The sequence below is a fragment of the Streptomyces sp. SID12488 genome, from assembly GCF_010548275.1.
Taxonomy (GTDB): Bacteria; Actinomycetota; Actinomycetes; order Streptomycetales; family Streptomycetaceae; genus Streptomyces.
On record NZ_JAAGLT010000003.1, the window covers coordinates 229325 to 285777 of the forward strand.

Annotated in this window: 52 protein-coding genes and 4 pseudogenes (2 of these 56 running past the window's edge); 30 read left to right on the plus strand and 26 right to left on the minus strand. The window is 68.9% G+C overall.

What is annotated here, in order from left to right:
• Positions 1 to 574: the 3' portion of a Uma2 family endonuclease gene (locus tag G3I56_RS07130; protein ID WP_343239885.1), read on the plus strand. It extends 65 nt beyond the left edge of the window; only the last 574 of its 639 coding nucleotides appear in the window; its start codon lies beyond the left edge, outside the window; the stop codon is at positions 572 to 574.
• A 26-nt stretch (positions 575 to 600) separates the two neighbouring features.
• On the opposite strand, the gene G3I56_RS07135 is transcribed toward G3I56_RS07130, so the two are convergent.
• Positions 601 to 1008, minus strand: a complete 408-nt coding sequence (locus G3I56_RS07135; RefSeq protein ID WP_164408015.1) for a VOC family protein — start codon at positions 1006 to 1008, stop codon at positions 601 to 603.
• A gap of 388 nt (positions 1009 to 1396) precedes the next feature.
• On the opposite strand from G3I56_RS07135, the gene G3I56_RS07140 reads away from it, so the two are divergent.
• Both G3I56_RS07140 and G3I56_RS07150 read left to right on the plus strand, forming a co-directional pair.
• Positions 1397 to 1897, plus strand: coding sequence for a polymorphic toxin-type HINT domain-containing protein (locus tag G3I56_RS07140; RefSeq protein ID WP_343239886.1), 501 nt, complete (start codon positions 1397 to 1399; stop codon positions 1895 to 1897).
• A gap of 272 nt (positions 1898 to 2169) precedes the next feature.
• Positions 2170 to 2811 (plus strand): hypothetical protein, encoded by a 642-nt coding sequence (locus tag G3I56_RS07150; protein ID WP_164408017.1) that lies wholly within the window; start codon positions 2170 to 2172, stop codon positions 2809 to 2811.
• A 333-nt stretch (positions 2812 to 3144) separates the two neighbouring features.
• On the opposite strand, the gene G3I56_RS07155 is transcribed toward G3I56_RS07150, so the two are convergent.
• The 9 genes and pseudogenes from G3I56_RS07155 to G3I56_RS07195 all read right to left on the minus strand — a co-directional run bounded on the left by G3I56_RS07155 (position 3145) and on the right by G3I56_RS07195 (position 10724).
• Complete coding sequence (locus tag G3I56_RS07155; protein WP_164408018.1) at positions 3145 to 4446, minus strand: M48 family metalloprotease; 1302 nt, start codon at positions 4444 to 4446, stop codon at positions 3145 to 3147.
• 132 nt (positions 4447 to 4578) lie between these two features.
• On the minus strand, positions 4579 to 4896 hold the full coding sequence (locus G3I56_RS07160; RefSeq protein ID WP_006381580.1) for a helix-turn-helix transcriptional regulator: 318 nt from the start codon (positions 4894 to 4896) through the stop codon (positions 4579 to 4581).
• Positions 4897 to 4898: 2 nt separating this feature from the next.
• A pseudogene (locus G3I56_RS07165) lies at positions 4899 to 5259 on the minus strand (type II toxin-antitoxin system RelE/ParE family toxin).
• A gap of 308 nt (positions 5260 to 5567) precedes the next feature.
• The gene (locus G3I56_RS07170; RefSeq protein WP_164408019.1) at positions 5568 to 6353 is read right to left on the minus strand and encodes a hypothetical protein; all 786 of its coding nucleotides are present in this window, start codon (positions 6351 to 6353) and stop codon (positions 5568 to 5570) included.
• Between the two features lie 182 nt (positions 6354 to 6535).
• Positions 6536 to 7315, minus strand: a complete 780-nt coding sequence (locus tag G3I56_RS07175) for a succinate dehydrogenase iron-sulfur subunit (protein ID WP_164408020.1) — start codon at positions 7313 to 7315, stop codon at positions 6536 to 6538.
• Positions 7315 to 9069 carry a succinate dehydrogenase flavoprotein subunit gene (sdhA, locus tag G3I56_RS07180; RefSeq protein ID WP_164408021.1) on the minus strand — a complete coding sequence of 585 codons (1755 nt, stop codon included), beginning with the start codon at positions 9067 to 9069 and terminating at the stop codon, positions 7315 to 7317. The genes G3I56_RS07175 and sdhA overlap by 1 nt, the downstream gene beginning before the upstream one ends.
• A gap of 33 nt (positions 9070 to 9102) precedes the next feature.
• On the minus strand, positions 9103 to 9594 hold the full coding sequence (locus G3I56_RS07185) for a succinate dehydrogenase hydrophobic membrane anchor subunit (protein ID WP_164322300.1): 492 nt from the start codon (positions 9592 to 9594) through the stop codon (positions 9103 to 9105).
• A gap of 5 nt (positions 9595 to 9599) precedes the next feature.
• Positions 9600 to 9980 (minus strand): succinate dehydrogenase, cytochrome b556 subunit, encoded by a 381-nt coding sequence (sdhC, locus tag G3I56_RS07190; RefSeq protein ID WP_164322298.1) that lies wholly within the window; start codon positions 9978 to 9980, stop codon positions 9600 to 9602.
• A 195-nt stretch (positions 9981 to 10175) separates the two neighbouring features.
• Entirely contained in the window at positions 10176 to 10724 is a 549-nt protein-coding gene (locus G3I56_RS07195) for a 2-oxo-4-hydroxy-4-carboxy-5-ureidoimidazoline decarboxylase (protein WP_164408022.1), read from the minus strand.
• A gap of 366 nt (positions 10725 to 11090) precedes the next feature.
• On the opposite strand from G3I56_RS07195, the gene G3I56_RS07200 reads away from it, so the two are divergent.
• The 6 genes from G3I56_RS07200 to G3I56_RS07225 all read left to right on the plus strand — a co-directional run bounded on the left by G3I56_RS07200 (position 11091) and on the right by G3I56_RS07225 (position 17293).
• Positions 11091 to 12746 carry a glycoside hydrolase family 20 protein gene (locus G3I56_RS07200; protein WP_164408023.1) on the plus strand — a complete coding sequence of 552 codons (1656 nt, stop codon included), beginning with the start codon at positions 11091 to 11093 and terminating at the stop codon, positions 12744 to 12746.
• Between the two features lie 120 nt (positions 12747 to 12866).
• Entirely contained in the window at positions 12867 to 13709 is an 843-nt protein-coding gene (locus tag G3I56_RS07205) for a DUF4328 domain-containing protein (RefSeq protein WP_164408024.1), read from the plus strand.
• 94 nt (positions 13710 to 13803) lie between these two features.
• Positions 13804 to 14346 carry a hypothetical protein gene (locus G3I56_RS07210; RefSeq protein WP_164408205.1) on the plus strand — a complete coding sequence of 181 codons (543 nt, stop codon included), beginning with the start codon at positions 13804 to 13806 and terminating at the stop codon, positions 14344 to 14346.
• 75 nt (positions 14347 to 14421) lie between these two features.
• Positions 14422 to 15039: a hypothetical protein gene (locus G3I56_RS07215; protein ID WP_164408025.1), complete on the plus strand. Its 618-nt coding sequence runs from the start codon at positions 14422 to 14424 to the stop codon at positions 15037 to 15039.
• Positions 15040 to 15455: 416 nt separating this feature from the next.
• Positions 15456 to 16118 carry an RNA polymerase sigma factor gene (locus G3I56_RS07220; RefSeq protein ID WP_164408026.1) on the plus strand — a complete coding sequence of 221 codons (663 nt, stop codon included), beginning with the start codon at positions 15456 to 15458 and terminating at the stop codon, positions 16116 to 16118.
• On the plus strand, positions 16118 to 17293 hold the full coding sequence (locus tag G3I56_RS07225; protein ID WP_164408027.1) for a hypothetical protein: 1176 nt from the start codon (positions 16118 to 16120) through the stop codon (positions 17291 to 17293). The genes G3I56_RS07220 and G3I56_RS07225 overlap by 1 nt, the downstream gene beginning before the upstream one ends.
• Before the next feature lie 266 nt (positions 17294 to 17559).
• Here the strand turns inward: G3I56_RS07225 and G3I56_RS07230 are convergent, their stop codons facing one another.
• Positions 17560 to 18396 carry a L,D-transpeptidase family protein gene (locus G3I56_RS07230; protein WP_164408028.1) on the minus strand — a complete coding sequence of 279 codons (837 nt, stop codon included), beginning with the start codon at positions 18394 to 18396 and terminating at the stop codon, positions 17560 to 17562.
• Between the two features lie 241 nt (positions 18397 to 18637).
• Here G3I56_RS07230 and G3I56_RS07235 point away from each other — a divergent pair, with 241 nt between their 5' ends.
• Together G3I56_RS07235 and leuE are read left to right on the plus strand one after the other, a co-directional pair.
• Positions 18638 to 19216, plus strand: coding sequence for a Uma2 family endonuclease (locus G3I56_RS07235; protein WP_164408029.1), 579 nt, complete (start codon positions 18638 to 18640; stop codon positions 19214 to 19216).
• A 47-nt stretch (positions 19217 to 19263) separates the two neighbouring features.
• Entirely contained in the window at positions 19264 to 19911 is a 648-nt protein-coding gene (gene leuE / locus G3I56_RS07240) for a leucine efflux protein LeuE (protein WP_164408030.1), read from the plus strand.
• On the opposite strand, the gene G3I56_RS07245 is transcribed toward leuE, so the two are convergent.
• Positions 19908 to 21338, minus strand: a complete 1431-nt coding sequence (locus G3I56_RS07245) for an FAD-dependent oxidoreductase (protein ID WP_164408031.1) — start codon at positions 21336 to 21338, stop codon at positions 19908 to 19910. The two genes, leuE and G3I56_RS07245, sit on opposite strands and share 4 nt — an antisense overlap.
• Positions 21339 to 21525: 187 nt before the next feature.
• On the opposite strand from G3I56_RS07245, the gene G3I56_RS07250 reads away from it, so the two are divergent.
• From G3I56_RS07250 to G3I56_RS43640, 3 genes and pseudogenes are all read left to right on the plus strand, one after another.
• Positions 21526 to 22137, plus strand: a complete 612-nt coding sequence (locus G3I56_RS07250; protein WP_343239887.1) for a TetR/AcrR family transcriptional regulator — start codon at positions 21526 to 21528, stop codon at positions 22135 to 22137.
• Positions 22138 to 22285: 148 nt separating this feature from the next.
• The gene (locus G3I56_RS07255) at positions 22286 to 22753 is read left to right on the plus strand and encodes a hypothetical protein (protein WP_164408033.1); all 468 of its coding nucleotides are present in this window, start codon (positions 22286 to 22288) and stop codon (positions 22751 to 22753) included.
• Positions 22750 to 24087 (plus strand): annotated as a pseudogene (locus tag G3I56_RS43640) (polysialyltransferase family glycosyltransferase); the annotation flags it as partial. The gene G3I56_RS07255 and the pseudogene G3I56_RS43640, both read left to right, overlap by 4 nt.
• A gap of 54 nt (positions 24088 to 24141) precedes the next feature.
• On the opposite strand, the gene G3I56_RS07265 reads toward G3I56_RS43640, so the two are convergent.
• From G3I56_RS07265 to G3I56_RS07275, 3 genes are all read right to left on the minus strand, one after another.
• On the minus strand, positions 24142 to 25323 hold the full coding sequence (locus G3I56_RS07265) for an acyltransferase (protein WP_203689359.1): 1182 nt from the start codon (positions 25321 to 25323) through the stop codon (positions 24142 to 24144).
• Positions 25324 to 25510: 187 nt separating this feature from the next.
• Complete coding sequence (locus tag G3I56_RS07270; RefSeq protein WP_164408035.1) at positions 25511 to 26884, minus strand: alpha-2,8-polysialyltransferase family protein; 1374 nt, start codon at positions 26882 to 26884, stop codon at positions 25511 to 25513.
• Positions 26884 to 27864 (minus strand): glycosyltransferase family 2 protein, encoded by a 981-nt coding sequence (locus G3I56_RS07275; protein ID WP_164408036.1) that lies wholly within the window; start codon positions 27862 to 27864, stop codon positions 26884 to 26886. Before G3I56_RS07275 ends, G3I56_RS07270 begins: the two co-directional genes overlap by 1 nt.
• Positions 27865 to 28061: 197 nt before the next feature.
• Here G3I56_RS07275 and G3I56_RS07280 point away from each other — a divergent pair, with 197 nt between their 5' ends.
• The 4 genes from G3I56_RS07280 to G3I56_RS07295 all read left to right on the plus strand — a co-directional run bounded on the left by G3I56_RS07280 (position 28062) and on the right by G3I56_RS07295 (position 33031).
• Entirely contained in the window at positions 28062 to 29378 is a 1317-nt protein-coding gene (locus G3I56_RS07280; RefSeq protein ID WP_164408037.1) for a DUF6716 putative glycosyltransferase, read from the plus strand.
• A gap of 50 nt (positions 29379 to 29428) precedes the next feature.
• The gene (locus tag G3I56_RS07285) at positions 29429 to 30748 is read left to right on the plus strand and encodes an N-acylneuraminate cytidylyltransferase (RefSeq protein WP_164408038.1); all 1320 of its coding nucleotides are present in this window, start codon (positions 29429 to 29431) and stop codon (positions 30746 to 30748) included.
• A gap of 13 nt (positions 30749 to 30761) precedes the next feature.
• Complete coding sequence (locus G3I56_RS07290) at positions 30762 to 31697, plus strand: N-acetylneuraminate synthase family protein (RefSeq protein ID WP_164408039.1); 936 nt, start codon at positions 30762 to 30764, stop codon at positions 31695 to 31697.
• A 98-nt stretch (positions 31698 to 31795) separates the two neighbouring features.
• On the plus strand, positions 31796 to 33031 hold the full coding sequence (locus tag G3I56_RS07295) for a hypothetical protein (protein WP_164408040.1): 1236 nt from the start codon (positions 31796 to 31798) through the stop codon (positions 33029 to 33031).
• A 23-nt stretch (positions 33032 to 33054) separates the two neighbouring features.
• Here G3I56_RS07295 and G3I56_RS07300 read toward each other — a convergent pair whose 3' ends face one another.
• Positions 33055 to 33441 carry a VOC family protein gene (locus G3I56_RS07300; RefSeq protein ID WP_164408041.1) on the minus strand — a complete coding sequence of 129 codons (387 nt, stop codon included), beginning with the start codon at positions 33439 to 33441 and terminating at the stop codon, positions 33055 to 33057.
• Between the two features lie 56 nt (positions 33442 to 33497).
• A complete protein-coding gene (locus G3I56_RS07305) occupies positions 33498 to 34205 on the minus strand; it encodes a class I SAM-dependent methyltransferase (protein ID WP_343239888.1) in 708 nt (235 codons plus the stop codon).
• Positions 34206 to 34520: 315 nt separating this feature from the next.
• On the opposite strand from G3I56_RS07305, the gene G3I56_RS07310 reads away from it, so the two are divergent.
• Positions 34521 to 35777 carry an amidohydrolase gene (locus G3I56_RS07310; RefSeq protein ID WP_164408208.1) on the plus strand — a complete coding sequence of 419 codons (1257 nt, stop codon included), beginning with the start codon at positions 34521 to 34523 and terminating at the stop codon, positions 35775 to 35777.
• A gap of 48 nt (positions 35778 to 35825) precedes the next feature.
• Here the strand turns inward: G3I56_RS07310 and G3I56_RS07315 are convergent, their stop codons facing one another.
• A complete protein-coding gene (locus G3I56_RS07315) occupies positions 35826 to 36527 on the minus strand; it encodes a DUF6445 family protein (RefSeq protein ID WP_164408042.1) in 702 nt (233 codons plus the stop codon).
• Positions 36528 to 36626: 99 nt separating this feature from the next.
• Positions 36627 to 37943 carry a transposase gene (locus tag G3I56_RS07320; protein WP_343239889.1) on the minus strand — a complete coding sequence of 439 codons (1317 nt, stop codon included), beginning with the start codon at positions 37941 to 37943 and terminating at the stop codon, positions 36627 to 36629.
• A 20-nt stretch (positions 37944 to 37963) separates the two neighbouring features.
• Between G3I56_RS07320 and G3I56_RS07325 the strand changes: the two genes are divergently transcribed.
• Positions 37964 to 38173 (plus strand): toxin-antitoxin system HicB family antitoxin, encoded by a 210-nt coding sequence (locus tag G3I56_RS07325; protein ID WP_164408043.1) that lies wholly within the window; start codon positions 37964 to 37966, stop codon positions 38171 to 38173.
• A 235-nt stretch (positions 38174 to 38408) separates the two neighbouring features.
• Positions 38409 to 38548 (plus strand): annotated as a pseudogene (locus G3I56_RS43645) (amidohydrolase); the annotation flags it as partial.
• A gap of 88 nt (positions 38549 to 38636) precedes the next feature.
• On the opposite strand, the gene G3I56_RS07330 reads toward G3I56_RS43645, so the two are convergent.
• The 3 genes from G3I56_RS07330 to G3I56_RS07340 all read right to left on the minus strand — a co-directional run bounded on the left by G3I56_RS07330 (position 38637) and on the right by G3I56_RS07340 (position 41528).
• Positions 38637 to 39092 carry a hypothetical protein gene (locus tag G3I56_RS07330; RefSeq protein ID WP_164408044.1) on the minus strand — a complete coding sequence of 152 codons (456 nt, stop codon included), beginning with the start codon at positions 39090 to 39092 and terminating at the stop codon, positions 38637 to 38639.
• 68 nt (positions 39093 to 39160) lie between these two features.
• Positions 39161 to 39799 carry a hypothetical protein gene (locus G3I56_RS07335; RefSeq protein WP_164408045.1) on the minus strand — a complete coding sequence of 213 codons (639 nt, stop codon included), beginning with the start codon at positions 39797 to 39799 and terminating at the stop codon, positions 39161 to 39163.
• Positions 39800 to 40151: 352 nt separating this feature from the next.
• Positions 40152 to 41528, minus strand: a complete 1377-nt coding sequence (locus G3I56_RS07340; RefSeq protein ID WP_164408046.1) for an IS1380 family transposase — start codon at positions 41526 to 41528, stop codon at positions 40152 to 40154.
• 656 nt (positions 41529 to 42184) lie between these two features.
• Between G3I56_RS07340 and G3I56_RS07345 the strand changes: the two genes are divergently transcribed.
• A complete protein-coding gene (locus G3I56_RS07345; RefSeq protein WP_343239890.1) occupies positions 42185 to 43213 on the plus strand; it encodes a BMP family ABC transporter substrate-binding protein in 1029 nt (342 codons plus the stop codon).
• 109 nt (positions 43214 to 43322) lie between these two features.
• Here G3I56_RS07345 and G3I56_RS07350 read toward each other — a convergent pair whose 3' ends face one another.
• Positions 43323 to 44042 carry a DUF6445 family protein gene (locus G3I56_RS07350; protein WP_203689362.1) on the minus strand — a complete coding sequence of 240 codons (720 nt, stop codon included), beginning with the start codon at positions 44040 to 44042 and terminating at the stop codon, positions 43323 to 43325.
• Between the two features lie 330 nt (positions 44043 to 44372).
• Between G3I56_RS07350 and G3I56_RS07355 the strand changes: the two genes are divergently transcribed.
• The 6 genes from G3I56_RS07355 to G3I56_RS07380 all read left to right on the plus strand — a co-directional run bounded on the left by G3I56_RS07355 (position 44373) and on the right by G3I56_RS07380 (position 51459).
• A complete protein-coding gene (locus G3I56_RS07355; RefSeq protein ID WP_164408047.1) occupies positions 44373 to 45425 on the plus strand; it encodes a BMP family ABC transporter substrate-binding protein in 1053 nt (350 codons plus the stop codon).
• Between the two features lie 228 nt (positions 45426 to 45653).
• The gene (locus G3I56_RS07360) at positions 45654 to 47285 is read left to right on the plus strand and encodes an ABC transporter ATP-binding protein (RefSeq protein ID WP_164408211.1); all 1632 of its coding nucleotides are present in this window, start codon (positions 45654 to 45656) and stop codon (positions 47283 to 47285) included.
• Entirely contained in the window at positions 47282 to 48412 is a 1131-nt protein-coding gene (locus G3I56_RS07365; protein WP_164408048.1) for an ABC transporter permease, read from the plus strand. Before G3I56_RS07360 ends, G3I56_RS07365 begins: the two co-directional genes overlap by 4 nt.
• Complete coding sequence (locus G3I56_RS07370) at positions 48409 to 49671, plus strand: ABC transporter permease (protein WP_164408049.1); 1263 nt, start codon at positions 48409 to 48411, stop codon at positions 49669 to 49671. Before G3I56_RS07365 ends, G3I56_RS07370 begins: the two co-directional genes overlap by 4 nt.
• Positions 49668 to 50066 carry a cytidine deaminase gene (locus G3I56_RS07375; RefSeq protein ID WP_164408050.1) on the plus strand — a complete coding sequence of 133 codons (399 nt, stop codon included), beginning with the start codon at positions 49668 to 49670 and terminating at the stop codon, positions 50064 to 50066. Before G3I56_RS07370 ends, G3I56_RS07375 begins: the two co-directional genes overlap by 4 nt.
• Before the next feature lie 109 nt (positions 50067 to 50175).
• Entirely contained in the window at positions 50176 to 51459 is a 1284-nt protein-coding gene (locus tag G3I56_RS07380) for a thymidine phosphorylase (RefSeq protein ID WP_164408051.1), read from the plus strand.
• 76 nt (positions 51460 to 51535) lie between these two features.
• Here G3I56_RS07380 and G3I56_RS07385 read toward each other — a convergent pair whose 3' ends face one another.
• A complete protein-coding gene (locus G3I56_RS07385; RefSeq protein ID WP_164408052.1) occupies positions 51536 to 52456 on the minus strand; it encodes an AEC family transporter in 921 nt (306 codons plus the stop codon).
• Between the two features lie 199 nt (positions 52457 to 52655).
• On the opposite strand from G3I56_RS07385, the pseudogene G3I56_RS43650 reads away from it, so the two are divergent.
• A pseudogene (locus G3I56_RS43650) lies at positions 52656 to 52874 on the plus strand (hypothetical protein); the annotation flags it as partial.
• 30 nt (positions 52875 to 52904) lie between these two features.
• Here G3I56_RS43650 and G3I56_RS07395 read toward each other — a convergent pair.
• Positions 52905 to 53945, minus strand: coding sequence for a sigma-70 family RNA polymerase sigma factor (locus tag G3I56_RS07395; RefSeq protein WP_164408054.1), 1041 nt, complete (start codon positions 53943 to 53945; stop codon positions 52905 to 52907).
• Between the two features lie 301 nt (positions 53946 to 54246).
• On the minus strand, positions 54247 to 55527 hold the full coding sequence (locus tag G3I56_RS07400) for an MFS transporter (RefSeq protein WP_164408055.1): 1281 nt from the start codon (positions 55525 to 55527) through the stop codon (positions 54247 to 54249).
• A gap of 63 nt (positions 55528 to 55590) precedes the next feature.
• Here G3I56_RS07400 and G3I56_RS07405 point away from each other — a divergent pair, with 63 nt between their 5' ends.
• Positions 55591 to 56453, plus strand: partial view of a LysR family transcriptional regulator gene (locus tag G3I56_RS07405; RefSeq protein WP_203689363.1) — the 5' portion only. The gene runs 91 nt beyond the window's last position; only the first 863 of its 954 coding nucleotides appear in the window; the start codon lies at positions 55591 to 55593; its stop codon lies off the right edge, out of view.

The window sequence follows — 56453 nt, forward strand, 5'->3', positions numbered from 1 at the left end:
GATCCCGCCCCCGGAGGGCTGGACCGCCGACGACCTCGACCGCATCCCCGGTCTCCCAAGCCACACGGAACTGCTCGACGGAAGCCTCGTCTTCGTCAGCCCGCAGACACGCTTCCACTCCCGCACGCTGCGCCTGCTGGAGCACGCCCTGCTGGAACAGGCCCCGGGTCACCTGGATGTCCTGTCACGGATGACCGTCAAACTGGACACCAGGAACCGCCCCGAACCGGACGTCATCGTCTTCCCGGAGACAGCGAACACCGGCCCGGACCAGACCTGGTACGAGCCGGAGGACATCCTCTTGGCGGTGGAGGTGGCCGCCGCGGACACCCAGGACCGAGACCGCGAGGTCAAGCCCCGCAAGTACGCGGGGGCAGGGGTGCCGCACTTCTGGAGGGTCGAGCGGGACGAGCGGGACGGCGGCAAGGGGATCCCCGTCGTCTACGTCTACGAACTCGACCCCGCCACCAAGGCCTACGCCCTCACCAGCATCTTCCACGACCGCTTGAAACTGACCGTGCCCTTTGACATCGACATCGACCTGACGGCGATCAATCGCCGCCCGGGTTCATGACCACCTGGCTTCATGACCACCCGGGTTCACGACCGCGCGAGTTCCGGCCGCTTCGTGTAGTCCGTGAAGCCGATGACGTTGCCCCAGGGGTCGGCGATCTCGACGGTCCAACCCGTGGCCACGGACATCGGGGCGTCGAGCGGGGTGATGCCGGCCGTGGCCAGGGCGCGGGCCGCAGCCTTGGCGTCCGGCACCTCCAGCCAGATCCGGGGGGAGGCCCACGGCGGCGCCCGGTGGCCGAGAGCCTCCTCGACCCGCAGCAACAGCCCCGGGGTCTCGGCACCGACCCTCAGCACGGCGATCCCGGCCTCGTCGACACGAGCGGTGACGCCGAACCCGGCACGCTCGTAGAAGGCGACCGCCTCGGCGAGTTCACCGACGGGCAGCAGCACGTTGTCGAAACCGAGCAGTTCGTACGACTCGTCATCTGACATGGCGTCAGGGTAAGGGGATGGTCGGCGGAATCCTGGGAGGCTGGAGCAGGCAGACGGGCGCTGTGACGTACGTGATCAGGGAGTCCGGTTCGACTGCCCGGCGTCAAGGACATCGACGATGTCGAGGCTGACCTTGGCACCCATCGGTTCGCGTCACTCGACTGGGTGCCCGGCACGCTCGAGGGCCCCGTTTCCTGCGGAAACGGGGCCCTCGACAACGTACATACGCCCGCTCAGCCCACAGCGATCCGGGTCTTCCAGTAGCTCTTCGCGCGGGTGCGGGGATGGCCGGCGGATTTGCGGTCACTGCATACGGTGCAGAAGAGCTGGCGGGGGGTTTCGGCTTCAGTGGGGACCGCTCTTCTCGGAAAACTTCCGATTGCACCAAGTGTTTCTGGCCGGAACCGACGTCCTTCTTGCGGACAAGTCCTCGAAAGATATCGAGGACATGAAGGTCGGCGATGAGGTGTTGGCCACGGACCCCAAGACGGGGGAGACTGGCCCGCGCAAGGTGACCCGCCTGATCATCACTGAGGGCGACAAACACTTCAACGAGCTGTCCATTGCCACGGATGACGGAATCGTGAAGCTCACAGCCACCCATGAGCACCCCTTCTGGGTGCCCGAACTCGGGCAGTGGGTGGCTGCACGCGACCTCGAAGTAGGCATGCACCTGCGCAAGCCGGACGGCTCGACCCTGACAGTCGCTGCTAACCGCCCCTTCTCGAAGCGGGCCCGCACGTACAACCTGACGGTCGATGACCTGCACGCGTACTATGTGCTGGCGAGCGAGACGCCGGTGCTGGTGCATAATGCTAGTTCGTGTACGAGTGGAATAACTCCGCTGCCGCTTTGGGGCGGAAGGCGCATGCTGAATTCAGTGACGTGATGGACGGTCGCTCCCACCTCGGCTATGAGGGCGAGTTCACACTGCCCAGCGGTCGGCGCCCGGATGGTGGGTTTACGGACCCCGCTACTGGAACCCGAGTGCCCATTGAGCTCAATCCAGATACCCGTGCGCAAATCAGGCGCGGCCGAAAAGAGCTTGGCGCATATGAGCAGGAGATGGGCGTGCCGTCCGGGTCTGGGCAGCTATGGGTGTACAGGATCGGGAAGAATGGGACGACGTCGTACCAGAGGATTCAGTAAGGTGGTCGATCGATGAGCAGTGAGCTGAAGCCATTGATTGCGCAAGCTGGCGATTTTTTGAAGCGGGAATACGGTTTTCGCGTCAAAGGTCGAATCGCCATCCGTGAGGATCAACTTCTGCGTTCAGTGGTGTTCCACCCTGAGAAGACTGCGACCAAGGGAGCTTGTAGATTCGACGTAACACTGAACCTTGGCCTGCCAGGCCTAAGCTCAATGTCGCCGACTCGCAGGATCTATGTAGTTTCTGCCTCGCTCGGGAAAATTAGCCGCCTAAGGGATCCAGCAAGAGGACGATTTGAGCTGACCGGTGAAAATTCGGACACCGAAGTAATCTCCAACGTTCTTTCGCTTCTCTCGGACCTATGCTCTGATTTCTTTATTTCATTGCCGGGGCCGAGTGACCTTCTGGACCTTCTTGACAACCCAGAAGAGTTCAAGCGGCTCGATCTGTGGCCATGGAATGAGCTCCCGAGGCTGGAATTGGCCAGCGTATATTGCGCCTTCTTGGGGAAAGGAGAGTTGGCGAGTCAATGGGAAGGTCCAGCAATTCAATGCGCACTGGATGGCGGCATGGAATACGCTGTCGAGCGGGTGCGTGCCAATGTGGCAGAGGCGCTAGAAGCCAGACGGCGAGCTTCTGGCCTCACCGAGTAGATCTTTCCTTTTGCGCATATTTGGGTACTGTCGTCAAGGGTCCCGTTTGGGACACCTGACGGCAGTAGCTGACGGCAACGGCGGCGGACAGGGTCGCACGCGCGGTACATGCCGTGCGTCAACGGCATTCAGGAGTACCTGAGTCGATCGCGCTGCCAAGGAACTGCGGCATCGCCGGAACGGAGAGCGCAGATAAGACCTGCGAGGTGCTCCGCGGGTTGTACGCCGTGGGGCGGCATTTGCAACCGGTGGGCTCGGCAGCCCTGATCACAGCAGTGCCTCCGGCAGCGGCAGCGCGCCACCCCGCCCTCAGCCTCCGTCCCCAACCCCCGGTTACACCCCGTCCACCCCGTCCCGCACAACCTCCCGCGCCACAGTCCCCCGCGCCCCCGCCAACTCGGCCGCGACACGAGCGGACCGCTCCTCACCCGCAGCGACCACCCCCGCCACCGGCCCCGCGTCCAGAAGCCGACGCCGTCGCAAGTGGGTAGGCGGGTGGGTCGCGTCGACGCTGTGGCCGCGCAACGCGCCCACGCGGCGCTGACGTTCGTACTCGGACTCCGGGATGGAGCCCATGTGCGCCGCCAACTCCTCCCACAGGCCGTCCCCTTCGGTGCCCCGAAGCTGCCCGCTGCGGCGCAGCCGTCGGCTGTTCACCTCGCGGCGCAGGGTGATGTCGATGGAGTCGCTGACGAGGAGACGGTCCATCAGACCGACCGCCGCGTCCGTCGAACCGGCGCGCGCTGCAGCCGAGTCGGCGAGGTACTCGCTGCGCTGACTGGAGCGCAGGGTGAGGGTGTCGAGCAGCATCAGTACGCCCTGGACGAGCAGGCGCGGCGGGACGCACACCAGGTTGGTGACCACCTGGACCGGCGTCGGGTTCGGGATGGGGGAGAGGTAGTAGAGCCAGAGGCCCAATGAGCGAAACGCCGTCCCCAGCACCAGACCTCGCCGCGTGTCCCCGTTGCTGTAGTGGCCCAACTCGTGGCCCAGCAGGGCGATTCGGTGCTCGGGGGTGAGGGACTCCCACAGTGGGAGGCCCAGCGTGAGGAGGCGGCCACGGAGGCCGTACGCCTGCACACTCGCGTTCGTCTCGGCGTTGACCGCGACGACGTCCACACCCCTGGTCCCCGACGCCTCGGCGATCTCGTCGATCAGCGCGAACAGTTCGGGCGCGTCCGGGCGGCGCAGGACGACGCCGGCGTCCTCGTCCTTGGGGAGCCGGTTCAGCCGGGGGCGCAGCGCCCAGCCCAGCAGCAACAGGAACCCCCCGGGCAGCATGCGGAATTCGCCCCAGCCGCTCACCACCCACCAGATCCCGGTCACGGCGAGAACGGCCGTCAACGCGTGGATCAGCAGCGCGATCACGTACGCCAGTACACCGGACACGTCACGACGGGCCCGCTGCGCGTCGGCCGCGTCCGTGCTCATCGTCGCCAGCAGATTCTCGCCGTGTCGCTGCGCCAGCCTGCGGCGCAGGGTCTCCAGCCTGCCCTTCTTCTCCTCCGGACCACCCGGATCCACGTTCCAGTCGCAGGCCGGACACCATTTGGTGAACCGCCTGTCCGCCTGGATCTCCGTACCGCACTCAGGGCACCGGCTCGATTCCAGCACGCCTTCAGTGATGGTGCGCATCGCTGCGGACCTCCCCCTCGACCTCACCCCAGAGGTCGCTCTGCTCATGACATTTTGGGGTCGATCATGCCAGTGCCTTTGAAGTTGGGGCGGTGAGGGGTCTGAAGACTTCCCTGTGCGCCGACCCCCGCCTCACGCCACAACCACCCGTGTCCCGTTGAAGTTGGCGACGACCTCCAACTCTCCGCCCAAGGCCGCGACGTAGGCAGCCACCGTTCCCACCTCTGCGGACGATGTCCTGCCGCGCTCGATGGCGGACACCCGTTCCTGCCGTACGTGCATGCGGTCGGCTACTTCGCGCTGGGTGAGGCCGAGCTGGCGGCGCATCTCGGCGAGCCGGTGCGCGCGGGCTTCGGCCACCATGCGTCGGGCCCCTGCTGAGATCTCGTCCAGGTCCTCCGCGTCGAAGACCTCCGCCTTGACCTCGTCCCAGGAGTGGAAACTGGTCATGTTTATGCCTCCTTCTGCTGCCGCTGCTTCAGGTGAACGAGCCACTCCGCATGCCGGGCTTCGGCCATGGGGATGGCGCGGCGGTACCACTCGGTCCACTGGCCTGCCTGTCACCGGCCACGAGAAGGACGGCGTTGCGTTCCGGATCGAAGACGAACAGGATGCGGATCTCACTGCTTCCGGTCGAGCCGGGGCGCAGCTCCTTGAGGTGGTGCAGAGTCGAACCCTTGATCCGGTCCACCAGGGGACGCCCGAGATCAGGCCTTCGTCGACGAGGGCCTGAATCGCCTGGCCCACGAGCTGTGCCGTGGCCCGGTCGTCCTTGCGGAGTTCGTGCAGCCAGTCGCGGCCCTCCCCGGCCATTTCAAGACGCCAGGCCATCGAACCTCATTGAGTAGTACGCTTTCATACTAGTACCCTTGCGTACTGTCGACCACTTGGGAGGGGCGGCGAACCGCGTTCACCCGATCGTGGTCGACTTCACGACGAGCACGCGCTGCTGACCGGCACCGGACGGCGTACGCCGATGGATGTGGAGACAGGCGCGCTCGTTGACGTCGACTTCAGGCTCGCGCTCATCCTCGGCTGACAGGCCCGCCGCCGGTGAGGGGTGAGGCAGCCCCACCCCTCACCGGATCAGAGGATCAAAAGGTCAGAGGGTCATCGGGTCCTCAACACCCGCCCACGCGCCGCGAACCCACCACCACATCGTCCATCCGCACGTCGTACGACGACGGTGTCGGGTCGGCCTGGTACAGCTGCCAGCCCAGCTTCAGCTTGTCGAACGCCGGGAAGGCGAAGTCGGAGTCCTGGGCGCCGCCGTGGTGGGTGGCGTCGACCGTCAGATCCGACTGCTCGGCCCCGTCGAAGTACACCGTGACCCGGCTGTCCGCAGCGTCCAGATGGAACTCCACGCAACTCCAACTCCCCGCCACCGCCGGTGCCGACGTCTTCCACGACGTCCAGTCGCCCGTCGGGCCCAGGTCTGAGCCGACGCCCCAGAAGTTGCCCTTGTCCGTGGGGGCGTACTGGCCGCCCAACGGACGTACGAGGGTGGGGGAGTCGGCGCCCGAGGCCTCCGCGATCGTCCAGTGGGCCCAGTCGGGGGCCGTGGGGAAGGCATCCACGCGCAGGCGCAGGCGGGCCCAGTAACTGTTGCCGGGCGTCGAGAGGTTGGGGAAGACGACGAACGCTCGGCCGTTGCCCTGCGTACGGATGCGGAGTTCGCGGCCCTTGCCGGTCGCGCTCCGGGCGACGGTCAGGGTGCCGTTGGAGGTGTCCGTCGTCCAGCCGCGGCCGGCGGTCACCGGGCCGAGGGGAAGGTGGTCGAAGTTCTCCCGCGCAAACGTCGCGTGCGGGAGGGGAGTTGCCGAGGCGGTGGGGGGTATCGCGAGCAGCGTGGCCGCCGTGGCTGCGGCGGCCGACAGTGCTGCGATCGATTTCCTCAGGATGGTCATGTGCCCAGTCTGTAACGGGAGTTGACCAAGTTCCTAGTGGTACTGGTGGGTATCGAGGGGTGTGTGGCCGCGATCACCGCAAGGCCGAGACGCCCGGCGGACAAACGCCTGGTGGCCGTGCTTCTGTCGAGACAGAAGCACGGCCACCGGAGAGCAATGCGAGACCGGACGGATCACCAGGATCAGAACCGCCGAGTGATCAGCGCCCTCTTCACTTCCTGGATCGCCTTCGTGACCTCGATGCCACGCGGGCATGCGTCCGTGCAGTTGAACGTGGTCCGGCAGCGCCAGACGCCGTCCCGGTCGTTCAGGATCTCCAGGCGCTGCTCGCCCGCCTCGTCACGCGAGTCGAAGATGAAACGGTGGGCGTTGACGATCGCCGCCGGGCCGAAGTACTGGCCGTCGTTCCAGAACACCGGGCACGACGACGTGCACGCCGCGCACAGGATGCACTTCGTCGTGTCGTCGAACCGCTCCCGGTCCTCCGCCGTCTGGAGGCGCTCGCGCGTCGGCTCGTTGGTGTCCTTCGTGATGAGGAAGGGCATCACGTCGCGGTACGCCTGGAAGAACGGGTCCATGTCGACGATCAGGTCCTTCAGGACCGTCAGGCCCTTGATGGCCTCGACCGTGATCGGCTTGGCGGGGTTGATGTCCTTGATCAGGGTCTTGCAGGCAAGGCGGTTCTTGCCGTTGATCCGCATGGCGTCCGAGCCGCAGATGCCGTGCGCGCAGGAGCGACGGAACGTCAGTGAACCGTCCTGCTCCCACTTGATCTTGTGGAGGGCGTCGAGGACGCGCTCCTTCGGGTCGATCTCCAGCTTGAAGTCTTCCCAGACCGCCTCGGCCGCCAGCTCCGGGTTGAAGCGGCGGATGCGGAAGGTGACCGTGATGTACGGGGAGTCGGCGAAGCCGGGCTCGGGCTCGCCGGCCGCGTCCGCCTTGTCCAGAACAGGGGTTGCCATCAGTACTTACGCTCCATCGGCTGGTAGCGGGTCTGGACGACCGGCTTGTAGTCGAGACGGATGGACTCGGTGCCGTCGTCGCCCACCTCGCGGTACGCCATGGTGTGGCGCATGAAGTTGACGTCGTCGCGGGTCGGGTAGTCCTCGCGGTAGTGACCGCCGCGCGACTCCTTGCGGGCCAGGGCCGACACCGCCATGACCTCGGCGAGGTCCAGGAGGTTGCCGAGCTCGATGGCCTCCAGCAGGTCGGTGTTGAACCGCTTGCCCTTGTCCTGGATCGAGACGTTCCGGTAGCGCTCGCGGAGTTCCGCGATCTTCTCCACCGCCGTCTTGATGGTCTGCTCCGTACGGAACACCATGACGTTCGCGTCCATGGTCTCCTGGAGCTCCAGGCGCAGCGCGGCGACCCGCTCCGTGCCCGTGGACTCGCGCAGGTGCTCCACCTGGGAGATCACCAACTCCGCCGGGTTCTCGGGGAGTTCGACGAAGTCGGCCTTCTGGCTGTACTCCGCCGCCGCGATACCGGCCCGCTTCCCGAACACGTTGATGTCCAGGAGGCTGTTCGTGCCGAGGCGGTTGGCGCCGTGCACCGACACACACGCGACCTCGCCGGCCGCGTACAGGCCGGGCACCACCGTCGTGTTGTCGCGGAGCACCTCGCCCTCGACGTTCGTCGGGATGCCGCCCATCGCGTAGTGCGCGGTGGGCTGGATCGGGATCGGGTCCGTGTACGGCTCGATGCCCAGGTAGGTGCGCGCGAACTCGGTGATGTCGGGCAGCTTGGCGTCCAGCTGCTCCGGCGGGAGGTGGGTGAGGTCGAGGTAGACGTGGTCGCCCTCGGGACCGCAGCCCCGCCCCTCGCGGATCTCCGTGTAGATGGACCGCGACACGACGTCACGCGACGCCAGGTCCTTCATCACCGGCGCGTACTTCTCCATGAAGCGCTCGCCGTCCTTGTTGCGGAGGATGCCGCCCTCACCGCGGGCGCCCTCCGTCAGCAGGATGCCCATGCGCCAGATGCCGGTCGGGTGGAACTGGAAGAACTCCATGTCCTCCAGCGGCAGCCCGCGACGGTAGACCGCCGCCTGGCCGTCACCCGTCAGCGTGTGCGCGTTCGACGTCACCTTGAAGAACTTGCCGCAGCCGCCGGACGCGTAGATCACGGCCTTCGCCTGGAAGACGTGGATCTCACCGGTGGCGAGTTCGTACGCGATGACGCCGGCCGACCGCTTCACACCGTCGATCTCGACGATCAGCTGGTCGAGGACGTAGAACTCGTTGAAGAACTCCACGCCCTCCTTCACGCAGTTCTGGTACAGCGTCTGGAGGATCATGTGACCGGTGCGGTCGGCCGCGTAGCAGGACCGGCGGACCGGCGCCTCACCGTGGTTGCGCGAGTGGCCGCCGAAGCGGCGCTGGTCGATCGTGCCGTCGGGCGTGCGGTTGAACGGCAGGCCCATCTTCTCCAGGTCGAGGACCGAGTCGATGGCCTCCTTCGCCAGGATCTCGGCGGCGTCCTGGTCGACCAGGTAGTCACCGCCCTTGATCGTGTCGAAGGTGTGCCACTCCCAGTTGTCCTCCTCCACGTTGGCGAGCGCGGCGGCCATACCGCCCTGCGCGGCGCCCGTGTGGGACCTGGTCGGGTAGAGCTTCGTCAGTACGGCGGTACGGCTGCGCTTCGTCGACTCGATCGCGGCGCGCATGCCGGCGCCGCCCGCGCCGACGATGACGGTGTCGTACTTGTGGATCTTCATCAGAATTACCTCAGCCCCTTGTGACCCGGTGGCCTAGCGGATGTTCGGGTCGAAGGTGAAGATCACCAGCGTGCCCAGCAGGATCGTGAACACCGTGGCGGTGTAGAGCAGGCCCTTGAGCCACAGTCGGGTGTTCGCGCGCTCCGCGTAGTCATTGATGACGGTGCGCAGGCCGTTGGCACCGTGCAGCATCGCCAGCCACAGCATCAGCAGGTCCCAGACCTGCCAGAACGGCGAGGCCCAGCGGCCGGCCACGAAGGCGAAACCGATCTTGGAGACACCGCCGTCCAGCACCAGCTGGATGAGGAGGTGACCCAGGACCAGCACGACCAGGACGATGCCGGACAGCCGCATGAACAGCCAGCCGTACATCTCGAAGTTGCCCCGGGTGGACTTGGGGGTCTTCTTGGTGCGCTTGCGCGGGGCCTCGATCAGGGGAGCCGGGTTGTCGGCGTCGTACCCCGCGAACGTGCCCGCGCCCTCGACGGGGCCGATGCCCGAGGCGGTGGATTCAGTCGTCGCCATGTGCGTCAGCTCCCGAACAGTTCACGAGCGGCGTGGCCGAGGACGGGGTAGACCGCCCCGATCATCAGCACGACCCACAGGCCGACGACGGTCCACAGCATCTGCTTCTGGTAGCGCGGGCCCTTCGACCAGAAGTCGACGGCGATGACGCGCAGGCCGTTCAGCGCGTGGAAGAGGATGGCGGCGACGAGGCCGTACTCCAGCACGGCGACGATCGGCGTCTTGTACGTGGCCACAACCTTGTCGTAGGCCTCGGGAGAGACACGGACGAGAGCGGTGTCCAGGACGTGTACGAACAGGAAGAAGAAGATGAGGACGCCGGTGACTCGATGAGCCACCCAGGACCACATTCCTTCCCGGCCGCGGTACAGCGTTCCAGCCGGCACGGAAAACCCTCCGGGAGCGGGGATTGGGGCCGCGCCGGCTTCGGTGTCGGACGGGCCCGGCCGGGTACGGTCCACCGGCCCTCGCCATCGTAGCGACGTGTTGTCGGAACGCTTACAGCGGGCCTACCGATGTGATCAAACAGGCTCGTACGGGCTACTGGGGGAGTCGCTTGCGGTTGTTTCGCCGGGTGCGGGTCAGATGTGGCTGGTCGCGCCCCGCGGCGGAGCCGCAATATGTTGCAGCCCCGCGCCCCTTACGTGCCTCGCCAGCCGTTGCCTTGCCAGGCGCCGCAGTTCCTCCGCCGCGACAACCCGCTCCTCCTCCGGATCGTTCGTCAACCGGGACCGGATGCCTGTCAGGACCTGATCGAGGGCTTCCTCCGGGGAGGTGTGGTCGACGCAGATGACGAACACATGGCCGAAGCGACTCTCGTACGCCGCATGCGCGGCCCCCAGGGCCGTGTGCGCCGCCGCGTACACCCCGTCCGGCAGTGCGGGCAGCGCCTCGGCGGCCAGGGCCTCGGCGAGGTCGCCCGGGGTCAGGTCGTACGCCGCCTCGTCCGCTGCCGCGAGCAGGGAGTCCAGGTCGGGGTAGGGCCGGTGGTCGGCGAGACGGCGGGCCCAGCGGAGGCTGCGCAGGCAGGTGAGGAGCGCGCGCTCGATGTCCTCGGCGGGCTCGGTGTTGAACCGTGCCAGGCTCCGCGGCGTAGGAGAGGGGGACTCGGTGCGCGTCTGTGCCGGCATGGCGAGCGGGCCGGAGAGCTGGGGAAGACGGTGCGCGGACAGCGTGAGTCCTCGGAGGTCTGGGTCGGAATGTGAGATGCGCCTGGAGAATGGAGAGGCGCCGCTCACATTATCGAGAGTGGTCAGGAGCTGTCCGACGGAGGTCTGAATTTCACCCGAACGGGAGAGTTTCGGAACGTACGGTGGACGCTTCCGGTGGGGTGGCGTCGTAGGTTCGGAGGTGGAGGCGATCCAGGAGGTGCGTGGCATGCGGGCGATACGTGAGGCTCTGGCAGGTGGGACCCGGTGACCGGGCGGAGGCGACGGGCTCCTGAGCGGAAACGGAAACGGGGTCTGAGCGGGAAGACGTACGGACAGGGGTCCGGGTTGCTTCTCGGGGCCGGTGTTCTCGTCGCGGCCGGTGCGGTGGGGGTGACCGTCGCCTTCTGGCCGGTCGGCAGCACGGGCACCGATACCGGTGACGACACCGGCAGGGACATCGCGTCGACCGGCGCGGCGCGCTCCTCGGACGTGGACGCGGATGGAGGGGACAACTCCGCTTCCACCGCCTCCCGCGCTCCTTCCCCCGCCCCCTCTCCCGCCCGCGTCTACCCCCTCTCCAAGACCCCCCGCACCATCCCCGCCGTACGCGAGCACGTACCCGCCCGGGGTCCGGGCTGGCGCCCCGTCTCGACGTCCCGGGTGGTGGTCACCGCCGGCGGCCTCGCCGACGAGGGGAAGCTGCTCGCCGGTGAGCTGCGGATGACGTACGGCGGTACCGTCGCCCCCCGTGCCGGGGACGTCCAGCTCAAGCTGGACCCGGGACAGGCGGCGAAGGGCCCCGAGTCCTACACCCTCACCGTCAAAAGCGGCCGTGTCACCGTGGCCGCCCCCGCCGAAGCCGGCGTCTTCTACGGCACCCGCACCCTCAAGCAGGAGGTGGCCGGCGGGAGCACCGCCTCCGAGGGCGTCGTGCGCGACCGGCCGGCCAAGGCGCAGCGCGGGCTGATGCTGGACATCGCCCGCAAGCACTTCACGGCGGCCTGGATCGAGGACCGCGTCCGTGAGCTGGGCGACCTCAAGTTCAACGAGCTGGGCCTGCACTTCTCCGACGACCAGGGCTTCCGGATCGCCTCCGACACCCACCCGGAGGTCGTCTCCGGGGACCACCTCACCAAGGCCGAGGTCCGCCGCATCCTCGCCCTCGCCGCGAGCCGTCACATCACCGTCGTGCCCGAGATCGACTCCCCGGGCCACCTGGGCGCGGTCCTCGCCGCCCACCCGGACCTCCAGCTGAAGAACGCGCAGGGCACGGCGGCACGCGGGGCGATCGACATCTCCGAACCCGGGGCCGCGAAGATCGTCGACGACCTGCTGGGCGAGTACGCCGACCTCTTCCCGGGCGCGTCCTGGCACCTGGGCGGCGACGAGTACCGGGCCCTGGCCGTGTCCAACCCGGCTGCCTCCTACCCGCAGCTCGCCGCCGCTGCCACCGCGAAGTACGGATCCGGCGCCGACGTCTCCGACCTCGCGACGGGCTGGCTCAACGACCGCGCCGCGACCGTCCGCGCCCACAACCGGACGAACCTGCGCGCCTGGAACGACGGCTTCTACAAGTCGAGCTCGGTCCAGCCGGGCAAGGACATCCAGGTCGCCTACTGGACCGGCAAGGAGATCGGCGCCCGCCAGCCGACCGCCTATCTGAGCGCGGGCCGCAAGGTCGTCAACTACAACGACGAGTACCTGTACTACGTGCTCGGGCAGCCGAACACCTTCGTCTATCCCACCGGCGAGCGGATCTACAAGCAGTGGACCCCCCGGGTGCTGCGCGGCAGTACGGCAGTCTCCGCGTCGTACGACGGGCAGATCCTCGGCGGGGTCTTCGCCGTCTGGTGCGACCTCGCCGGGTCACAGACCCAGAACCAGGTGGCCGCCGGGATACGGATGCCACTGCGGGCGACCGTGCAGAAGCTGTGGGATCCCCGGGCCCAACCGCCCCTGTCCTGGACCGATTTCAAGAAGCTGGCGACCCGGTTGGGCTGAAAGCGGCTGGACGGACGGGCCGGGCGAACCATAGGTTCCGCACGAGTAGCACACGTATTCGTGTGTTCGGCGTGGCCCTGGGGAGGGGCGGCGCCCGGCTTCTTGTCCCGGGGGATCCGCATGATCTGCAAGCACTGCAAGCTGTCCACGGCCGCGACCCCCGAGGGTCTGTGCTGGGACTGTGCCGACGCCACCGACGAGCCCAGGTCCGGGCGCACGTTCGCGTCCCAGCCCGTGCCCTCGGCACCGCCCGTACCCACTGGTCCCTCCGGTCCCGTCGTCCAGCCGCACGGACCGGCCTCGCTGCGCTCGCCGGTCGGACTCGGCAAGGCCGTCGCCGTACTGCTCGGAGTGGTCCTCGCCAGTGACCTCTTCGCCGTCTACGCCGGCATCAACATGTACGACACGATGGGCTCCCTCGCGGACGACGGCCTCGGCTACGGCGGCTACAACGCCCTCATGCGCCGCGCCGACCACGCGGACACGCTCTACGCCGCCGCCGGAGTCGCGCAGACGGTGACCTTCGTCGCGACGGTCGTCTTCTACCTGGTCTGGTTCCTGCGCGTGCGGGTCAACGCCGAGGTGTTCAACCCGTTCGGGCACAGCATGAAGCGCGCCTGGGCGGGCTGGGGCTGGTTCGTGCCGGTCGTGAGCCTGTGGTTCCCGCGCCGGATCATGCTGGACATCTGGGACGCGAGCACTCCTGCCGACGCCCGTGCCTCGCACGCGCTCGTCAACGCCTGGTGGACGCTGTGGCTCGTCGCGCTCCTCACCAACAGGCTCGGGTCCAGCGGGTACGACCGCGCTGACACGGCGGAGGAGATCCAGTACGCCACCGGCCAGGTGCTCTTCTCCGACGCCGTCGACATCGTGGCAGCCGTCCTCGCGATCCTCGTGGTGCTCCGGCTGACCCGCATGCAGCACGAGAGGGCCCTGCACGGCCCCGTGCCCCCGGCCATCTGACGTCCGATTGTCGGAGCTATGGCCAACTCGCTCGTGTCTGTGGTGTATTCGGCGCGGGCAGAGCGAGCAGAACCGAAACGCCAGGGGGATGGCATTGGGTTACTGGGGCTACTTGATCGTGGGCAGGAGCGAGCGTCCGCTCGCGGAGACCGACGCCCTGCGCGCGGTGCGCGGTGCGCTGACCTCGCGCGAACGGCGGGACGACGGCTGGCAGGTGTGGGAGTACCCGAGCGGCGACGGTGACGTCGGCAGCATGAACACGCTCGCCATGGAGACCGGCGCGCCCGCGCTCTTCGGGTACGTCATGGACAGCCACTGTGTGGTGCTGGAGGCGGCGGCGCCCGCGAGCGGGGCGTGGACCACCTGTCTGGCGCGCGAGGCCATGGCCGGGTACCTGGGCGCCGGGCAGGGCGAGGGGGAGGGAGAGGCCGAGGGCGAGGAAGGCGCCGGGCTCACGCTCGACGACTACTTCCTGGAACCCGGCGACGCCGCCGAACGCGCGGTCGGCTGGGCCGCCGAGGCGGGTCACACGGTGAACGCCGCGCCGCTCCTCGACGTACTGACTTCGGAACCCGACCCGTTGGCCGAAAATCTGTTCTTCCGGTTCCTCGACCGACTTGGTGTTCTGCCCCTGTGACACTCCGGGTACTTTGCACGCAGCTAGGGAAAGTACGGGCTCCGTAAGGGATGGCGCCCTCGGAGGGAGGCGTGCATGAGCCTGGTGGAACTGATTGCCGACGCCGACGAGCGTGGCCTGACGGTCAGCGGACTGGCTTGTTTGGACCGGTGTGTGTCTCTCCTGGGCGGTGACGACGAGAGCCTGCGCCCCCTGTGGACCAGCCTCGCCGACGGCAGCGACGCGGAGGAGTGGGCGACCCGCCTGGAACAGACCCGGGTCAAGCTCGGCCGCGAGGAGGTCGCCGACGCCGACGACCCGGCCGCCCTTCGTGCCGCGCCTCCGGCCGTCCCCGTGGCCTCCGCCGAGGGTGAGGCCACCCTCCTCGCCCGGCGGATGCTCGCCACCGCCCCCGCCAACCGGTCCGCCGCCGAGGTGCGTGCATGGGCCGACGACTGCTCCGTCGCCGCTCTCCGTATCCACCGGCTCCTGGACGCCTCCGCCTCCGGCCCGTCCTCGATCGACTCCCACCGTGAAGGCCGTACGGAGGGCATCCCGCCCCTCGTGGCGGCCGAACTGCGGCGTCAGATCACCGTCCTGGAACTGCTCGCCGGACACGGTTCCGGCGGACTGCGGCAGGCGCTGGCGGTGTCGACGGAGGGGCGGCGCGTCCTGCGCGCGGTGGTGTCGAGACGGGCACGCGGACGGGCCTGAGCGCCAGGGACGACCACCCGGCGCTGTCCATGAGCGCGCCGACCACGTCAGCCGCGCCGGTCCCCGCACTGGAGGTGCCGACTGGAAAGGCACGGGGTTGGCGTGGGCGTCGCGACTGGGGCAACGGCGCGAACGACACGAGCGGCGACGGAGGGTCCCGCAGTCCGCCGATGGCAACGACCGGGGCCGCCACCCCCCACAGGAGAGGCCCCGGCCGTCGCGCGGCACGGGCCGCGCGGCGGCCCGTATCTCCTACAGCGTCGCGGGTGCGTTTTCTGTCACACCGTCACCGGATCACGAGTTAGTTGCACGTTGTACGGACATGGACGAGGAACGCTTTCACGCCGTAACGTGCTTTTCGCTACAGGCTGCGGACGACAGGCAACTGCATCCACTGACGTCTTGAGGTGTGCGCGGTGCAGGGGGACGACGCGGAGCTGACCACCGCGGTGCTTGCGGCACAGACCGGGGACGAGACCGCGTTCCGGACTGTGTACCGCTCGGTGCACCCACGGCTGCTCGGGTATGTGCGGACACTGGTCGGCGACCCGGACGCCGAGGACGTGACGTCCGAGGCCTGGCTCCAGATCGCCCGTGACCTGGACCGGTTCAGCGGAGACGCGGACCGGTTCCGGGGCTGGGCCGCCCGGATCGCCCGCAACCGTGCCCTCGATCACATACGGATGCGTGGGCGCCGCCCCGCCATAGGCGGTGACGAGACCGAGCTGTCCGGTCGGCCCGCCGACTCCGACACGGCGGGCGAGGCCATGGAGTTGCTGGCCACCGACAGTACCCTCTCCCTCATCGCCCAGCTTCCGCAGGACCAGGCCGAGGCCGTCGTCCTGCGGGTGGTCGTCGGTCTCGACGCCAAGACCGCCGCCGAGACCCTCGGCAAACGCCCCGGAGCCGTCCGCACGGCGGCGCACCGAGGGCTGAGACGGCTCGCGGAGCTGCTCGGCGAGGACCCGGACGCGACCGACGCGCTCGACGCGCTGCCGCCCCCACGGGAACCGCACGGACGTGCGGTTTCGTCGGCCGGTGTGACGCATACGCGTTCGCGGACGCAGAAGGACATGTGATGGCCGACGACGACCCGTACAGGTGGCTGGACCGCGCTGCGGCGGAGCGTTTGCTGAGCGGGGAACCGCTGGAGCCTTCACTGGAGTCCGCCGGTCCCGAAGCCCGTGACCAGGCCGAGCTGATCGCCAAGACCCTGGGCGCGCTCTCCGTGGACACTCCGCCGGGCAGCGCCGAACTCCCGGGCGAGGCCGCCGCGTTGGCCGCTTTCCGCAAGGCCCGCCCGGCCCCGGACCTCACCACCGTTGCCCCCGCGACCGCCAGGCCGTCCGCGTCGGACCCGGGCTCGGACCTGGGCCTCGTACGGGTGGGCGCGTTCGGGCGTTCCGGTGCCTCCCCCCGGAGTGGCGCCCGTGCGGCCCGCTGGGGCCGTCCCCTGAGGCTGGGGCTCGGTGCCGCGCTGGCCGTCGGCATGGTCGGCTCGGTCGCGATGGCCGCCGGCGTCGGGGTCCTGCCGAACCCGTTCGGCGGCGACGAGCCGGGCCGCCCCGACGCCACAGTGTCGGCCGGCGCGTCACGCGACCCCGTGCAGGCCTCGCCGTCGCCGGACGTGACCCGGGGCAAGGGCGTCCCGTCCGACAGGCCCGACAGCACGGCCGGGAGCTCCTCCGGCAAGGGCACCGCGGGGGGCGACGAGCCCCAGGACAGCGAGGCCGGCGAGGGACAGGGGTCCCACTCCGACCCGGGCCGGCCCGGAGACTGGCGCAGCGCACTCGCCCTGTCCTGCCGCGACATGCGCAGCGGCAAGAAACTGGAGGCGGAGCGCAGACGGGCGCTGGAGAAGGCGGCCAAGGGTTCCGGGAAGGTGCCGCAGTACTGCGAGGACACCCTGAAGGACGAACCGTCCGTCCGCTCGAACGCCGACCCGGGCACCGGCAGCGGGGTGGGCAGGGGAGACACCGGTGCCGAGGACGGCCAGAACGGCGCCGGTGACACCGGAGGCACGGGCAACGGCTTGAGCGGCGGCGACGGCAATGGCGGTGGCGGTGGCAATGGCCACGGAAACGGCCACGGGAGCGGCAACGGCAACGGCGGGGGCCACGGCAGCCGGGCCGTGGCGAAGCCGACACCCACCCCGACGACCTTCACCGCGCTCAGGGCGGACGAGCCCCGGTACCAACCGGCGCCGAACCCCGCCCCGTCGTACGGAGTCCTGCCGCTGCCGACGGCCACCTGAGCCCGTACGCCCGGCAGCGAACCTCTCCGCACCGCAGTGCGCCGCTCCGACCTGTGCGGACGCGCGCCAGTGAAGTTCTCAGGTGCCGGGTGTGACACTTTCGGCGGCGCCGACGCAGTAGACAGTGAGCCGACTGGTCATCGGTTCCTCGCACAGAGCCGGGGGTTCCCCCCGTACCTTCGGCTCGTGCACCTGGCGCGGGCGGGACACGTTCCCCCGGTCCCGTCCGCGCCCCAGATCATCCTCACCGCCGCAGGCTCACGGGCTCACCAGTAGATGACGACCTTGTCGCCGGTGCTCACCTCGGCGAAGATCGCGGCGATCGCCGTCTCGTCCCGGATGTTCACACAGCCGTGCGAGGCGCCGCCGTAGCCGCGGGCCGCGAAGTCGGCGGAGTAGTGGACCGCCTGGCCGCCGCTGAAGAACATCGCGTAGGGCATGGGGGAGTCGTAGAGCGTCGACACGTGGTGCCGTGACTTCCAGTAGACGCTGAAGACGCCCTCCCGGGTCGGCGTGTACTGGCTGCCGAACCGCACGGCCACCGTCGAGACGGTCCGGCCGTCGATCATCCAGCGCAGCGTCCGGCTCGTCTTGCTGATGCACAGCACCCGGCCCCTGAGACAGCGCGGATCGGCGTAGGCGGCCGGCTGGCCGCCCATCAGATACAGCTCCCACTGTCCGGGCTCGTGCGTCATCCGCAGCAGCCGCTGCCAGGTGACCGTGTCGGTCCGCCCGGTGCGCGGCAGCCCGCGCTTGCCCTGGAAGCCCTTGACGGCGTTCTCCGTCAGATCGTCGTACGACCCGGTCGGCCCGTCGTAGAGCCAGGCGACCTGACGCAGCCGCGCCTGGAGTTCCCGCACGTCCCGCCCGCTGTCACCACGCGACCAGAGAACGGTGGCGGGCGGGGAGGGAGCGGGGTCCGCCTTCTTGGGTGTGGGTGTGGGTGTGGGCGCCGGTGTGGCCGTGGCGCCGGGTTTGTCGTCGGGCGGGTGTGAGACCTGGATGTGCACAGGCGACCGCGGGTCACCGTCCGGGTCGGTGGTCTGCAGAGTGCAGCCGCCCACGGCGAGAGCCGTGAGAACGGCGAACATCACCTTTCGCATGCCCGTAGTACGCAAGCCGGACCCCCCGAAGCTCATCACCTGACCCCCGTGCAAGTTACGCCGAGGAACCCACCATGACGCGTGTGTCGGCATCAGGACTACCCGTCGAACCGGTGTACAGGCCCGCCGCGCCTTCCGATGTCCTCTGAGCTGGGCAATTCTTCCGAATGGGTGATCGGAAGGGGAAAGCGCACGCCCCCGGTTACTCTCGTGAAGTGTGAGCCCTGCCAAGGAGGATGCCGTGGCCGTACTGCAACACGAGCTGACGTTGGGCGAAGCCGCCGACCAGCTCTCCCGTGCACTGCCTGGGCACCGCGTGGAGATTCTCCAGGGGAGGCTCACTGTGACACCGCCGCCGGACGGCTCGCACGCGCTGTCGTTGACTTGGCTTGTCGAAGCATTCGGAGGGGCTGGAGCCCGGAAGGCCGGGCTCAGGTATGTCCAGGGCATCGGCCTGTGGCTTCCTACTGCGGCCGATGACTACTCGATCCCCGACTTCTCCGTCGTCGACGAGGACTTCCGGGACGCCCTCGTCCAGAAGAACTGCTACGCCCCGAATGTCTTCCGCCTGATGGTGGAAGTGACGTCCTCGAACTGGTCCGACGACCTCGGCCCCAAGGTCGAGTGCTACGCCGAAGCCGGCATTCCCGTCTACATCGTGGTCGACCGCAAACACGACGAGGTGCTGCTCTACCAGGACCCGGTGAACGGGAAGTACGACGTGCCCCAACGCTTCAAGCGTGGCCAGGACTTCCCCGTCCCCGAATCTGTCGGTGTCACCCTCGGCCTTTGCGTGGACACGCTCCTCGACGGCGACTGACCGAAATCCCAACCCGGATTGTCGTACCCCCGTGCGACACTCCCCCCATGTTCGGCGTAACCGACCTCCCCACGTATCTCACCGGCCTGGTCCTGATCGTCCTGCTGCCCGGCCCCAACTCCCTCTACGTCCTGTCCGTCGCCGCCCGCCGTGGCGTCCGCGTCGGATACACGGCCGCGGCGGGCGTCTGGTGCGGGGACATCGTGCTGATGACCCTCTCGGCGGCCGGGGTGGCCTCGCTGCTCCAGACGAACGCCCTGCTGTTCGGGATCGTGAAATTCGCGGGCGCCGGTTATCTGACGTGGCTCGCGATCGGCATGCTGCGCGCCGCCTGGGGCATGTGGCGCACGCGGCGGGCAGAGGCCGAGGTCCAGGAAGCGCTCGTCGGCGCCGACGAGCGGCCCTATCGCCGTGCCCTCGTCATCAGCCTCTTCAACCCGAAGGCGATTCTCTTCTTTGTCGCCTTCTTCGTGCAGTTCGTCGACCCCGGATACGCCTACCCGGCCGTCTCCTTCGTGGTCCTCGGCGCCTTCGCCCAGCTCGCCAGCTTCCTCTATCTCACCGCGCTGATATTCGGCGGGACCAGGCTGGCTGCCGCCTTCCGGCGCCGTCGGAGACTGTCGGCGGGGGCGACCTCGGCGGCGGGCGCGCTGTTCATCGGCTTCGCCGTGAAGCTGTCGCTGGCCGGTTCCTAGCCGAGGCTGCTGCCCATGGTTGCCGCGTACTCCCGAAGCCCCTCCGCAGAGGCCCCCGCCCAGCCGACATAGCCGTCCGGGCGGACGAGGAAGACGCCGGTGCCGTACGCCTCGTACGAGCTGAGGCGGACCGTGGGGACGGAGAGCGGCGGCAGTGCCGTGGCCGTGCCCACCGTCAGCAGGGTCCAGTGCGGGCCGCGGAACGTGTCGAAGAGGCGTACGCCGTCCACCGTGCCGTCCGGGGCGCGGTCGCCCGCGTGGACCGGGCCCGGCGCCGGGCGGGTCTCCGCCGCCAGTGACGAGTCGCGGTAGCCCAGTGCGAGCTGCCGGGTCGCCTCACCGCGCCTGATCTCGCCCCGGTGGACACCCGTCGAGATGCCCAGCATCTGCCCGGCGATCGGCCGGCGCTCCTCCTCGTACGTGGCCAGCAGAGACTCGGCCACCCCGCCCCGCAGCACCGCGCCCAGCTTCCAGCCCAGGTTGTACGCGTCCTGGACGCTCGTGTTCAGGCCCTGGCCCCCGGCGGGGGAGTGGACGTGCGCCGCGTCCCCCGCGAGGAACACCCGGCCGGAGCGGAAGCTGTCCGCCAGTGCCGCGCGCGGGCGGAAGTCGGAGGCCCAGCGGACCTCGGTCAGGTCCTCGGGGGCAAGGTGCGAGCGGGCTGCGGCGACCTTGCGGATGCCTTCCAGGGACAGGTCCGGGTGGTCCCCATCCGGGAACTGGGCCACCAGCTGGAAGTCCTCCGTCCCGGCCAGCGGGCAGATCGCGAGGAAGCCCGTGCCGTCCGCCTGCGGCGGGAAGACATGCCAGTTGTCGCGGTCCAGGCCGGTGATCCGCACGTCCGCCACGAGGATCGGGTTCGGGTCGACCGTCTCGCCCGTCATTCCGATGCCCAGCGCCCGGCGGATCGTCGAGCGGCCACCGTCGGCCGCGACGACATACCGCGCACGGACGGGCTCACCGGCGGTGAAGGCGACGGTCACGCCGTCCTCGTCCTGCTCCAGCCCCACCACCTCGCGCTCGAACTCCACCCGCCCGCCCAGCTCCGTCAGCCGCGCGAACAGGATCTCCTGCGTCCTCCACTGCGGCACCATCCACGGCTCGGCGCCGTACGGCGAAGCCCCGGCCCTCTCCGACTCCTCCGCCGGGTCGAACATCCGGTGCTCGCCCACCCGCCTGCCGTCCTGCCAGATCATCCCGACCGGATACGGGCCGCCGGCCGCCCGGATCGCGTCCACCACCCCGAGGTCGTCGAAGACCTCCATCGTGCGCGGCTGGATGCCCTTGCCCCGCGACCCGGGGAACAGCCCCTCGGCCCGCTCCACGACCACCGCGTCCACCCCGCGCCGCGCGAGGTCCACGGCGAGCGCCAGCCCGGTGGGACCCGCGCCCACCACCAGTACGTCAGCCACCAGTACGTCGGTCATCACGACCATCTCCTTAACGTTGTTAAGTTGCCTTGCCTTCGAGAGTGGACTTAACAGTGTTAAGTTGTCAAGCGTGAGCACGGAACCAGCAGAATCAGCAGAATCGGCGGGACCAGCAGAGCCGGCGCGACGACCCGAACGGCCCGAACGGCCCGGCCGACGAGCCCCCCTCGACCGCGAACGTGTCGTGGACACCGCCCTGAGCCTCCTGAACGAGGTCGGCCTCGACGGGCTCACCCTGCGTGCCATCGCCAAGGAGCTGGACGTCAAGGCACCCGCCCTGTACTGGCACTTCAAGGACAAGCAGGCCCTGCTCGACGAGATGGCGACCGAGATGTACCGGCGGATGGTCCGGGACACCTCCCTCGACCCCGGCCTCGACTGGCGGGAGCGGATCCTGGTGGCCAACCGGGGACTGCGTGCCGCGCTGCTCGGCTACCGCGACGGCGCGAAGGTCTTCAGCGGCTCGCGCTTCACCGGTACCGAGCACGCCGTCCAGATCGAGGAGAACCTCCGCTGTTTCGTCGACGCCGGCTTCACCCTCGCTCAGGCGATCCGCGCCACCATGACGGCGTACGTGTACACCATGGGCTTCGTCACGGAGGAACAGGGCGTCCACCCCGTTCCGGGCGAGCGTCGCGACGGGTACGACGTCGAGGAACGGGCCCGGCGGCTGGCCGACTTCCCGCTGGCCGCCGCGACGGGCGGCGAGATTTTCGCGGGGTACGACCACCAGTTCGAGGAAGGACTGGCACTGCTGCTCGCGGGCATCGAGCTGAGGTACCGGGTCGTGCCGTGACTCCGCGCCTGACATCGTGGTTTCACAGGTCCCTGCGGGTCCGAGCACAGGTCCACGGCAGTAGGACCGGAAGTGAAGAGCCGGCGTCCGGCGCCCGCGCATCGCCTCATGTCAGTCGGTCTGCCGTTGAGAGAGCCCAGGTGCACCCGTGACCGTACGCCCCCCGACACTTTCCGTGATCGTCCCCTGTCACCACGTCGAGTCCTGCGTCCCGGCGACGGTGACGAGCCTCGTCAACAACGACCACGTCCAGGTCACGGACATCGAACGCGCCGTCCACCGAGCCCCCGAGGGCCGTCGGCACATCGCCCTCGACCCGCGCGACTCGATCCTCCCCGTCGACGAGCCGACCATGGTCGGCTACCCGTACGCCTGGGCGGACGACCCCGAGGCCCGGCGACTGCGAAAGAAGGCGCTGCGCGCCTACTGCGTCGCCATCGCGCACCGACTGCTCGAACGAGACCGGTTCGAGCGGAGCGTGGCCGCGAGGCCGCGCCGGCTGAGCGCCGGGGCGCTGAACCGGATGACGGAGGACGAGCTCCGTGAGGCTCTCGTCGGCATGGGCGAGACCCGTGTGCGCATGCTGCGGGGCGGCATGAAGGTGATCGCGGCATGATCCAGATCTTCCTCGCGGCGACGCAGTACGCCGCGGCGACCGTCACCGCAGCGATCCGCGCCGGACTGTTCGGCCCGCGCGTGGACCACAGACGCGTCCTCGTGGTCAGCAACGCCGCCGCGAACCCCGAGGTCGGCACCCCACTGGACCGGATGGCGGGCTTCGAGACGCTGCGCCCCGAGTTCGACGAGGTGCGCTCCTGGAACGAGTTCGTCTACCCGCACCACCCCGCCGCCTGGTCCCCGACCGCCAGGGACACTCCGATGTGGGAGAGTGCCGTACGCCTCGCCTGGAACCTCGGCGACGAGCCCGTCGAGATCGCCTGCGAGTCGATCCAGGCCAACCCCTCCCGAGCGGTCGCCGAGATCTTCGCGGACAGCCCGATCCACGTCTATGCGGACGGACTGATGAGCTACGGCCCCACCCGCAACCGCATCCCGCACGGCATGAGCACCCGCATCGCCCGCGTCCTGCACCTCGACCTCATACCGGGCCTGCGCCCCATGCTGCTCGCCGAGTACGGCGTGGAGCCGGTGGCGATCCCGAACGAGCCGATCGTCGCCGTACTGAACGAGATCGGTGAGCAGGGCGCGGACCTCGTCGCCGAGCGCGTACCGGCCGAAAACCGGCCCACCGCCGTGCTGCTCGGGCAGTACCTCTCCGCCATCGACCTCATCTCGCAGGAGGAAGAGGAGCAGCTGCACGTACGGATGCTGTGCGCGGCGGCGAAGGCCGGCCACACCGGCATCCTGTTCAAGCCCCACCCCAGCGCCCCGGCCGCGTACTCCAGCTCCCTGGAGACCGCCGCGAGGGAGCTGGCCGTGCACCTGACCGTGCTGCGCGAGCCGGTGCTGGCCGAGACGGTCTTCGCGTACCTGAAGCCGTCGCTCGTCATCGGCTGCTTCTCCACCGCCCTGATGACCGCCGTGACCTTCTACGGCATTCCAGCCGCCCGCGTCGGTACGGAGGCGCTCCTCGACCGGATCACACCGTACGAGAACAGCAACCGTGTCCCGCTCACCATCATCGACGCGGCGCTCCCCGACGCCGAGCGAGGGCCGGCGGACTTCATGGGCACGCCGGTCGACGCCGGTGCGGCCGAGCGGCTGGCGCCGCTGGTGCGCGCGGTGGGGTACTGCATGCAGTCCCGCAAACACCCCGGCCTGCGCGACGAGGTCGCCGCCTGGCTGACCACCCAACTGGCGGCGAACACCCATTACTTCAAGCGCCGCCGCCTGACCAGTCTTCAGCTCCCCGGCGGCAGCCCGGTCCGCGCTCGGAGGCTGCGCCGCAACCCGACGGTACGGAAGGTCGTACGGCGTATCCGTGCCGTACAGGCGCGGCGCCGCCCCCGTGGGGCAGCGCCGCGCCTGTACGGTGGGGCCGGTTCAGGCCTTCCGGAAACGGGCCGCCTGGACCGTCATCGTCCGCTTCAGCCGGGGCCCGAACGGCTTCTCGACCGTGCGGTGGATCACCCAGGCCAGGACCAGCATGCTCGTGATGGTGGCGGCGAGCGTCAGATACGGGTCCAGGCCGAGTCCCCGGTGCAGCACGCGGATGAAGAACCAGCCCAGGTGCTCGTGGATCAGGTAGAAGGGGTACGTCAGCGCCCCCGCGACCGTCAGCCAGCGCCAGTTCATCCAGCTCAGCCAGCCCAGCGCCACCACCGCGACGGCCACGAAGGCGAGCAGGACGATGAGCTGGATGACCTGCGGGTTGCGGTGGAAGTCGCCGGTCGCGCCGGGGTGCCACAGGGACGTCGTCGCGTAGCGCTGCCCCATCAGGAACGAGACGGCGACTATGCCCCAGGTCAGCAGGTCGCTGCCGAACTTGTGGATCAGGAAGAGCGCCAGGCCGCCGATGAAGTAGTGCGCGTACTCCGGCATCACGATCGCGTTCACCAGCGGGTCCTTGGTGACCCCGGCGAGCCCGCTGGCGAGCGTCCACAGGAGGCAGAAGATCACCACGCTCCGGTAGTTGACGCCCTTCCAGACCACGAGCAGCGCGAACAGCGCGTAGAAGCGCAGCTCGGCCCAGAGCGTCCAGCACACGCCGAGCACCCGCTTCACGCCCATGGGCTGCTGCAGCATCGTGAAGTTGACCATGATCTCGTCGGTCCGCAGCGGGTGGACGACCACGGGCAGCAGGAACGCGGCGACGGTGATGATGACGATCGCGGCCCAGTACGCCGGATAGAGGCGGGCTATACGTGAGCGGAAGAAGTCGCCGACCGTCTTGCCCCAGCTGCTCATGCAGATCACGAAGCCGCTGATGACGAAGAAGAACTGCACACCGAGGCAGCCGTAGGTCGCGGCCTGGGACAGGGTCGGGAACATCAGGCCGGGCGACTGGGTCCAGGATTCGGAGACCGTGCCGCCTCTGCCGGCGTAGTGATAGAGGCAGACCATGAGGGCGGCCAGGAGCCGCAGGCCGTCCAGTGCGCGCAGACGGCTTGCGCTCCGTCGCGGAGCGGGCACGGCCGGGGCGGAAGCAGGTTCGGCTTCCCCTGCCCGCGCACCCTGTGGCGATGCCGGATGCGGGGGTGCCATGGTCTGGTCGGCCGCGGTCATCGTGAAGCCTTTCGGGACAAGGGCTGTGGGCCGCAGGGACCGAAGGGGTCAGGGGCAGCGCACGGCATCCACACAGGAGTTGTACGGGTGAAGGATAGGACAGTGTATTGACAGCCGAGGGCGTACATGGGTTGCCCCCCGTTTCGCAACGAAACGGGGGGCGGCTGTCGTACGGTCGAGGCCGCTTCTACTTCTTCACCGTCTTGCCCAGCGCACGCGCCCGGCGAGCGATGCGGCGCACGGTCGCGTTGCGCGGGATGAACGCCAGCTGCACGGGTACGGAGCCGGGCAGGGCGAGCGCGGTCAGACGGCGGCGCTTGAAGTAGCGCCAGGTGTGCGCGTTGAGCCGCGTGGAGAGGTAGGCCTCGGCCGCCGGCCGCAGCTGCGGATAGATCTTCGGCTGCATGGCGAACCCGATGGCCTTGACCAGTCCGGTCAGGTCCTCGTCCACCTGCTTGCGTGTGGGCATCGCCCACTTGGCCACCGCGGGACCGTCCTCCAGATCGGGCAGCACCGCGTCGACGATGGCCAGCGGCACCCGGTTGCTGTTCTGGTAGGGCGCGAGCCGCGCCAGCAGGGTGTCCGTGCCGACCCGGGCGACCGGGATCCCGTACAGCCCGGCCGCTGTGAGCAGTCCGGTGGAGAAGCAGCCGACCACGAGCGAGGGCCGGGCGTGCTGGAAGATCACCTCGGCGAGCACGGGCCGGTCCAGCACGGTGAGTTCGGCGCCGAGCTTCTTCGCCTCGTCCTCCAGTGTGCGCGACCAGTGCGAGGGCGCGACCGGGTGCGGCTTGAAGACGATCCGGCGGTGTCCTCGTGCCACGGCACCGCGCATCATGCGAAGGTGCAGCTCCTCCTCCTCCTCGGGAGTGAGGATGCCGAGCGCCGAAAGGTACTGGCCGAGCAGCAGGGCCGGCCCGTCGGTCGAGCCGGCCGCGGCGACCGTCTCGCCGTCGCTCTCACGCGCGGCCTCCCCGAGTTCACCGAGAACCTTGAGGAACGCCTCGGACGGCACCAGTTCCGGCTCCACCCCGAACTCGGTGAGCAGCAGCGGCTTGAGCCCCGGTACGAGATCGAGGTGCAGCAGCCGTCTGATGTTGGTGCCGACCAGCGGGTCGATCTTGTCGCGAGTGGGCCCGTAGCTCATGAGGCCGTCCGCGTAGACGTCGACGGGTGAGCCGGTGAACAACCGGCACAGCGCCAGTGCGGGATTGACCTGGACGGACTCGACGGCCAGGCGGACGTCGTCGTCACCGAGATTCCACAGCAGCCGCAGGTGCCGCTCCCATATGGGGATGTCGTCGGCGCGCGGGCTCCAGCCGCTGGGGTGGAACGGGGCGATCGTCTCGTTCCACGAGAGCACCTCGTCGAAACGCTCACGGATCCGCTCGAACCCGGACATCTCATCCAGGCCTGGTGTGATCTCGGGAGCGGCGGCGTTGTTGGTGATCAGCAGCAGCCGCCGGTCGGCCGGTTCGAACAGCCCGGCGTCGAGCGCGGCGGCCACCGTGGCGGCGCCGTACAGCGTGGACGCGCAGAAGATCTGAGTGCTGCGAGCCATCAGCCGGCCACCGTCCCGGCGGAAACGGGCCTGCGCCGTACCCGGCGCAGCCGGCCGGCGCGCTGGGCGTCCATGGAGTTGATCGCCTCCGTGAGGACGTCCTGCGGCATCCGCTTCAGGGCGGCGGAGCTCAGTGTGCGCAATTCTCGAGCCACGGCGGGTTCGAACCTCTCGATCGATCCGAGATGATGGGCGATGATCGCGCAGTAGGTGCGCACTGCCTTGGGCAGCAGCTTATCGGCGTCCACATCCCGGGCGGTCTCCTCGATCACCTGGTCGAAGGCCCGGATGAAGTCCAGTTGCCGTACGTCACCGATCTGGGTGAGGGACGACATGACCCCGCGCCGGTAGAAGACACCGAGCAGTCCCACCGCGGCGAACGACTCCGCCTCCCGGTGCAGTTTCCAGATCCACGGCCGGTCCTCCGCCGTGCGCAGCCCGTCGGTGAAGTGCAGGATTCCGCGGTCGACGAGCCGGCGGTGGTAGATGCCCGCCCAGGCGTAGGCGTAGTCGACGGACGTGGAGCGGTCGGTCGGCAGGATCGCGTCCCGGGGTGACATCACCACCTTGCGCCGACCATGAGGGACCCGGTGGATCGTGCGTGCCCTTCCGGTGCACTGCACATGATCCGTACGGACGAAATCGCAGCCCAACTCCTCAATTGCGGCGAGGAGTTGGGGGAAATATCCGGGCGCGAGCCAGTCGTCGCCGTCGAGGAACGTGAGGTATTCGCCACGCGCTTTGTCGATACCGGTGTTGCGGGCGGTGGCCAGGCCTCCGTTCTTCTCGTGGCTGACCAGCACGGCGCCCGGAAGCTCGCGCTCTGCGCGCGCGAGGATGTCCGGAGTGTCGTCGCGAGAACAGTCGTCGACGAGAATGAACTCGAAGTCCTCTCGCGCGTTGGCGCGGAGGCTCTTCAGAGTGTCGGGCGCGTATTGCTGCACGTTGTAGAACGGCACGATGACGGAGAGCTTGACCACGGGTCCAGGTTAGAGCCTCTTCGGACCTCCTACTTTACCCAGGGTTTGATGCGGGGCGAACTGCGTGTGTCGGCCTGGTGAATCAAGGGGGTTTCTGTATGTATGACGCTTCGAATCAAGCTGCGGCGACCCCTTGTTAACTCTTTGTTGCCTTGGGATTGGGTGGAAGCACCCCATGTCGGCTTAAGGTCTTGGGCGTGCCAGCCAGTACCACGAGCCCCATGAGGGTTGCCGTCCTCGCCGATTCCGACACTCGGTGGAAATGGGGTGCGCTCACAGCAAGCCGTATTTCTCCTGATAATTCCGACATTCATCTTGACGGCTACCTCCTCAGAGGTAGAGCCACCCCCACCGCCCGCCAGCTCCAGGAGGTCGGTGTCAGGGCGGACTCGCTCCGCGAGGTGACCGCCCTGGAGTTCCTGCGGGCCATGGACCAGGAGGAGCCGTACGACATCCTCGTGCTCGCTCTGGTCGGCGGTGGCGTCCAGGCGATGCTGCACGGTCTGGCGCAGGTGTGGGACGACACGGCTCTGCGCCCCGTCGTCGTCACCGGCTATGTCGGGGTCGTCTACGAAAAGCTCACTGACGGTCTTCTGCTGCGGCACGGCGCCGACCTGGTCCTCGCGAACTCCCGCCAGGACGCCGACCGTTTCAAGGCCGTTTACGACGGAGTCGGCGCCGATTCGTCATCTGTGACCGAAGTCGCACTTCCGTTCCTGGGTGGCGCGACTTACACAGGTGAGCATGGTCACCCGTACACCGTGGTGTTCGCCGCTCAGCCCTCCGTCCCGGAGAGCCGCAAGGACCGCACGTATCTCCTCGACCGGCTCGTGCAGCACGCCAAGCTGCACCCCGAGCGCGAGGTGCTGCTCAAGCTGCGCTCCAAGCCGGGCGAGCACACCACGCACATCGAGGAACTGCCCTACCAGAAACTGGCCCAGCGCGCCGACCTTCCGCCGAACTTCAAGCTCGTATACGGGCACATGGGCGAGGTCCTGGACCGCACGGACCTGCTGGTCACCATCAGCTCCACGGCCGCCCTGGAGTCCCTGCACCGCAGCATCCCGACCGTCGTGCTGAGCGACCTCGGGGTGCGCGAGGCGCTCGGCAACCACCACTTCGTGGGCTCCGGCTGCCTCGCCTCCTGGGAGCAGCTCGACGCCGGTCACCAGCCCGTTCCCGATGCCGGGTGGGTGGCCCGGCAAGGGGTCGCCGCAGATGGCTCGTACGAGACGGCCTTCGACGCCGCACGCGACAGGATCGACCGTCTTCTGGGATCCTCGAAGCTTCCGCCCCTGGCCCCGTACTACACACCGATGACGGCTCCCGGATATTTGCCGGGTATTCTCGCTCGGCACCACCTCGGCCCCGACGGCGTTCCGCTGCCCGGAGCGCCGGCCGCCGACAAGGAGCCGGGAGCGGTGCGGCAGATCGTGCGTCGCGCGGCCCGCGGCGCCTACCGGCACGGCGTGCAGCGCGTCGCGCCCGTGATCCGGCGGATGGGGGAACTGTGACCCACCGGATCCCCCGTCGAACACGCGAAGAGCGTCAAGGAGTACAGGCAATGTCCAACCCGGAGTCCAACCCGGAAGCGGGCCGAGCGACCGCGCGGCCCCGCGTGCTCGCAGTGATCCCCGCGAGAGGGGGCTCCAAGGGCGTGCCCGCGAAGAACCTGCTGCCCGTCGGAGGGGTCCCGCTGGTCGCCCGCGCGGTGCGCGAGTGCCTCGCGGCCAAGCTGGTCACGGACGTCGTCGTCTCCACCGACGACCAGGCGATCGCCGCCGCCGCCCGCCAGGCCGGCGCCGAGGTCGTGCTGCGCCCCGCCGCCATCGCCGGTGACACCGCGACCTCCGAGGCCGCTGTCCTGCACGCCATGGACGCCCACGAGACGCTGCACGACGCCAAGGTCGACGTGGTCCTGCTCGTCCAGTGCACCAGCCCGTTCATCATCCGCGAGGACGTCGACGGCGTGGTGAACGCGGTCGTGCACAACGGCGCGGACAGCGCGCTGACCGTCGCGCCCTTCCACGGCTTCATCTGGCGCGACGCCGCCGACGACCCGCAGCCGGCGCCCGGCGAGCTCACGGCCGTCGAGGGCGGCACCGGCTCCGTGGCCACCGAGACGGTGACCGTCGGCGGCGGTGGCTATGGTGTAAATCACGACAAGTCCTTCCGGCCGCGCCGCCAGGACCGCCCCCAGGACCTCCTGGAGACCGGCGCCGTCTACGCCATGGACGCGACGGGCTTCCGCAAGTCGAAGCACCGTTTCTTCGGTCACACCGAACCCGTGCGCACCGACCCGGCCCGCGTGCTGGAGATCGACGACCCGCACGACCTCGCCCGCGCCCGGGCCCTCGCGACGCTCTTCGACGCGAACCGCCCCGGCGCCCTCCCGACCGCCGACGACATCGACGCGGTCGTACTCGACTTCGACGGCACCCAGACAGACGACAGGGTGCTGATCGACTCCGAAGGACGGGAAATCGTCTCCGTGCATCGCGGTGACGGACTCGGCATCGCCGCTCTGCGCAAGAGCGGCCTCAATATGCTGATCCTGTCCTCGGAGAAGAACCCGGTCGTCGCCGCCCGCGCACGGAAGCTACAGCTGCCCGTGCTGCACGGCATCGACCGGAAAGACCTCGCACTGAAGCAGTGGTGCGAGGAGCAGGGCATCGCGCCGGAGCGCGTGCTCTACGTCGGAAACGACGTCAACGACCTCCCGTGCTTCGCCCTCGTGGGCTGGCCCGTGGCGGTCGCAAGCGCCCACGACGTTGTGCGCGGCGCCGCACGCGCGGTCACCACCGTTCCCGGCGGCGACGGCGCGATCCGAGAGATCGCCAGCTGGATCCTCGGCCCCTCTCTCGACCCCCTCAACAAGAAGTAAGGAACCAAAAGTCATGACCTCCACCCGCTTGCGCTCGTTCGGCTCGAAGACCGCCGGCCCCGGCCAGCCCGTGTACATCTGCGGCGAGATCGGCATCAACCACAACGGTGACCTTGAGAACGCCTTCAAGCTGATCGACGTGGCCGCCGAGGCCGGCTGCGACGCGGTCAAGTTCCAGAAGCGCACCCCGGAGATCTGCACCCCGCGCGACCAGTGGGACATCGAGCGCGACACCCCCTGGGGCCGCATGACCTACATCGACTACCGCCACCGTGTGGAGTTCGGTGAGGACGACTACCGCAAGATCGACGAGCACTGCAAGAAGCGCGGCATCGACTGGTTCGCCTCCCCGTGGGACACCGAGGCCGTCGCGTTCCTGGAGAAGTTCGACGTCCCGGCCCACAAGGTCGCCTCCGCGTCCCTGACGGACGACGAGCTGCTCGTCGCCCTCCGGCAGACCGGCCGTACGGTCATCCTGTCGACGGGTATGTCCACCCCGAAGCAGATCCGTCACGCGGTCGAGGTGCTGGGCAGCGACAACATCCTGCTCTGCCACGCGACGTCGACGTACCCGGCGAAGGCCGAGGAGCTCAACCTCCGCGTGATCAACACGCTGGAGAAGGAGTACCCGAACGTCCCGATCGGCTACTCCGGCCACGAGACGGGCCTGCAGACCACGCTGGCCGCGGTCGCCCTCGGTGCCACCTTCGTCGAGCGTCACATCACCCTCGACCGCGCGATGTGGGGCTCCGACCAGGCCGCCTCCGTCGAGCCGCAGGGTCTGGTCCGCCTCGTCCGTGACATCCGCACCATCTCCGAGTCCCTCGGCGACGGTGTCAAGAAGGTCTACGAGTCCGAGATCGGCCCGATGAAGAAGCTCCGTCGCGTCACCGGCGTCATCGCCGACGCCGAGGTCGCGGCTGCGGCGGGCGAGCCCGTCACTGCCTGATCCGCAGCACTCAGCGGCCTCACCGGCGCCAGCCGGTGACCACTGTCGTCCACGCGGATCCCCCAGTCCGTACTCACGGAAGCGACGGTCGTACGTCGATGAGCCCACGCGCCGGTACCACCGGCCCCCAAACTCTCGCCTTTGTCGAGAGCCCGGTCCAGCTTCTGAACGTGCTGGAATGGGCGCATGTGCATGCGCACGCGCTCAGCCCGGAGGGGGCCGGCGGTCCGGCGCCGGCTGTTTCCGCCCGCAAAAAGAGTAAATTTTCCAGAAGGGTCCCCGGACAGGCGTCGCGCCGCTGGCGCAGAGGCCGGAGCCGGCCGGAGATCCACCGGGAACCCGCCGGTGGCGGACTGACCCTGGTGGTCCTCTCCCCGGTCGACCCGATGACCCGGGGTCAGCTGCGCCGCATGGCCGAACTCGCCCGCGAGGAGGGTCACGAGGTCCGCTGGGAGGACGCGCGGGCCGGAACCTCGGCCCCTTTCCGCACGATCGGCGGTCTCGCCCCCCTGCTGCGCAGGACGGAGCGGATCGTGATGGGGGACCCGTTCTCCCGCTACGTACAGGTACTTCTCAACATCACCAAGGCCCGCGACCTCGTCGTGGTCGACGACGGCACGGCGACCATGGAGTTCGTCTCCCAGCTCGCGCGCGGTGAGCGCCTGGTGCGCTGGCATCGCAAGTCGCAGCGTCCCGGAGCACGGGACCTGCTGTTCATCCCGGTGTCGTCGAAGGCCCGCCGCCGGCTGACCCCGGGCGGCAGGCGCCGGGTCGAGATCTTCTCCTCGATGCCGATCGGGGAGACCCCCAAAGGCGTCGAGGTCACGTCCAACGACTTCGCCTGGACCCGCTCCCGCTTCGGCCCCCCGGTCATCTCCGAGGGCGCCGACATGGTCGGTACGTCGCTCGTCGAGACGGGCGTGGTCGACGCCGACCGCTACCGCGACGCGGTCCGTACCCTGGCCAAGACCCACGGTGTGACGCGCTACTTCGCCCACCGCCGGGAGAGCGCCGAGAAACTCCAGGACCTGGCGGCCTGCACGGGCCTGGAGGTGGTCCGCCCGGACCTCCCCCTGGAACTGATCGCCCGCCGCGGCCCCATCGGCCGTACGATCCTCAGCTTCCCCTCGACGGTCGTCCACACGCTCCCGCTGGCCCTGGCGGGCACGGACGTCAAGGTCGCCGTCTGCGACATCGACCCGGCCTGGCTCACGGCGAACGCGTCACCGCGGGCGCAGGGGTTCCTGTCGGGCGTCACGGGCTCGGCCCGGGACGTGCAGCGCGTGTCGACGGAGTCGGACCAGCCGGTGAAGGAAGCGAAGGCGACGGGCTGAGCACCCGTGTCCCCTGAGACTCTTCAGGTGTCCCTCGTCACACAGAACTCGTTGCCCTCCGGGTCCAGCAGGACCACATGGTCGTCGTGGCGGGCGAAGACGGTGGCACCCAGCGCCGTGAGCCGGTCGAGCTCGGTGGCGGGATCGGGCGCCGACAGATCCAGGTGGAGCCGGTTCTTCACGCGCTTGGGCTCCGGAACGCGCTGGAGGAAGATGCGGGGACCCCCGTCCAGCGGCTCCAGCAGGACCGTCGGGTCGTCCTCCGGACCATCGATCCCCAGCGCCCGCAGCCGGGCGAGTTCGGCCTCGTCGTACGGGGCGACGGCGTATCCGTCGAGCGCGGCGGCCCAGAAGCGGGCCAGCGAGGCGGGGTGGGCCGAGTCGACGACGATGTCCTGGAGGCGTGCCATACGGGCATGATGCGGGCGTGGACGGCCGGTCGTCCGCCCGATTTCCCGACCCGGGGCTAAGCCGACGGCTTGCGCGCCAGCAGGTACGCGCGCTGCCGGATCTCGCCCTCGTACGGTTCGCGGACCGTTTGCGCGTGCAGAGTCAGGCCCGCCTTCGCCAGGAGTCCGGCCACCCTGTCGGGCGTACGGAACCAGTAGTCCAGCGACATCTCGTGGCCGAAGCGTTCCGCGAGGTGCAGGGGGCCGTCGTCGGAGCCCGTCTGGAAGCCCAGGAGGACATGGCCGCCGGGGGCCAGGACGCGGCGGAACTCCGCGAACACCGTGGGCAGGGCCGCGTCCGGGACGTGGATGATCGAGTAGAGGGCCAGGACTCCGCCCAGGGTCTCGTCCGGGAGGTCCAGGGATGTCATCGACCCGACGTGGAACCGGAGCCCGGGGTGGGCCCGGCGGGCCAGCGCCACCATGCGCGGGGACAGGTCCACGCCGAACACCGGGACGCCGAGGGCGTGCAGTCTCGCGGTCACATCGCCGGGGCCGGAGCCGATGTCCGCGACGGGCGCGGGGCCCTGCGCCCGCACCAGCTCGGCGAAGGCGGCGAGGAGGGCGCGGTCCAGGGGAAGATCCGCCAAGTGGTCCGCGTATCGCTCCGTGTAGTCGGCGGCCATGGCGTCGTAGGACGCGCGGGTGGCGTGGAGGAAGTCCGGTGAGTCCGGTACGGCGGCCTGTATGGAGTCCGGTACGGACGCCTGGTTCGGGGCGGTCACGGGGGTGCACGTTACCCGGGGGCGGTGCGGCCCAAGGGGCGTTTAAGCGGGCGGCGGAGACTGTGGGCCAATGTTCATGTGCCGTGACCCCGGACGTTTCGGTGGGTGGACAGTCCCGTCGGCGCGGTGGACGGCGTGGCATCGTGGACGGAGGTAAACGCAAGTGGCTGCCGGGAAAGGGCCGCTATTTTACCCGTTCCAGTTCGCGAGTATGCCTCCGGCGGTCAGATTTTCTTCCTCTAACAGGTTGAAATTTTGTTGATCCTGGTCAGCCGACCGCCCGGGCGTCCTACCCTTCAGAGGGTGAACCACATGATGTCCCGAGAGTCCGAGGCCGATCTCCCCGGGGAAGCCGCGCTTCCCGGCACGCTGCCGGAGGCGTTGCGCGCCGAGCTTGTCGCGTTCCGGCGCGACCTGCACATGCACCCGGAGCTCGGCAACCAGGAGTTCCGCACCACCGCAGCCATCAAGGCACGGCTGGAGAAGGCCGGCCTCAAGCCGCGCGTGCTCGCCACCGGAACCGGGCTCATCTGTGACATCGGCGACATCGGCGCCGACCCCGAGGGCCAGGACGGCGGCACCGCCGTGCCCGCGCTCGCCCTGCGCGCCGACATCGACGCCCTCCCCATCCCGGACACGAAGAGTGACTGCGCGTATCGCTCCACCGTGCCCGGCCGCGCCCACGCCTGCGGCCACGACGTCCACACCACCGTCGTCCTCGGCGCCGGGCTCGTCCTCGCCGAGCTGCACCGGCAGGGCGCTCTGCCGCGGCCGGTGCGGCTGCTCTTCCAGCCCGCCGAGGAGATCCTGCCCGGCGGCGCCGCCGACGCGATCGAGTCCGGCGCGCTCGACGGGGTCGGCCGGATCATCGCCGTGCACTGCGACCCGAAGGTCGACGCCGGGCGGATCGGGCTGCGCCACGGTCCCATCACCTCCGCGTGCGACCGCCTGGACATCTCGCTCGACGGCCCCGGCGGCCACACCGCGCGCCCCCACCTCACCACCGACCTGGTCGCCGCCGCCGCCCGCGTCGCCACCGAGGTGCCCGCGCTCGTCGCCAAGCGCGTCGACGCCCGCAGTGGGCTCTCGGTGACCTGGGGGCGGATCGAGTCGGGGCACGCCTGCAACGTGATCCCCCAGCACGCCGAGCTCTCCGGGACCGTCCGCTGCCTCGACCTCGACACCTGGCACCAGGCTCCCGACCTCGTCCACGCGGCGATCGACGAGATCGCCGGCCTGTACCGGGCCAAGTCCGAGATCACCTACGTGCGCGGGGTGCCGCCCGTCGTCAACGACGCGGAGGTCACGGAGCTGTTGCGTGACGCCATGACCGCCCGGCGCGGCACCCACTCCGTCGAGGACACCGCGCAGAGCCTCGGCGGCGAGGACTTCTCCTGGTACCTGGAGCACGTGCCCGGCGCGATGGCCCGGCTCGGCGTGCGCAGGCCGGGGGAGCGGGGATCGCGCGATCTGCATCAGGGCGACTTCGACGCCGACGAGTACGCGATCACGGTCGGTGTGGAACTTTTCACCGCCGCCGCGCTCATCGACGCGCAGGAGCGACAGAAGTAGGAAGGCCGGGGAACGGTGCCTGCTGTGCGTCCTGTTTCTCGGACGGGCTCACGCCATCCAGAAGAAGACGGCCGTCAGCCGCTTCTCCTCGATTGTCGTCCCGCAGTAACCGGTCGCGCTGTGCACGAGGTTGGCGTTGTAGAGGAGCAGGCGGTTGTACTTGTGCGGGACGCGTACGTCCTCCTCGAAGGCGTCCGGTGCCACGAACCGGGTGCCCAGCGCCTCGACCAAATTGTTGTGCGGGGCTTGGACCGTGTTGCCGCCGAGCCGTCCGCCGGGCAGGGACTGGCGGAAGAAGCTGGTGCCGCAGTCCTTGGGGACGCCCGGGTTGAGGTAGAGCACGGCCGCGTACCGGCACAGTGCCCGTGAGTCCGTGTGCGGGCGGGGCGTGCTCTCGCCCTCGCCGACCACCTGGACGCAGTTGTGGTTGAGGGTGCCGCCGCCGGGGGCCTTTTGCACCCAGAGTTCCTTCGCACCGGTCGCCTGCCTCACCAGCCGCTCGATCCGCCCCAGCTCGGCTGGTTCGAGACCCGGCATGGCCCGCAGTCCGGGCCAGCTCTCCGAGGTGTAGGGGTGGCCCTTCGTCCAGTCGTCCTTGGCGAGACACTGCTCGCGCACGGCGTCCACGCCGGGCAGGACATCGTCCAGGACCCAGTAGTCGCGGCCCTTGGTGGGCTTGCGGTAGGGCAATACCGGGAGGGCGGGGCGGGCAGGGGCGGCCCGGAAGGGAGGTGGTGGCTGTGGGGGCATGGGTCAGAAGGTAGGGCGGGCCTGGTTTTACTTTTGTCCGTACTCGGTCACTTTTTGCCCGGCTTCGGTCAATCTTCGGTCATTGACATCCTCCCCCTCTTAAAAGAGGGGGATTCCAACCCAGGTGGGTTGAGGTTCACGGACGCTCGAACGGTCGGTGGCCGCTGTCATCCCTCCGGCACCGGCTGTTCGCCGGGGGCGGGGAATTCCGCCCTGTCCTGCCGCGACGTTGGTTGCTGCGTTGGTGTCCGCGTTGCAGGTGAAGCCGCAGGAGGAACAGACGAACTCGGCTTGGCTCTTGCGCGAGTTCTTGTCGATCCATCCGCAGGCGCTGCACCGCAGACTCGTGTACGGGGCGGGCACGTCTTCGACGCGTCCGGGGGCCTTGTGCTCGGTGCGCTGACGCAGGAGGCCCCAGCCCTGGGCGAGGATGCTCCGGTTCAGTCCGGCCTTGGCGGCGCGGCCGTTCTTCAGGAACATGCCGGGCGTCTCGGGGTCGGCCTTCGGCTTGGCCTTGGCGGTCATGTTGCGGATGCTCAGCTTCTCGAAGCGCACCAGGTCGTAGGTGCGGGCGAGCATCGTTGAGGTCTTCTCGCACCAGTCCTTACGCCGGTCGGCTTCGCGGGCCTTGAGTTTGGCGACCTTCGCGTACTCGGCGGTCTTCTCCGGGCTGCCCTTCTTCGCCCTCGCCGCACGCCGCTGGTGCTTGCGGATCTGCGCCCGCTCTTTGGTCGTGAGCTGCGGACAGTCGAGCGTGCGGCCATCCGACAGGGCGGCGGTGATCTTCACGCCCCGGTCGATGCCAATGATCTCACCGGTCCCGGGCGCGTCGATCGGCTCGGGGATGACCGCGAACGCGATGTGCCACTGCCCGTTCTTCAGCGTGACGCGGAACGTCTTCGCCGACGGGAGCCCGGTGCGGGTGAGGCGGAAGTGCACCCAGCCGCAGCCGGGCACCTTGACCTGCGCCCACCGCTTGTTCAGCTTCTGCACCACCACGGACCGGCCCATGACTTGTTTCTTGGTTTTCGGGTTGATCTTCGCCGTGCCGTCGTCGTTGAACTCGGGTACCCGGTCGGTACCGATGACCCGGAAGCCCTCGTGCTTGAACCGCTTGCGCCAGGTCGGTTCCCCGAACCCGGACGTGAACTTGGCGTTCTTGGCCTTCGCGAAGTCTTTGAGGGCCTGCTGCATCACATCGGCGTTGCCCGCGCGCAGCCACTCGTTCTCGCGCCGGGCTTCGGTGAGCTGCTTGCACTGCTCTGCGAAACCAGGCGCGGCCTTGCGGCCCTTGTACCAGTGCGAGTGCTGCTCAACAGCAAGGTTCCAGACGTACCGGGCGTGCGCACAGTGATTCGAGCATGACGCTCGCCTGCTCGCTCGTCGGGTACATCCGGAAACGTGACATGCCGTCACTTTAATGGCACCATGACGGCATGGTCAAATTCACGCTCCGCATCCCCGACGACTTCCATGCCCGGCTGACCGCTCAGGCTTCCGACGACCGGCGGTCCCTCAACTCCGAGCTGCTCTACCTGCTTGAGGCCGGCCTCACCGCCGTCGCTCCCGAGACGCCGGATCGCCCTGACGGCGATTCGGCTACCTCTACCCCGCTACGCGGGAGCGGGCATTCACCCCGGCCCTGAAGGACCGGGCACCCTGCCCGGAAGCCAGGTGGACGTCTCTCCCGGCGTTCCTTGGCGCGCCCGGCCGGGCATCGTTTCCCGCGCATGCGTCGCTTGGGTTCCGCGCGGGGCGCCATCCTGTTCGTCACGTGAGCCGCGACTGCGGCCACAGTAGGACAACCCTGTTGGGCGCCTGTCTGGAAACCTCGGGGCCCCTCAGTGACTTGTTTCTCGGAGGGCCCGGTTCTCCCAAGTTGCGGTGGCCCGGCTCGGCGTCCGCACGCCCGGTGAGCGGAACGTACGTGATCTGCGCCAGGGTGGCTTCGATGCCGACGAGTCCGCCATCACGGTGGCGTGGAGATCTTCACGGCGGCGGCGCTGCTGAACGCTGTTTAGGCTGACTGGACGAGGACGTTCGGCATATAGCGGTCAGCCTCGTCCAGAGCCGCCAAGTATGCGCGGGCAGGCTGTCCTGACTGCTCGATCACATGGGGTGTGTGCCCGACACGACGGCTATTCTCCAGGTCGCCGTACTCCCACTGACGTGCACAGACAAGGCCTGTTCAACCAGGTCTGTGTACACCTGACCAATGGTGATGGGGCTGTCGCATTTGACACGGTTGGGCGCTTGGGTCGGGTGCTTGCGGTCGACGATGGTCACTGTGCCCGCTCCCGAGCAACTGGCATGCACGGTGTAGACGTCCGTCAACGGCTTGAACACGGGAAGGTCCGTGTCCGCAGTGCCATTGGTCACGGGGACGAGGAATTGTGCCTTGGCCGGAAGGTCGAGCCCCGAGCCTTTGACGGACTGGCTGGACTGAGTAGGCTGCGCGGTGTGGGAACTCTTGGTGTCGCGGGTTGCGGTGTCGTCAGTTGCCGCGCAGGCGGCCGTGAGCGACAGGACGAGCAGTGTGGGGACGGCGATGGTACGGCGACCCATGGAATCTCCTTGGTGGAATGACGCGGCCCCGGTGTCAAGGCCGGAGCCGCGCCTGTGGTCAGCCGAGATCAGTTGATCTCCCAGCCCTCTCGATAGGGCGCCCACACCGTCATGTTCTTCTTATTGGTCACCGAGCAGTCACCGTTGAGCGTGGCCGTGTAGCCCTTGATGTTCTCCTTCATGATTCCGTAGTCGCCGGTGACGGTCGAGTGTGCCTGTACCTTGCCGCTGGTTCCGACGTGCAGCGACGACGTCCAGCTCTTCGAGGCGTTGAAGTTCACTTCGGCTTTGATCTTTCCGAGCCACATCACCTTGTACTCCCCGCTGAGGGTGAGGGAGCCGCCTATGCTTGTAGTTCCCGACTTCTCTGAACTGAAGTTGTAATTGATCGCGTAGGACTTGTTGTTCGTGACGTATGTCGAGTACTTCACGGACATCGTGTTCTTCACGTTTTGCGTGATGTGAACAAAAGGTCCTCCCTCGCTGCAGTGGCTGCTCGGCGAGGAGTCGGGCTCGCTCAACTTCGGGCCGTCGACCTCGCCCGGGATCGAAAGATCCTCCTGCAGTGCCTCGTCGCTTTCCACTCCAGTCGCGGCCGCCACCGAATTGACGGTCGACGGCTGCGCATCGAGGTCGTCGGCGAGTGCCGGTGTTGCACTGCCCATGAGCAGCAATCCGGTCATGACTGCTGCGGCATGTATCTTCAACGCTTTTGCCCCCTGAATTTCCGGCCACCCGGTGGCGGATCGCCGTTACGCATTGATCGAACCACGGGATGACATGGCAATGACAGGAAGTTGAGCGAATCTTGAGGGTTCGCGGAATCGTTCGACTTATCGAACCGCCGTTCAAGGTCAAGGCAGGTCTTCAGGCGCGCGGTCTGGGATGGTGTTCCGCTAGCCTCGATCTTTCTTGAGGGTCCGCCGACGGAGTCGGTGGACCCTTTTGCTTTCCGGAGCTGATGCCGGGCAGGCCGGTGGCCCGGCTGTCGCGTCGGGTGGGCGCCGGGTTCCACTGCCCGGGGCGGGTGATGCTGTCGCGGGGACGGTGGGTTGCTGGTCAGCCGGGGTCGGGCAGGAGCGCGAGCCGTTCGAGGGCGGCGGTGATCTTGTCGGTCCAGGGCCAGTGCCGGGCGAGGCGGAGAATCCTGCGCCGACCGGTGGTGACGAGCTGGCCGGCTGCGGAGAACAGGCGGAACCGCAAGCGACGCGGTTCCCAGAGCCTTGCCCGGCCGGTCAGGGCGAGCATGGGCATCCATGCCAGCAGGTCGAGCGCGATCTGGACGATCTCCATCCAGACCCGGTTCTGGGCGGTGTCGTGCAGGGGCAGGTTGCGCAGGCCGGTGGCCCGGGCGTTGCGGATCCGGTCCTCGGTCCGTGCCCGGAGCCGGTGACGCAGCTCGAGGGCGGCGATCGGCCGGCCGGTGGTGTTGGTCGCGAAGCAGGTGATCCGCATGCCGTCCGCGTCCGTGATCCTCAACTGGGCGCCGGGATGGGGCCGTTCCCTGCGGACGATGAGCCGCATGCCCTTGGGCCAGCCGTTAAGGAGCTTGCCGGTGAGCTCGGCGACCCAGGCCCCGTCCCGGGCCTCACCGTCGCTCTCGACGGCCGGGGTCCAAGCCGAGGCGGGGACCTTCAGTACGTGTTCGTGGATTGCTTCGGTGACCGTCATGCCGACCGAGTAGGACAGCCATCGGCCCCGCTTCGTGAGCCAGGAGACGAAGTCGTGGGTGCCGCCGGCGGAGTCCGTGCGGATCAGCGTCTGCCGTCCTCGTCGGTAGCGCTTGGGTGGTTGGGCCAGGGCGAGTTGGGCGGTGGTGATGTGGTCGGCGGCGGTGTTGGAGCCCGCGTTTCCTGGTCTGAGGAGGGTGGCGACGGCCTCTCCGGTTCCGCCCGGTCCGTGGTCGACGAAGGCCGTCAACGGGTGATGGCCGTAGGTCTTCTTCCAGGTCGCGGCCGCGTCCTGATTGTCGGAGTGGGCGATCACGAGGACGCCGTCGAGGTCGACAGTGACCTGACCGTCGGCGTCCGGGGCGTTCTCGCCCGCCAACGACCAGGCACGATGACGGACTTCGGAGCGTGCGGACCGGACGGCCTGCAGGGCTTTCCCGCCGGATGCGGCGAGGGTGTCGATCAGGCGGGAGACGGTCGGGTCGGAGGCGACCGGGCCGAAGACGGCCGGCTCACACCGCAGCATGGCGACGTCCGCGAGGCAGTCCCCGCCCAGTGCGACAGCCATGGCGACGTCCAGGAGGATCTTGCCGGGATCGTGGACGGCCCGCGGCTTCCGCCACGGAACCAGAGCTGCGGATATCGCCTGGTCAAGGTCCGTCTTGCGGACCGTCTCCAGCAGCAGGACCGCACCGGCCTGCGAGACCACCTGCCGACCGTCTCCCTGGACACGGACACGTGGGTACGACGAGATAGGCTCTCTCACCTGGAAAGTGCTCTTTTCCTTGCAGTCAACAGGACCCTCAGCAAGTCCTATCGTTGCAGGTCAAGGGCACTTTCCGTGTTTCTGATCAGCTCTTGGACAGCCCACCTCGTGAAAGCGCGAGGCTAGAGGGTCAGTCGTCACATTCCCGCCTGCTTGGCAACGCCGCGCATGCTCCCTTGCAAGGGGCCCCGCTCGCCGCACCAGGCACAGACTCACGTATCACCCCACCGGTACGAGGGCCTGCGCCCGGCAGGCCGAGAGCGCGCCTACTCGGACATCAGCCGCTCCCGTGGCGGGCGCCAAGCCCGCCCTCCGGGCGGACGACGGGAAGGTGATGACCGGCCCTGGGAGTCACTGGGGAGGGCGTACTCGCAGGCACCCGGCGTGCCACCCTCTTCCGTGCCCCTTCCATGTACCTTCGTCCCTTTGCTTCACCCGGCCGTAACCGTGCGTGGGTAAACGTAACCCCGCTCGGCACGAATCGATAACGGCCTCTCGAAACCCCGTTCCCCTCCCTGTCTACGCGCGTTACTGTGCGCCGCAATCGCTGCCGCAGGTGGCGCATTGGGTAAGCGGGCCGGGGACGGTGCCGTGGGGATGAAGGGGTGCCTGCTGTGCGTCTTATTTCTCGGAGGACTCGGTTCTCTCAAGCTGCGGTGGCCGTTGCGGTCGTCGCCCTCACGGCTGCCGGTTGCGGTGAGTCCAGCAAGAAGGCCGAAAGCGCCGACACGTCGTCGGGCACGTACTCGGGCAAGGGCATCGGCCTCGCCTACGACATCGGCGGCAAGGGCGACCAGTCCTTCAACGACGCCGCCTACGCCGGCTTCGAGAAGGCCAGCACCGAGTTCAAGATGGGCGGCCGGGACATCGAGCCGCAGGACGGCGAGTCCGACGCGGACAAGGTCCAGCGCCTCACCCAGCTCGCCCAGGCCGGCTACAACCCGGTCATAGGTGTCGGCTTCGTCTACGGGCCCGCCGTCAAGGAGGTCGCCGCCAAGTTCCCGAAGACCTCCTTCGGCATCATCGACGACGAGTCGGTCGCCGCGAAGAACGTCACCGACCTCGTCTTCCACGAGGAGCAGGCCTCGTACCTGGCCGGCGTCGCCGCCGCCAAGGCGACGAAGGTGAACCACATCGGCTTCATCGGCGGCGTGGACATCCCGCTCATCCACAAGTTCGAGGCGGGCTACGTCCAGGGCGCCAAGTCCGTCAACCCCAGCATCAAGATCGAGTCGCAGTACCTGACGGAGACGCCCCAGGAGGGCGGCTTCGCCAGCCCCGACAAGGGCAAGGACGCGGCGAGCGGCCAGATCGAGGCCGGCGCCGACGTGATCTACGCCGCGGCCGGTCTGTCCGGTCAGGGCGTGATCTCCGAGGCCGCCGCCAAGAAGATCTGGGCGATCGGTGTCGACTCCGACCAGTACAGCCAGCAGGCGCTCGCCGCGTACAAGGACTACATCCTCGGCTCGGCCCTGAAGAACGTCGGCGGCGCGGTCTATGACCTGTCCAAGTCCGTGTACGAGGGCAAGCCGCTGACCGGCGTCGTGCGCGCCGACCTCAAGTCGGGCGGCGTCGGTTTCGCCGACACCAACCCGAAGTACAAGGCGATGACGGACGTCGTGGCCGCGGTCGACAAGGCCAAGCAGGACATCATCGACGGCAAGGTCACCGTCAACACCAAGTGACAACGACGCGGCGATGAGCCGAGTCGGACAGCGAGCGGCGCCCTGGTCCACGAGACCGGGGCGCCGCTCGTCGTACGGAACGACGTGACCTCTGCGCCGTCTACGTCTTCTACGCCATCCAGAAGAAGACGGCCGTCATCCGCTTCTCCTCGATTGTCGTCCCGCAGTAACCGGTCGCGCTGTGCACGAGGTTGGCGTTGTAGAGGAGCAGGCGGTTGTACTTGTGCGGGACGCGTACGTCCTCCTCGAAGGCGTCCGGTGCCACGAACCGGGTGCCCAGCGCCTCGACCAAATTGTTGTGCGGGGCTTGGACCGTGTTGCCGCCGAGCCGTCCGCCGGGCAGGGACTGGCGGAAGAAGCTGGTGCCGCAGTCCTTGGGGACGCCCGGGTTGAGGTAGAGCACGGCCGCGTACCGGCACAGTGCCCGTGAGTCCGTGTGCGGGCGGGGCGTGCTCTCACCCTCGCCGACCACCTGGACGCAGTTGTGGTTGAGGGTGCCGCCGCCGGGCGCCTTCTGCACCCAGAGTTCCTTCGCACCGGTCGCCTGCCTCACCAGCCGCTCGATCCGCCCCAGCTCGGCTGGTTCGAGACCCGGCATGGCCCGCAGTCCGGGCCAGCTCTCCGAGGTGTACGGGTGGCCCTCGGTCCAGTCGTCCTTGGCGAGACACCGCTCCCGTACGGCGTCCACGCCGGGCAGGACGTCGTCGAGGACCCAGTAGTCGCGGCCCTTGGTGGGCTTGCGGTAGGGCAGCACGGGCAGCGGGGCACGGGAGGCATGGGCCGGGCGGGCGAGGGGCGCCCTGGGGGAAGAGGGTGGCTGTGGGGGCATGGGCCAGAACGTAGGGCGGGCTTGGTTTTGCCTGTGTCTGCACTCGGTCAACCTTGTCCCGGCTTTGGTCAACCTTCGGTCAGCGATCAGTCGGTAGATGGTCAGCGGACCGCTGTCCCGGTGGCCCCGCATACGCCCGGCCGGGCATTGTTCCTGCACATACGCCGTTTGCCTCCCACGATGGGCGCCCCGCTGTTCGTAGTGTGGGCCGCGACTGCGGCCACAGCTCGATAACGGACCGGACAGTTGGGGTTTTCCGTCTGGTCTACGCGCGTTACGCTGCGGCGGAACCTGCGCCTGGTAGGCGCTTGCACAAAGGAGTACCTTCCCATGCGCCGGCTGTCCCGAATCGCGGTTGCGGGTATCGCGTCCGCCACCCTCGCCGTCACTGCCTCTGCCTGCGGCAGCTCGTCCACCTCCTCGTCCTCCTCCAGCAGCGACAGCGCGGGCAAGGGTCTCGCCCTCGCCTACGACGTCGGCGGCAAGGGCGACCAGTCCTTCAACGACGCCGCGACCGCCGGCATGGACAAGGCCGACGCGGAGTTCGGCTACAAGAGCACCGCCGTCGAGCCGCAGGACGGCGAGTCCGACGCGGACAAGTCCCAGCGCCTGGAGCAGCTCGCCAAGCAGGGCTACAACCCGGTGATCGGCGTCGGCTTCGCGTACGCGCCCGCCGTCAAGGAGGTCGCCGCCAAGTTCCCGAAGGTGACCTTCGGCGTCGTCGACGACGAGCAGATCACGGCCGACAACGTCGCGGACTTGGTCTTCACCGAGGAGCAGGGCTCCTACCTCGCCGGTGTCACGGCCGCCCTCACCACCAAGACGAACGTCGTCGGCTTCGTCGGCGGTGTGGACGTCCCGCTCATCCACAAGTTCGAGGCGGGCTTCAAGCAGGGCGTCGAGGACACCAAGAAGGGTGTCACGGTCAAGTCGCAGTACCTGACCGAGACCGCGCAGGAGGGCGGCTTCTCCAGCCCTGACAAGGGTGAGAACGCGGCCGAGGGTCAGATCGACGCCAAGGCGGACGTCGTCTACGCCGCCGCTGGCCTCTCCGGCCAGGGTGTGATCAAGGCCGCCGCCGCGCACAAGATCTGGGCGATCGGTGTCGACTCGGACCAGTACAAGCAGGACGCGCTGGCCAAGTACAAGGACTCGATCCTGACGTCGGTCTTGAAGGACGTCGCCGGCGCCGTCTACAACCTGGCCAAGTCGGTCAAGGACGGCAAGCCCGAGACCGGTGTGGTCCGTGCGGACCTCGCCTCGGGCGGTGTCGGCCTGGCCGACTCCAACCCGGTCTTCAAGGACAACGCCACCCTGCAGGCCGCGCTGACGAAGGCCGAGGCCGGCATCAAGGACGGTTCGATCAAGGTCAAGACCTCCTGACGTCGGAGGACTTGAGGGTGGTCAACGAGGCGCTGTAATCACAGCGTTACGGCCACGGAACGGGGTGCGGAAAGGATGGTCAATCCGCACCCCGTTCGCGCGGCAGAATGCTCGGAACGGATCGGTACGGATCAATCAGTAAATGATCATGTGCGATCAGATCCGGGCACTATTTAAAGCAGGGGCGCTACGCGCGTAGAGAGGCCCCCTTCTCAAGGAGAGTGCGCCATCGACGCGTCCAGCAGCCCTCCGCTCACCGCTCAGTCGACGACCGCGGTCGAGCTGACGGGCATCACCAAGCGGTTCCCCGGTGTCGTCGCCAACCACGACATCCACCTCACGGTCAAAAAGGGCACCGTGCACGCCCTCGTCGGCGAGAACGGGGCCGGTAAGTCTACCCTGATGAAGATCCTCTACGGCATGCAGAAGCCGGACGAGGGCACCATCGCGGTCGACGCTGAGCAGGTGGCCTTCTCATCGCCGGCCGACGCCATCGCGCGCGGCATCGGCATGGTCCACCAGCACTTCATGCTCGCCGACAACCTCACCGTCCTGGAGAACGTCGTCCTGGGCAGCGAGAAGCTCCACGGCATCGGTGGCGGCGCCCGCCGGAAGATCAAGGAGATCTCCGACCGCTACGGGCTCAGCGTCCGCCCGGACGCCCTCGTAGAGGACCTCGGTGTCGCCGACCGTCAGCGCGTCGAGATCCTCAAGGTCCTCTACCGGGGCGCCCGGACCCTCATCCTCGACGAGCCCACCGCCGTCCTCGTCCCGCAGGAGGTCGACGCACTCTTCGAGAACCTGCGCGAACTCAAGGCCGAGGGCCTGGCCGTCATCTTCATCTCCCACAAGCTGGGCGAGGTCCTGTCGGTCGCCGACGAGATCACCGTCATCCGGCGTGGTACGACGGTCGGCACAGCCGTCCCCGCCGACACGACCCCGCGTCAGCTCGCCGAACTGATGGTGGGCAGCGAGCTGCCGACGCCGGAGACCAGCGAGTCGACGGTCACCGACCGCCCCGTGCTCCAGGTCGACAGGCTACGCCTGGAGGCGGAGGGCGGCCGGGCCGTCCTCGACGACATCACCTTCACCATCCACGCGGGCGAGGTCCTCGGCCTCGCCGGCGTCGAGGGCAACGGCCAGACCGAGCTGATCGAGGCTCTCATCGGCCTCCAGAGCGCCGATTCCGGCGCCATCGTCCTCGAAGGCGACGAGATCACCCCCTGGCCCACCCGCAAGCGCCGCGAGCACGGCGTCGGCTACATCCCTGAGGACCGCCACCGTCACGGCCTGCTCCTCGAAGCCCCGCTCTGGGAGAACCGCATCCTCGGCCATGTCACCGAGAAGCCCAACAGCAAGGGCAAGCGCGGCTTCTGGCTCGACCCGAAGGGCGCCCAGGAGGACACCCGCCGGATCGTCGAGGCGTACGACGTCCGCACCCCCGGCATCGACGTCACCGCCGCCTCCCTCTCCGGCGGCAACCAGCAGAAGCTGATCGTCGGCCGCGAGATGACCCACAAGCCGCGCTTCCTGATCGCCGCCCACCCCACCCGGGGTGTGGACGTCGGCGCCCAGGCGCAGATCTGGGACCAGATCCGCGAGGCCCGCCGCGAAGGCCTGGCCGTGCTGCTGATCTCCGCCGACCTGGACGAGCTGATCGGGCTGTCGGACACCCTGCGCGTCATCTACAACGGCAGGCTGGTCGCCGACGCCGACCCGGCCACCATCACGCCGGAGGAACTGGGCTCGGCCATGACGGGTGCCGCGACCGGCCACCTGGAGCACGTCGAAGAACTCGCAGAGAGCACAGCGACCGAAGCCAGCGCGGCAGACACCGCCCCGGAGGACGAGGCCCGATGAAGAAGTTCGACAAGGAGCGACTGCTCCTCGCGCTGGCCGGGCCGGTCATCGCGCTCGTCGCGGCGATCGCCTTGACCTCGATCGTGCTCCTCGCCTCGGGCCGCAACCCGTTCGAGCCGTACTCCCTGATGCTGGAACAGGCGTCGTTCTCCGACGTCCAGGTCCTGATCGTCAACCAGGCGTCGATGTACTACATCGCCGCCCTCGCGGTCGCCCTCGGCTTCCGTATGAACCTCTTCAACATCGGCGTCGACGGCCAGTACCGCCTCGGCGCGATGATGACCGCCGCCGTCGGCGCGAACGTCTCGCTGCCGGCCGTCCTTCAGATCCCCCTCCTCCTCCTGGTCGCCATGCTCACCGGCGCCTTCTGGGCCGGAATCGCGGGCGTCCTGAAGGTCACCCGGGGGGTCAGCGAGGTCGTCGCGACGATCATGCTCAACGCGATCGCCACCAGCCTCATCGGCTGGCTGATGCTCTCCGACAACCTGGGCGTACAGGTCGGCAACAACAACACGACCGGTGTGATGAAGGAGTCCGGCTGGGTCCCGGGCATCGACCTTGGCGCGGACGTCGGCGAGATCTACGGCCTGGTCTTCCTCGCCGTCCTCATGGGCGTCCTGTACTGGGCCGTCCTCAACCGCACCCGCTTCGGCTTCGACCTGCGCGCCACCGGCGAGTCCGAGTCCGCCGCCGCGGCCTCCGGCGTCGACGCCAAGCGCATGGTTCTCATCTCGATGCTGATCTCCGGCGGTGTGGCGGGCATGTCCGGTCTGCCTCTGCTGCTCGGCGAGGTCCACACCTACAGCCTGAGCTTCCCGGCGGGCCTCGGCTTCACCGCCATCGGCATCGCCCTCCTAGGCCGCAACAACCCCGGCGGCATCGCGTTCGCCGCCCTGCTGTGGGCCTTCCTCGACAAGGCGTCCCCTGCCCTCGACTACGCGACCCCGGTGGCGTACGAGAAGGAGATCGCCACCATCATGCAGGGCCTGATCGTCTTCGCGGTCGTCATCTCGTACGAGGCCGTACGCCAGTGGGGCCTGCGCCGCCAGCAGCGTCAGGTGGGCGCCGAACTGGCCGCAGCCGCCGCCGACAACCACACCACCCAGAAGGAGGTGGCGGCCCGATGAGCACCCAGACCATCGCCAAGCCGCAGGCGCAGCAGCCCGGCAAGGGCAAACGCCGGATCTCGCTCCCGGTACTCCTGCTGATCATCGCGGGTGTGCTGATTCTGACGTCGGTCGTCCGCCTGATCACGGGCGCCGACGGCATCACCTCCACCGGCCAGATGTCGACGGCGCTGCGGCTCGCCGTCCCGATCGGCCTCGCCGGTCTCGGCGGTCTGTGGGCCGAGCGCGCGGGCGTCGTCAACATCGGCCTCGAAGGCATGATGATCCTCGGCACCTGGTTCGGTGCCTGGGCCGGCTACCAGTGGGGCCCGTGGGTGGGCATCATCTTCGGCATCCTCGGCGGTTGCCTCGGGGCCGTCCTGCACGCCGTCGCGACGGTGACCTTCAACGTCAACCACATCGTCTCCGGTGTGGCCATCAACATCCTCGCCCTGGGCACCGCCCGCTACCTCTCGAAGTTCACCTTCGAGGAGGCTCAGGGGGGCTCCTCCAAACAGTCTCCGCCGATCGACTCCCTAGGCACCTTCGACATCCCAGGGCTGTCGGGCTGGCTGGACACGCTCAACCAGAAGCACTGGTTCCTGATCTCCGACATCGGGGGCCTCCTCGGCGGTCTGGTCACCGACCTCTCCCCGCTGACGGTCATCGCGGTGGCCCTCGTACCCGCCAGCTGGTGGATCCTGTGGCGCACCGCCTTCGGCCTGCGACTGCGCTCCTGTGGTGAGAACCCGGTGGCCGCCGAGTCGCTCGGCGTCAACGTCTACAAGTACAAGTACCTGGCCGTGATCATCTCGGGCGGCTTCGCCGGCCTCGGCGGCGCGTTCCTGTCGATCGTCGCCTCGAACGTGTACCTCGACGGCCAGACTGCGGGGCGCGGCTACATCGGCCTCGCCGCGATGATCTTCGGCAACTGGATGCCGGGCGGACTCGCCCTCGGCGCGGGCTTGTTCGGCTACACCGACAGCCTCAACCTGCGCGGCGGCACGACCAACGTGCACGCGCTGATCCTGCTGCTGGCGATCCTGCTGGTGGTGGGCGCGGCCTACCTGGTGTGGAAGAAGCGGTACGTGCCCGCCGTCGTCACCGCGGTCATCTCGGTCGTGATGTTCTTCTGGTACGCCGACACGAACGAGGTCCCCCGCCAGCTCGTGACGGCGGCGCCCTACATCGTGACCCTGCTGGTCCTCTCCTTCTCGGCGCAGCGCCTGCGGATGCCGAAGGCGGACGGCATGCCCTACCGAAGGGGCCAGGGCAAGTGAGCGTCGACGAGGTCGACTGGGAGAAGCTGCGGGCGGTGGCCCGGGACGCGATGTCCCGGGCGTACGCCCCCTACTCGGGTTACCCGGTCGGCGTCGCGGCCCTGGTCGACGACGGCCGCACGGTCTCGGGCTGCAACGTCGAGAACGCCTCGTACGGGATCGGGCTGTGCGCCGAGTGCGGCCTGGTCTCCCAGCTCCAGCTGACCGGCGGCGGCCGGCTGACGCACTTCACGTGCGTGGACGGCAAGGGCGAGATCCTCGTCCCGTGCGGTCGCTGCCGGCAGCTGCTGTACGAGTTCGGCGGCGCGAGCCTGCTGCTGGAGACCCCGGCGGGCATCCTGCCCCTCTCGGAGATGCTCCCCCAGGCCTTCGGCCCGGACCATCTCACCAAGTAACTCCCGTACGGCCCCCCGGAGTCGGTCGAATGCCCACTCCGGGGGGCCGCACAGTTCGCAGAACGACCGGTTCTCAGGACGACTGGAACCACCGGAAGGAAGCCAAGCCATGGCCATGGACGTCATCTCCGTCATCCGCACCAAGCGGGACCGCGGTGAACTCAGCGACGAGCAGATCGACTGGGTCATCGACGCGTACACGCACGGCGTGGTCGCCGACGAGCAGATGTCCGCGCTCGCCATGGCGATCCTGCTGAACGGCATGAACCGCCGCGAGATCGCCCGCTGGACGGCGGCGATGATCGCGTCCGGCGAGCGCATGAACTTCGACGCCCTGTCCCGTCCGACGGCAGACAAGCACTCGACGGGCGGCGTCGGCGACAAGATCACCCTCCCGCTCGCCCCCCTGGTCGCTGCCTGCGGCGCCGCCGTACCGCAGCTCTCGGGCCGCGGCCTCGGCCACACGGGCGGCACGCTGGACAAGCTGGAGTCGATCCCGGGCTGGCGCGCACTGCTGTCGAACGAGGAGATGCTGCACGTCCTGGACACGACCGGTGCGGTCATCTGCGCGGCGGGCGACGGCCTGGCCCCGGCCGACAAGAAGCTGTACGCGCTGCGGGACGTCACCGGCACGGTGGAAGCCATCCCGCTGATCGCCTCCTCGATCATGTCGAAGAAGATCGCGGAGGGCACCGGCTCCCTGGTCCTGGACGTGAAGGTGGGCACGGGCGCCTTCATGAAGACCATCGAGGACGCACGGGAACTGGCGTCCACGATGGTGGGCCTGGGTACTGATCATGGTGTTCGCACGGTGGCCCTCCTCACCGACATGTCGACTCCGCTCGGCCTGACGGCCGGCAACGCGCTGGAGGTACGGGAGTCGGTCGAGGTCCTCGCGGGCGGCGGCCCCGCCGATGTCGTCGAGCTGACCCTCGCCCTGGCCCGCGAGATGCTGGACGCGGCCGGTGTTCGCGATGCCGACCCGGCGAAGGCGCTGGCCGACGGCTCGGCGATGGACGTGTGGCGCCGGATGATCGCGGCCCAGGGCGGCGATCCCGACGCCACCCTCCCCACATCGAAGGAACAGCACGTCATCAAGGCCCCGTCCTCGGGCGTCCTGACCCGCCTGGACGCGTACGGCGTCGGCGTCGCCGCCTGGCGGCTGGGCGCGGGGCGTGCACGCAAGGAGGACCCGGTGCAGGCGGGCGCGGGCGTCGAGCTGCACGCCAAGCCGGGCGACACGGTCACGGCGGGCCAGCCCCTGCTGACCCTCCACACGGACACCCCGGACCGCTTCGAGTACGCGCTCCAGGCGGTCGAAGGTTCGTACGACATCGGCGCGGCGGGCACGGACTTCGCGGCGGCGCCGGTGGTGCTGGAGCGCATCGCCTGAGCCGGTAGCGGGGCGGAGCGAGCGTACGGGCGCCCGGGTGGGGGAGTGATCCCCTGCCCGGGCGCTGCTCGTTCGCTCAGCCCAGCAGGGCCGCGACGACCACCAGCACGGGTACGGCCAGGACGGTCGACAGCAGGATCGACTCGCGGGCCAGGGTCTCCCCCACGCGGTAGCGGCTCGCGTACGTGAAGAGGTTCTGGGCGGCGGGCAGGGCCGAGGTCACCACCACGTCGAGCAGGGGCGCGCCGTGCAGGCCGAAGACACTCGCGGCCAGCGCCCAGGCGACCACCGGCTGGCCCACCGACTTCAGGGCGACCGACAGCAGTACGGGAGTCCGCTCGGAGCCGCGCAACGGCCAGGTGCTGCCGGACAGTGAGATACCGAACGCCATCAGCACCGCCGGGACGGACATGTTGCCGATCAGGGTCAGCGGGTCCATCACCGGCGCGGGGACGGTCAGCCCCGTCGCCGCCACCAGCACCCCGGCGAGCGTGGCGACGGCGATGGGGTTGCGTACCGGTGTGATCAACTGCCGCCACAGCGGCCCCTTCTCGCCGGTGCTCGTCAGATCGAGGACGGTCAGCGCGACCGGCGTGACCACGAGCAACTGGAACAGCAGTACCGGCGCGACGAGCGAGGCGTCCCCCAGCACGTACACAGCGATGGGGATACCGAGGTTGCCCGAGTTGACGTAACTGGAGCAGAGGGCGCCGATCGTCGTACGTCCGGCACCCCAGCGGCGTACGACGCCCACCGCGACGAAGACACTCGCCGCCGCGATCGTGCTCAGCGCGGTGACCAGGAGCCGGCTGGAGAAGATCACCGACAGGTCGGCCCGGGCGAGCATGGTGAACAGCAGAGCCGGGGTGGCCACATGGAAGGCGAGCTTGGTCAGGACCTCGCGTCCGTTGTCCCCGAGGTAGCCGCGCAGCCCGATCACATAGCCGACGCCGATGACCACCGCGATCACCGCGAACCCGGTCAGCACGCCCTGCACGGGACCTCCTTGGCGAGCCGGGAGGAAGGGAGGCCGTGGGGTATCGCGGGCGGGGACGGTTCGTGGGGCATACACGCAACCCTCCGGGGGAGGAGGGGCACGCGTCAAAGCGATCTCAACGGGTGGGCTTCAGCGGGTGGGCTCAAACGCGCGAGCGATGAGTTACGGGCGGCCGTGCGGTCTACCGTTCGTGGACGCCATGACACCCGCTGTACTCGTGCTGGCCGGCCCCGTCACCCGCGAAGGGGTGACGGGGCTGTGCGAGGACGTGCATGCCCTGTTGGTGACTGGGACCGGCGGTGGCGGTGGTGGTCGTGATCCGGTCGTGGTGTGCGATGTGGCCGGGCTGGGGCCGCCGGGCCTGGACACGGTGGAACTGCTGGCCCGGGTCCAGCTCACCGCCCGCCGGGCCGGAGGCCGGATACGCCTCCGGGACCCGGCGCCCGCCCTACTCGCCTTCCTGGACCTGGTCGGTCTCCGCTTCGACGTCGAGGGGGAGCGAGAGGGGAAGGCCGAACAGCGGGAACCAGCGCTTGGTGTCGAGGAAGCAGTGGAACCCGGTGATCCGGCCCTCTGAGATCTCCAGCACCTGGACCGCCCAGGGGGAGTAGCCGCCCGTCTCCTCGTCCGGCTTGTACTGGGCGAAGCCCGGCAGCCCGTTGACGGCGACCGGCACGAGGTGCGAGCCCGCGCAGGCGGCGCCGAGTGTCGTCATGAAGCCGGTGATGTCCTCCGGCCCGGTCAGCCACAGGTCGAACGGCGGCATCGTCATGACGGCGTCCTCGTGCAGCAGCGCGGTGAGCGCCGTCATGTCGTAGCCCTCGAACGCGGCGACATAGCGTTCGAGGAGCTTCTGTTGCTCTTCGCTGAGCGGGTCGGAGACGGCGGCACCGGCACCGACCCCGGCCGTGGCACTGTCCCGCTCGGCGAGGGTCGCCCGGGCCCGCTGGAGGGCACTGTTTACCGACACGACCGAGGTTTCGAGGAGCTCGGCGACCTCGCTCGCCTTCCAGGCCAGCACCTCGCGGAGGATCAGCACGGCCCGTTGTTTCGCGGGGAGTTGCTGCAGGGCCGCCATGAAGGCGAGCCGCACGGACTCCTTGGCCACGGCGGCCTCCGCCGGGTCCTCGACGGTCGGCAGCACACGGGCGTCCGGCATCGGTTCCAGCCAGGTGTTGTCGGGGCGGGGAGAGAGGGCGGCCCGGGCGAGGGGGGTGGAGTCGGTGAGGTCCATGGGACGGGCGCGCTTGTTGCCGGCGGTCAGCATGTCCAGACAGACGTTGGTGGCGATCCGATACAGCCACGACCGCAGGCTCGACCGCCCCTCGAACTTCTCGTGGTTCCGCCAGGCGCGGACCATGGTGTCCTGCACGGCGTCCTCGGCCTCGAAGGAGGAGCCGAGCATGCGGTAGCAGTACCCGGTCAGTTCGACGCGGTGCCGTTCCAGTTGTACGTCGAGGTCTGTCGCAGTAGCCGTACTGTCACCCATCGCCAACCCACCCCATGGCTGCCTTCGTCGCCACATGGCGACCCAACACGAAGAAAGCTAGCGCAGGGGACTGACAACGGCCCCGGGAGAAGGGTTTTCGCCCCCGCCGCCCCTACCCGTCCCATCCCGTTCCTGGGGGCTGCGCCCCCAGACCCCCGCTTCGGCCCTGAAGGGGCCTCGTCCTCAAACGCCGGACGGGCTGACAATCCAGCCTCTCCGGCGTTTGAGGAGCGGGGGTTCGGGGGCAGCGCCCCCGAGGACGGGACGGGTAGGGGCGGCGGGGGCGAGGGAAAAGCTTGGGTCACGCTGCCGCCGGCACCCGCACACTCCGTGCCGCCCGGGACCCCATCACCGTGACCGTCACAACCCCGGCCACCGCCAGCAATCCCAACCCCACCGTCCCCGACCAGCCACCCGCGTGGAACGCCACCGCTCCCAACGTACTGCCGGCGCTGGAGCCGATGTAGTACGCCGACTGGTACAGCGCCGACGCCTGCGCACGCCCCACCTTCGCCGTGTGGCTCACCGCCGACGACGCCACCGCGTGCCCCGCGAAGAACCCCGCCGTGATCAGCACCAGGCCCAGCAGAACCAGCGCCAGGTTGTCCGACAGGGACAGCAGCAGGCCTGCCGTCGTCGTGCCGCCGGCCAGGTACAGCGCACCCCGGCGCCCCAGGCGGCCCACCAGCCTCCCCGCCGTCGACGCCGACACCGTACCCACCAGGTACACCAGGAAGACCGAGCCGACGATGCCCTGGGGCAGGCTGAAGGGCGCCTCCGTCAGGCGGTACCCGATCACCGTGTAGACCCCGCCGAACACCGTCATGAACAGCGCGCCGATCGCGTACAGCCGCCGCAGCAAGGGGTTCGACAGGTGTGTACGGACCGTGCGAGCCAGAACCCTCGGCCGCAGCGAGCCCGTCCGGAAGTGACGCGGCGCGGGGAGCAGCAGCCGGAAGGCCACCGCGCAGCCCACGGCCACGACGCCGATCACGGCGACCGCGACCCGCCAGCCCCACTCCTGCGCGACCCAGCCGGTGATGACCCGGCCGCTCATCCCGCCCACGCTGTTGCCTGCCACGAACAGGCCGATCGCCGTGATCAGCGCCTTGGGCCGGACCTCCTCGGCCAGATACGCGGTCGCCGACGCAGGCAGCCCTGCCAGCGCGGCGCCCTGCACCGCCCGCAGCGCGACCAGCGCGCCCAGCGACGGGGCGAGCGGCACCAGCAGCCCGACCGTCGCCGCCACGGCCAGCGACCCGGTCATCACCGCACGCCGCCCGAACCGTTCCGACAGCGCGCTCATCGGGAGGACGAACAGAGCCAGCGCACCGGTCGCCGCCGACACCGTCCAGCTCGCGTCGCTCGCCGGCACCCCGAACTCGCCGGAGATCAACGGCAGCAGCGCCTGCGTGGAGTAGAGGAGCGCGAACGTCGCGACGCCTGCGAGGAACAGCGCGAAGCTCATCCGCCGGTAGCCGGGACCACCCGGGGCCATACGGGAGTCGACGACGGGGGGCGAGGGGAGCGACGGAGGGGCGGCGGCCACGATCGTGGCCGCCCCGGTACTGGCAGCAGGCATGCCTCGAAGTTACGTACGCCCCCGTTCATCCGTCCAATGCACGGAAACCCCATAATCGTTCCCATGGTGCATCAGCAGAGGTCAGAAGCTCGCCTGTCACCGTCCAGTGACACGGAAGACATTGTCACCGCCCTCGCCCCACGCCTGTCCTACTTCGCCGGAGTCGCCCGCACGGAGCACGTCACCCGCGCCGCCCAGGAGATGCAGGTCCCGCAGTCGACGCTCTCCCGGGCGATCGTCCGCCTCGAACAGGATCTAGGCGTGGACCTCTTCGCCCGCCGGGGACGGACCGTCTCCCTCACCCCCGCGGGCCGTACGTTCCTCGCCTCCGTCGAGCGGGCCCTCGCCGAGATCGAGCGGGCCGCCGACGAGGTACGCGCCGACGCCGACCCCGCCACCGGCAAGGTCGCCTTCGGTTTCCTGCACACCATGGGCGCCGAGACCGTCCCCGGCCTGCTGCACGCCTTCCGCGCCGACCATCCCCGGGTCCGCTTCACCCTCGTACAGAACTACGGCGAGGCCATGATCGAACGCCTGCGCTCCGGTGAACTGGACCTCTGCCTCACCTCGCCCGTCCCCGACGCCCCCGACCTGGTCGCCCGCCGCCTGGACGAACAGAAACTCCGTCTGGTCGTCCCCGCCGACCATCGCCTCGCCACCCGCAGGCGAGTCCGCCTGGCCGAAGCGGCCGACGAAACCTTCGTCACCCTGGAACCCGGCTACGGCCTCCGCCGCATCACCGACGACCTCTGCCAGCAGGCCGGCTTCCGCCCCCGCATCGCCTTCGAGGGAGAGGAGGCGGAAACCTTGAGGGGCCTGGTGGCGGCCGGGCTGGGCGTAGCCCTCCTGCCTCCTCCGGCTGTCCCCCGCCCGGGAGTCGCAGAACTGACGGTCACATCCCCGAGGGCGGCAAGGGAGATCGGCGT

Bases quoted from the DNA above. Each gene is read 5' to 3' on its own strand.
- G3I56_RS07150 (WP_164408017.1), top strand. From the start codon at position 2,170: ATGAGCAGTGAGCTGAAGCCATTGATTGCGCAAGCTGGCGATTTTTTG.
- G3I56_RS07325 (WP_164408043.1), top strand. From the start codon at position 37,964: ATGGTCAAATTCACGCTCCGCATCCCCGACGACTTCCATGCCCGGCTG.
- G3I56_RS07350 (WP_203689362.1), bottom strand. From the start codon at position 44,042: ATGCCCCCACAGCCACCCTCTTCCCCCAGGGCGCCCCTCGCCCGCCCG.
- G3I56_RS07265 (WP_203689359.1), bottom strand. From the start codon at position 25,323: ATGACCGCGGCCGACCAGACCATGGCACCCCCGCATCCGGCATCGCCA.
- G3I56_RS07230 (WP_164408028.1), bottom strand. From the start codon at position 18,396: ATGCGAAAGGTGATGTTCGCCGTTCTCACGGCTCTCGCCGTGGGCGGC.
- G3I56_RS07310 (WP_164408208.1), top strand. From the start codon at position 34,521: ATGTCCCGAGAGTCCGAGGCCGATCTCCCCGGGGAAGCCGCGCTTCCC.
- G3I56_RS07185 (WP_164322300.1), bottom strand. From the start codon at position 9,594: ATGGCGACGACTGAATCCACCGCCTCGGGCATCGGCCCCGTCGAGGGC.
- G3I56_RS07370 (WP_164408049.1), top strand. From the start codon at position 48,409: ATGAGCACCCAGACCATCGCCAAGCCGCAGGCGCAGCAGCCCGGCAAG.
- G3I56_RS07290 (WP_164408039.1), top strand. From the start codon at position 30,762: ATGACCTCCACCCGCTTGCGCTCGTTCGGCTCGAAGACCGCCGGCCCC.
- G3I56_RS07270 (WP_164408035.1), bottom strand. From the start codon at position 26,884: ATGGCTCGCAGCACTCAGATCTTCTGCGCGTCCACGCTGTACGGCGCC.
- G3I56_RS07245 (WP_164408031.1), bottom strand. From the start codon at position 21,338: ATGACCGACGTACTGGTGGCTGACGTACTGGTGGTGGGCGCGGGTCCC.
- leuE (WP_164408030.1), top strand. From the start codon at position 19,264: ATGTTCGGCGTAACCGACCTCCCCACGTATCTCACCGGCCTGGTCCTG.
- G3I56_RS07135 (WP_164408015.1), bottom strand. From the start codon at position 1,008: ATGTCAGATGACGAGTCGTACGAACTGCTCGGTTTCGACAACGTGCTG.
- sdhA (WP_164408021.1), bottom strand. From the start codon at position 9,069: ATGAAGATCCACAAGTACGACACCGTCATCGTCGGCGCGGGCGGCGCC.
- G3I56_RS07215 (WP_164408025.1), top strand. From the start codon at position 14,422: ATGAGCCTGGTGGAACTGATTGCCGACGCCGACGAGCGTGGCCTGACG.
- G3I56_RS07175 (WP_164408020.1), bottom strand. From the start codon at position 7,315: ATGGCAACCCCTGTTCTGGACAAGGCGGACGCGGCCGGCGAGCCCGAG.
- G3I56_RS07380 (WP_164408051.1), top strand. From the start codon at position 50,176: ATGGCCATGGACGTCATCTCCGTCATCCGCACCAAGCGGGACCGCGGT.
- G3I56_RS07330 (WP_164408044.1), bottom strand. From the start codon at position 39,092: ATGGGTCGCCGTACCATCGCCGTCCCCACACTGCTCGTCCTGTCGCTC.
- G3I56_RS07225 (WP_164408027.1), top strand. From the start codon at position 16,118: ATGGCCGACGACGACCCGTACAGGTGGCTGGACCGCGCTGCGGCGGAG.
- G3I56_RS07195 (WP_164408022.1), bottom strand. From the start codon at position 10,724: ATGCCGGCACAGACGCGCACCGAGTCCCCCTCTCCTACGCCGCGGAGC.
- G3I56_RS07355 (WP_164408047.1), top strand. From the start codon at position 44,373: ATGCGCCGGCTGTCCCGAATCGCGGTTGCGGGTATCGCGTCCGCCACC.
- G3I56_RS07295 (WP_164408040.1), top strand. From the start codon at position 31,796: ATGAGCCCACGCGCCGGTACCACCGGCCCCCAAACTCTCGCCTTTGTC.
- G3I56_RS07155 (WP_164408018.1), bottom strand. From the start codon at position 4,446: ATGCGCACCATCACTGAAGGCGTGCTGGAATCGAGCCGGTGCCCTGAG.
- G3I56_RS07365 (WP_164408048.1), top strand. From the start codon at position 47,282: ATGAAGAAGTTCGACAAGGAGCGACTGCTCCTCGCGCTGGCCGGGCCG.
- G3I56_RS07400 (WP_164408055.1), bottom strand. From the start codon at position 55,527: ATGCCTGCTGCCAGTACCGGGGCGGCCACGATCGTGGCCGCCGCCCCT.
- G3I56_RS07170 (WP_164408019.1), bottom strand. From the start codon at position 6,353: ATGACCATCCTGAGGAAATCGATCGCAGCACTGTCGGCCGCCGCAGCC.
- G3I56_RS07285 (WP_164408038.1), top strand. From the start codon at position 29,429: ATGTCCAACCCGGAGTCCAACCCGGAAGCGGGCCGAGCGACCGCGCGG.
- G3I56_RS07160 (WP_006381580.1), bottom strand. From the start codon at position 4,896: ATGACCAGTTTCCACTCCTGGGACGAGGTCAAGGCGGAGGTCTTCGAC.
- G3I56_RS07315 (WP_164408042.1), bottom strand. From the start codon at position 36,527: ATGCCCCCACAGCCACCACCTCCCTTCCGGGCCGCCCCTGCCCGCCCC.
- G3I56_RS07300 (WP_164408041.1), bottom strand. From the start codon at position 33,441: ATGGCACGCCTCCAGGACATCGTCGTCGACTCGGCCCACCCCGCCTCG.
- G3I56_RS07205 (WP_164408024.1), top strand. From the start codon at position 12,867: ATGATCTGCAAGCACTGCAAGCTGTCCACGGCCGCGACCCCCGAGGGT.
- G3I56_RS07395 (WP_164408054.1), bottom strand. From the start codon at position 53,945: ATGGGTGACAGTACGGCTACTGCGACAGACCTCGACGTACAACTGGAA.